Origin of the sequence: Flavobacterium chungbukense (assembly GCF_020805785.1) — a bacterium.
Classification (GTDB): domain Bacteria; phylum Bacteroidota; class Bacteroidia; order Flavobacteriales; family Flavobacteriaceae; genus Flavobacterium; species Flavobacterium chungbukense.
This window is the reverse complement of record NZ_JAJGZV010000002.1, coordinates 807,400-865,070: the sequence shown is the minus strand read 5'-3', so window position 1 is coordinate 865,070 and position 57,671 is coordinate 807,400. Positions and strand designations below refer to the sequence as shown.

Here is a 57,671-nt window from a genome sequence, read left to right as displayed (position 1 = left end):
AGATGGCTAAACCAATTCCTGTTCCAGGATATTCTGTTTTGGAATGAAGGCGCTGAAAAAGAATAAAAATGGTTTCTTTAAACTGAGGGTCAAATCCCATTCCGTTATCAGTAAAAGTTATTTTATGAAATTTCTTTACCGATTGATCTACTATTTCAGGATAATCGCAAGCGCTCACTTTTTCACTAGTAATTGAAATTTCCGGTTCGACATCTGGACGACTGTATTTTAGTGAATTTCCAATTAAATTGATAAACAGCTGTTCAATCTGATAGGGAATAACAGATAATTTCGGAAGTTTATTGGATCTAATAACGGCTTTCTTTTCTTCAATAAGTTCTGCCAGTTCAGATTCTGCATTATCCAAAAGTTCATTCAGATTCATTTTTAAGAATTCCTTCTTGGTCGTATTTGTTCTCGAGAATAAAAGCAAATCATCAATTAAGACGCGCATTCTCTTTGCAGAGCTTTCAATTTTTGAAATGTAATTTTTACCGCTTTCAGACATGACTTCTTTATCTGCATCTGAAACTCTAGAAATAAAAGTCTGGATTTTTCGAAGAGGTTCTTGCAAATCATGACTGGCAACATGATTGAAAGAAGCCAATTCTTTATTGCTTTTTTCTAATTCTTTGTTTCGTTCCTGAAGTTCGATATTCAACAAATGTTCATCCGTAATATCAAAATTGATTCCTAATAAAATCTTGCTTCCTTGCTGGTCGGTAACTAATTTTCCAGTGGTTTTAAAGTATCGAACTTCAAAATCTGGTCGAACAATTTTATAATATATAAAAGGTACTTGTTTGTTTTCGATAATACCGTCTATAGATTTTGCAACAGCATCCTTGTCATCGGGATGCACAAATTTCAACAGCGTCTCTTTACTCGGTACAAAAGAATTAGGTTCGAAACCTAATAATCTAAATTGGTTGTCTGAATAATCAATTTTATCGGCATCCAAATCCCATTGCCAAGTGCTGAAATTACCAATGCTTTCAGATTCAGCAATTAAACCTGAAGAAATCAAGAGTCTTTTATTAAAAACTTTTAGACGCTCAAAATCACGGCTGATTTGTCTATATGCTAATAAGATAAAACTTAAAGCAACTAAAAATAGTGAAATTGAAAATAGAGGACTTAACGAAATTTCTGCGTCGTAAATTTTAAGTCTTTTTTTAAGATAGGTCTTTTCAATATCATTCATTTCATCCACTTTAAAACGAATGTTTTCCATCAAAATCCGACCGCCAAACATGTGGTTGTCTAGTTTGCGTTTGTCATATGTTTTTGGATCGCTGTATTTTAAACAGTTTTCAAAAGAAACAAATCGCAACGTGATGAGTTTGAAAAGTTTTTGAAGATTTTCCTGCTGTTGAGGGTTGTCTGCAGTTAATTTTTTTAAAGTAATAAAAGACGTATTTACCTTATCACGAGAATAAATATAAGGGGTCAAAAAACGGGCATTGCGAGTAATGATGTAACCTCGCTGGCCCGTTTCTGCATCTTTTATAGCCGACATTAAGCGTTCAAGCTGAATGTTGATTTCGTAGGTATGCATAACCAGTTTGCTCGATTCATTCAAGTCTTGGTTATGTTTGTAAGCAATTGAAGATAAAAATAACAGAATGAAAACTGCGATTACAAAAATAACTCTCAATGAGTTTGAAGAATTAAAATTGGGTATCCATTTCATTGGTATGCTCTTATTTTAGTCGCAGCAAGAAATTATCACGGTTTAATCCAGAGGTATGATAGTGCCAGTTTACGGTCACGACTTCATTAATTATTTTTTTAAGCGTGTTAAAATCGCTAGGCTTTTTGATGTAAATATTAGCGCCCTGAATAAAAGTATCTTCAATATCCTCTTCAGAAGAAGAAGTGGAATAAATAGCAATGATGATATCTTTTAAACGATCTGTTTTTTTTATTTCTATTAAACATTCTTTACCTGTTTTCTTAGGCATATTTAAATCTAGAAATAAAATATCCGGAAGTTTGTTCTCTGCATTATGTAGATGATCCATCAATTGCATTCCGTCGTGTACAAAACTTACATTGGTTTGTATTTTTATTTCTTCAAATGCATCTTTAAAGAAAAGACGGTCATCTTCATCATCATCGGCAAGTAAAATGTGTAATGCGTTTTTTTGCATTTTAATAGCGGTATTTGGGTTTTATTTTAAATTTTCTCTTCGTTTCTTGATAATTCTCTGAAAAGCAGATGGAGTAATTCCGGTTGTGTTTTTAAACTGCGTACTCAAATGGGCTACACTGGAGTAATTTAGTAAAAAAGCAATTTCGGTCAAACTCATTTCATTGATAATAATCAATTGTTTTGCTCTTTCAATTTTCTGCAAAATAATAAAGTTTTCAATAGAAGAATAAGTTACTTCTGAGAAAACATTTGATAAATATCCATAACTGTGATTTAGCTTTTCAGCCAAAAACACAGAACTTTTATAATTGTTGCTGTCGTCCATAAATACAAGCTCAATAATCGCGTCTTTTATTTTTTGGACTAAAACACTTTTTTGATTTTCAACAACTTCGAAGCCGCAAGGCGTCAATTTAGTTTTAAGATTTTCAAGCGCTTCGGCATCGATATTATCCTCGATTTCGATTTCGCCAAAACCCAGCGTTGTAAAATTCACATTGTTCTGCTCCAAATTCAGTTTTAGATATTGAGAGCAAATAGTGTTAATGTCGAACTTTATAAATAGTTTCATTCTATAGAAATTTGGTTAAAGATACTTATTTTATTTTTGGTTACCGCGTTTAAACAGTGTAGAATTGTTAGATATTTTCTTTTTTTTAAATAAAAACCCTCAAAAAAATACCGCCTAATATTTTTATGTACTAGACGGTATTTTTTGGTTGACTTGTAAATAATTACAAATCAGACAAGATTTTATGAAATTCCTCTTTAGTTTGACCTAATTTTTTTTGAATTTTCCCATACATTTCATCTTCTTTTCCTTCTTCATATAGCAAGTCATCATCAGTTAGATCAGCATATTTTTGCTTCAATTTCCCTTTTAACTCATTCCAGTTTCCTTTTATCTCTGTACTATTCATGATATTTTTATTTATTGTTATTAATATTGTAAAGGTCGGATTTAGAATCTGCTTTTTGTTACATTAATTTCAAATGCTGTTGCATAATTCTCATTTTACTCAAGTTTTTGAATCGATTTGTTCTCTATTTTCAATTAAACTTGATATCTTCTCAGAATCCAAGCCATTTTTTCGTGTTCTTGCAGCAATCCGGTAACAAAATCAGCAGAACCAATATCTTTTGTTTCCTCTTCAAAAATTGGAATATAACTTCTGAATTCGGTTACTAATTGTTCGTGATTTTCTAAAAGCTCAGAAAGCATATGTTTTTGTGATGCATATTCTTTAGGAGATTCTTTTAATGTAGAATTATCGATAAATTCTTTCATCGTACCAATTGTTTTTTCTCCTAATTGATTGATGCGTTCAGCAACTTCGTCAATTTGAGCTTCCAAAATTCGATATTGTTCTTCAAATAATTTATGTAATTCCATGAAGCTGTTCCCAGAAATATTCCAGTGAAATTTTCTGGTTTTTACATATAAAGTCATTTCGTTAGATAAGATTGTTCCTAAAATAGAAGCACTCTTTTTTAAATTTGCAGGCGTAATTCCGATATTTGGGCTCATAAGTGTCTTTTTATGTGTTTTTTCAAAGATAACAGAGCGCATCTTTTTTTTTCTTACATAATTTTAGACGGATGTTATAGGAATTCAATGTTAATTAGAAAATTAGAAAATTAGGGAATTAGGGAATTAGAGAATTAGAGAATTAAAAACGCAACTTATAATATCCTTTTAATTGTCAACCTGAGCGAAGTCTAAGGGTGCAAAGTGCTTTGACTTCGCTCAGCATGACAAACCATCAACCACAAACCATCAACAATCAACCACTAACCATTTACAATTCACAATTATAATTTGTAATTTTGCTGCACAAGCAAAACACAATATGACAACACAACAATTACACGAACAAATTCTTCAAAAAAAATCATTTTTATGCGTAGGTTTAGATCCGGATTTGGAGAAAATGCCACAGCATTTATTAGAAACCGAAGATCCTATTTTCGAATTTAATAAAGCTATCATCGACGCCACACATGATTTAACGGTAGGATATAAACCTAATACGGCTTTTTTTGAAGCTTACGGAATTAAAGGATGGATGTCTCTGCAAAAAACAATTAATTATATCAACGAAAATTATCCTGATATTTTTACCATTGCCGATGCTAAACGTGGCGATATCGGAAATACTTCAAGTATGTATGCAAAAGCTTTTTTTGAAGATTTGAATTTTGATAGTGTAACTGTTGCTCCATATATGGGAAAAGATTCTGTAGAACCTTTTTTAGCTTTCGAAAACAAACATACTATAATGTTGGCTTTAACGTCTAATGAAGGTGCTTTCGACTTTCAGACTTTAAATACAGGCGGAAAAGAATTATACAAACAAGTTCTAGAAACTTCTAAAACATGGAAAAATAGCGAAAACTTAATGTATGTAGTTGGCGCTACAAAAGCAGAATATTTTGCCGAAATCAGAAAGATTGTTCCAGACAGTTTCTTGCTAGTTCCAGGAATTGGCGCTCAAGGTGGAAGTTTGTCGGAAGTTTGTAAATACGGTATGAACGACAAAATTGGTCTTTTGGTAAATTCTGCAAGAGCAATTATCTACGCTTCAAAAGGAACTGATTTTGCTGAAAAGGCTAGAGAACAAGCTTTGAAAGTGCAGCTGGAAATGGCTGAAATTATTGATTCTAAGTTTTAAATAACTTTATAAATAACTTAACCGCAAAGTTCGCTAAGGTTTTTCGCAAGGTTCGCAAGGAAAATAAACTTTGTGTTCTTAGCGTAAATCTTTGCGAACTTTGCGGTTAAAATAATGCAATCTAAATCAATGAAACAATTTCAAGACCAACTAGGAACGATTCATTCTTTTGAAATAACTCCAAAACGTATTATTTCTTTAGTTCCTTCACAAACCGAATTATTATATGATTTAGGTTTAGAAGAAAAAATTATCGGAATTACAAAGTTCTGTGTGCATCCGTTTCATTTTAAGTCTACCAAAAAAATTGTTGGCGGAACGAAGAAAATTCATTTTGAAAAAATAAAACTTTTAGAACCAGATATTATTATTTGTAATAAAGAAGAAAACACAGAGGAAATTGTAAAACAACTACAGGAAATCTGTCCAGTTTGGGTGACAAATATTATTTCAATTGAAGATAATTTTCAAATGATTTCAGATTTTGGTCAATTGTTCAATTGTAGAACCGAAGCTCAAAAATGGAATGATAAACTGGCTTTCGCCTTGAGCGATTTCAAAAATTATATAAAAGATATTAAAGAGAAAAAAGCAGCTTATTTTATTTGGAAAGATCCTTATATGGTTGCTGGAAATGATACTTATATAAATGAGTTATTAAAACTCAATCATTTTAAGAATATTTACGAAGACAAAGGCCGTTATCCTGAAATAGAGTTAAAGAAATTGCGTTTGGAAGGAGATCCTGATCTTGTTTTTCTTTCTTCAGAACCTTATCCTTTTAAAGAAGAAGATGCTTTCGAAATTGGAAGATTTACACATCATGCCAAAACTATTTTTGTAGACGGTGAAATGTTCTCATGGCACGGAAGTAGATTGTTAAAGGCTTTCCCGTATTTCAAATTGCTTCACGAAAGATTAAGGGATTAGTATTTTTGTTTCAAGTTTCAAGTTTCAAGTTTCAAGTTTCAAGTTTCAAGTTGTAAAATTTAACCGCAAAGTTTGCAAAGTTTTACGCAAAGTTCGCAAAGTTTTTTAGACAAAGCTTTGCGAATTTTGCGTTTTATATAAAACTTCAAACAAAAAATCTTAGTGCTCTTTGCGTTAAAACTAACTACAAAGTAAAGCAACTTTAAACCTGAAATAAAATCAACAAAAAAAATGCCGACATCTCAAAGACGCCGGCATTATTTAACTAACCAAAACCAAAATAATAAATAACCAGTTTATTACATTACAAAGATCCGATATAAATCGATGTTATGCTGTTAAGATCTTGTTATTACTTTGTTGGATATTAGTTAATGTTTGAAAATGAAGCTTTTTGTTTAAGTATCGTATTTCAAGTTTGATTTATAAACTTTGATTTTAATCGCAAAGAGCGCTAAGAATTATGCAATTTTTTTACAAAGCTTTGCGAACTTTACTTTTTATAAAACTTCTAAAGAAAAAAAACTTAGCGCTCTTTGCGTTAAAAATTATACTCAAAGCAAATTATTAGAAACAAAATAATATAAAAAAAAGAATGCCGACATCTCGAAGACGCCGGCATCATTTAACTAACCAAAACCAAAATAATAAATAACCAGTTTATTACATTACAAAGGTCAGACATAAATCGATGTTATGCTGTTAAGGTTTTGTTATTACTTTGTTGACCATAAGTTAAGATTTATAAAATGGTTGTTTTGAGTATTCTGCAAGGTTTGATAATTTTTTATTATTAAAATATAATAACAATCAATTTTGATTATTGATATGATATCGATTAGTTTGTATATTTGATAAAACATTAAAAATCAGCAAAATGGAAGAACACAAAAAATTAACAACTGCAACAGGAACTCCCGTTCCAGACAATCAAAACATTCAAACAGCAGGTCCACGCGGCCCCGTTTTATTACAGGATTTTTGGTTTTTAGAAAAAATGGCGCATTTTGATCGTGAAGTAATTCCGGAGAGAAGAATGCACGCAAAAGGATCTGGTGCTTACGGAACTTTTACCGTTACACATGATATTACCAAATATTCAAAAGCAGATCTGTTTTCAGAAATTGGTAAAAAAACGGAGATGTTTGTACGTTTTTCAACTGTTGCAGGAGAAAGAGGTGCTGCTGATGCCGAAAGAGACATTCGTGGTTTTGCCATGAAATTTTACACAAATGAAGGAAATTGGGATTTGGTAGGAAACAACACTCCAGTATTCTTTTTTCGTGATCCGATGAAATTTCCAGACTTAAACCACGCAGTAAAACGTGATCCAAAAACCAATTTGAGAAGTGCTGATAACAATTGGGATTTTTGGACATTATTACCGGAAGCTTTGCACCAAGTTACTATAGTAATGAGTGATAGAGGAATTCCGAGATCGTACAGAGAAATGCACGGTTTTGGAAGTCATACTTTTAGTTTTATTAATGCGCAAAACGAAAGACATTGGGTTAAATTTCATTTGGTTTCACAACAAGGAATAGAGAATCTTTCAGACGAGGAAGCGGCTTCATTAGTAGGACGCGACAGAGAAAGTCACCAAAGAGACTTATTTGATGCGATTGAAGAGGGGAATTTTCCAAAATGGAAAATGTTCGTTCAGATCATGTCAGAAGAACAAGCAAAAACGTATCGTTTTCATCCGTTCGATTTAACGAAAGTTTGGTTAAAAGGCGATTTTCCACTAATCCCAGTTGGGGAATTTGAGTTAAATAAAAACCCAGAAAATTATTTTGCAGAGGTTGAACAGGCTGCATTTAATCCTGCTCACGTTGTTCCTGGAATTGGATTTTCTCCAGATAAAATGCTTCAAGGACGTTTATTTTCTTACGGAGATGCGCACCGTTACCGCCTAGGAGTCAACAATTATCAGATTCCGGTAAATTCATCAAGATGTCCATACAATAGCTTTCACAGAGATGGAGCAATGCGCGTTGATGGAAATTATGGAGGAAGAAAACATTATGAACCAAACAGCTTTGGTGAATGGCAAGATCAGCCAGAAGTAAAAGAACCGCCTTTGGCAATCTATGGCGATGCGTATGCGCACAACTTTAGAGAAGATGATAGTGATTATTTTACTCAGCCAGGATTATTGTTTAATTTATTGACACCAGAGAAAAAACAGCTTTTGTTTAAAAATACTGCGGGTCAGGTAGGAGGAGCACAGAAATTTATTCAGGTTCGTCACATCAGAAACTGCTTCAAAGCGGATCCTGCATATGGAGAAGGCGTAGCAAATGCACTTGGAATGACAATAGCCGAAGTGGATGCTTTTGATGATCCAAGGTTGAGGATTGTGGCTCGTTAAATAATGTTCTGAGATGCTAAGGAACTAAGTTTCTAAGTTACTCTAAATGATAAACCCGGCAGATTTTAAAATCTGTTGGGTTTGTTTTTTTATATAAATAAAAATTTAAACTGGACTGAAGTCCAGCTCTACAATATAAATTGTTCCTTCGGAACGAAAAAAGAGCCTTCGGCTTGATCTATATTGTAGAGCTGGACTTCAGTCCAGTTAAATGTAAGAATACGCACAAAAACAAAATTTAGCGAACTTTGCGTTAAAAACCATCAAGAAAAAACAACAGTTTTGTTGCTGTAAACCATTGTTTTACGTTCAGCATGCAGTTTTATGGCTCTTGCCAAAACAATTCTTTCTAAATCACGGCCTTTCATAATGAAATCTTCAACAGAATGAATATGCGAAACTCTCGCAATATCCTGTTCTATAATCGGACCTTCATCTAGTGCTTCGGTAACATAATGGCTTGTAGCACCAATAATTTTTACTCCGCGTTTAAAGGCAGAATGGTACGGTTTTGCGCCAGGAAAAGCTGGTAAAAAAGAATGGTGAATGTTAATGATTTTATTTTCGTAAAGCGAAATCAGGTTTGGAGTAATAATCTGCATATAACGTGCTAAAACAATAAAACTGATTTCATATCTTTTTAATAATTCAATTTGTTTTGCTTCGCCTTCTTCTTTATTGTCTTTTGTAAAAGGAACAAGATGAAACGGAATATCAAAACGTTCTGCAATTGACCTTAAATCATTGTGATTACTGATTATTAACGGAATTTCGACATTTAACTCACCAGCGCTGTAACGCCCCAAAATATCAAAAAGGCAGTGATCGTATTTAGACACAAACAAGGCCATTTTTGGTTTTTGATCTTGACTGTATAAATCCCAAGACATATCAAATTTAGACGCAAGCGTTTGCTCAAAATCTTCTTTAAAGCTTTCAATCGTTATTTGAGAATTGATAAATTCGCATTCCAATCTCATGAAAAACACGTTCTGTTCTACATCAACATGTTGGTCGATGTAAGTAATATTTCCGCCCACTTTAGCAATAAAAGTAGTCACTGATGCGATAATATTCTTTTGGTCTTTACAGTGAATTAGAATGGTAATTTTCTGCATTTGATTTGGTTTATTTTGGTTAGTGACAAAGTGACAAAGTGACAAAGTGATAAAGGTGCAGAGTTGCAAAGGTTGCTTTGTACCTTTGTTACTTTCAGCCTTTGAACCTTAGAAAAATCTATTTTCCATCCTGCAGTGCAAATACACTTTTTAATAAAGGTGTAGTTCTTGCAGAGATATTATTTCGTATTTCTTTTTCTTCAACAGCAATCATTTTGAAAACTCCAGACAAAGCTTGAGTTGTAGTATAATCTGTTAAATCTGGATTTACTTTTTTTACTAATGGAATTGTATTGTATTTTGTAATAATGTTTTTCCAAACTACATCGGCACCTACTTTTTCAAATGAGCTTTTAATTACGGGATTAAATTTTCCGTATAAAGCTGTTGTAGTGCTTCCTTGTAAATAAGCTGTAGCGGCACTGTCATTTCCTAATAGGATATTTTTAGCGTCAGTAAATGACATGTTTTTAACTGCGCTAACAAAAATTGGAGTTGCTTCTTTTACAGCATCTTCTGCGGCACGATTTAGCATTTTAATTCCTTCATCTGCAAGAGAACTTAAACCCACTTTTCGTAATGTTGCATCCACTTTTTGTAATTCTTCCGGCATTAAAATTTTTACAGCTTCATTTTTATAAAATCCATCAACAGCGGTTAATTTACTTACTTGTTGTGTAATTCCTTTATTCAGCGCTTCTTTCAAACCAGAAGCAATATCAACACCGCCAACAGGAATTTGCGAAGATAACTGAGGAAGCTGATTTAGGGTCTGTTGTACTTGCGCGCAAGAAGTCAGCGAAAATGTAACGGCTAATAGTAAAATCTTTTTCATTATGGAGTTTTATTTAAGTTTCAAAAGTACTACTTATTCAAAAATAAAGCCACAAATTTATTCCAAGCAAAGCAAGATTTTGTTTAATAAATAACACATATTGCAATTGTTTAAAAATGGGAATAAAATAACTGCTTCAAAATGTATTTAGTTGTTTTTTTAATTCTTTTTTTAATGAAAATGTAAATTTTGAAAACGGATTTATTTTTAAGGTTTTCGTAAAAAAAAATCACCTTTTAAATTTAGAAGGTGATTTTGAATTTTTAAGTAAGATTATCGGTTGCTAAAAGCAATTTCTTCTAATGCTTTTGGATTGCTTATAGCATTATGGACAGCTTGCTTTCTCATATTGTCATTATCTCCTGTTCCGGTGCTTAAAATAAGTTTTTTAGGAATAATGGGTGTTGTATTAAATACTGTTGAATAAAGCAAGACAGCTTGTAAAAATCCGCCATCGTTTAAAAAGTGAAGGACATGTTTACCGTCACGAAGATTGTCTTTATTATTTTTTAAATATTGATAGCCATTTTTACCATCGTAGGCATCTTTCACAGCATCTCCGACTCGTAATACACCAGCATTTTTGATAAAAGCAGCGGCTAAAATGGTATTTTTGCGTAATTCTTTATGATATTTATCGTATTGTGAATTTGTATAAGATAGTGGAGACATATTTTGATACACATATATTGCCGCATCTGGACTATTTTGATGTATCTTTTCTGCAAATAGTTTTAAATTAGTTCTGTATTTTTCGACATTTTTTAATGCAATTGGTGTCGATTCCTGAAGTACAACGTAATCGTAATAATTGCCATCCTTGTCAATGTTAGAAAAATTCTGGTTGGCTTCTGTTTTGTTTGTATAATAAACTTTATCAAGTGATACTCCCATTGTAACCAATTGCTGGACATTAATATTTATATTATTGGCATCACATAACTCTTTAAATAAAGTAGGTGTACTTACAAAATATTCAATATGGCTATTTCCAACAAATAATATACGTGGTGGTCCTATGGCTTTTGGAGGTTTAGGTTTTCTAATTCCATCAAATGAAATCTCATTTTCACTTGCCAAATTATTGCAGGAAATCAGCAAAATTGTTAGAATAAGATTAAAAATTAAAATGCACTTCTTCATTATTTGCACGGATTAATATAAATGTGCAAATCTCCATTTAACCTAGTCCGATATAGACCTCTAAAGGTTTTTAAAATGGCATTTTAAGTCAAAATATTGAGGGTATCAGTTAAGATAAATTTTAAAGTCTAGAATAGTATATAAATAATTACCTTCCAAATTAAGAATGATTCAAATATTGTAAATCGGAATGGTATATAGGGTTGTTATTTTTTAGTTCATTCAAAATATCCTGCGTATAATCTTTTCCTCCCTTAATCAAATAATAAATTGATTTAAGGACATATATCGGTCCGTACGGAATAATACGCCAACTTAGTGATAAATTCAGAAAAAAATGTTTCAGTGCATATTTAAAAGTGTGTTCATTTGGGCGAACAAAATAAACATTTGAAAGTTTGAATTTCTTATAGAGTTTTGAAATTGTATTCGGAAAAACAACAAATTTTCCACCCTGCTGTACTAATACATTTATTTCAAACATTGTTAAGCCTTCTGTGTTATTTGTTTTTCATAATAGTTATTTTTAAATATTACAAAATCTGCATTGCAAAATTGATGAAGTTTAATAGATGTTTTTACCTCTAAAGGGTTTTGAAATAATAGGTTAGGTTTGTTTTTTGATATTAAAATAGATTAAAAAAGAGAGAAGTTATCTAAGATTGATAACTTCTCTCTAAAATTTAGTATAATTATATTATTGAGTTACAACTGCATTTTCGGTAGTAACTTCTTTATCTTTCTCGTAAACGTCTTGAAAGAAACCAATTTCACCATTTTCATTTACCAATGATGTAAAATAAACAATATAGATTGGTACTTTTTTAGCTAGTTTAAAACTATTCTCTGTTTTACCATCCATCGCTTTGTCAATTTTTGCCTGTGTCCATTCTGGATAATCTTGCAACATGGCAACGGCTAATTCTTTAGCCAGTTTTACATTGATACAACCGTGGCTGAAAGTTCTTTTTTCAAAATCAAATAAAGTTTTAGACGGTGTATCATGCATATAAATGTCATCTGGATTTGGAAACATAAATTTCACCAATCCTAGAGAATTATCTGGACCTGGTTTTTGTCTTACTTGTCCATTTACCATTTCCATATTTTTTTCTGCAAGATAATTTGGATCCGAAGCAATTTTAGATCTTAATTCGTTTTGTACAATACTTTGCGGCACTGTCCAATACGGGCTAAAAACAATTCTATCAATTTCACCATTAAAAATCGTAGTTTTAGTCAATGGCGCCCCAACAAAAACAGGTGAAGTTAACTGCACTTTTCCATTTTTAACATACACCATTTCATAAGAAGGAACGTTTACCAGTACATACTCATCACTAGCGGCAATTTGAGAAGAAATTGCGCGACATCTTTCCATGTTAAGCATTAGAGTTTCCATTTTTTCAGAAAGAGGAACGTTCATTTCTTTAATATGTTCTTCAGCCAAAATGTAGTTTGGTTTAAATCCGTTACGAACTTTATATTTCATTACAGCATCCATTAATTCTCTATCATAAACATCGCTTTTAGAATCCTGTTTTAAATCCCCCAATAAATACAAACGGGTTCTAACTTGCGCAATAGTATTAGATACAGCATCTGGGCGTAAATCTTTGTATGGAACTTCAGTTTCAATTGGTTTCCATTTATGAGAACGGTCTAATTTTTTATATTTTTTTAGAACATCCTGTAATTTGTAATATTGGTCATATTCTACTTTTGCATCAAGATTTGCAGTTGCAGATGATTCTTCAATAGTGCTGTAGTTCAAGAAATCTTTAAGCATTACATCATAAGCCAATTTCTTTTTGTCAGCATTATTTTTTTTGGTGTACATTACATACAATGAACTTAAAAGCATATCAGCATCTGTTTTAGAAATATTTGATTCTGATTTAGAATCAAATAACAGATCTATTTCTTTTTGGTACGGAACAATTAAATCGTTTGTTTTTTTTGCTTTTTCATACAATACAGAACCAAATTCGTTGATTTCATTTTCATCAAACCAAATACTTCCTAGCGTTCTGTTTTTGTATAATGACATCACATCAGATTTATATTTTTTCAAATCAGAGTATCTTTTAAAGAAGTCATTTGAAATTTCACTGTTATCATCTTCATTATCGTTAACAGTGTTATAGGTGTAATTTACATTTTTGTTCTCTTTAGTTTTTTTCTCCTCATATTTATTAAAGGAAACAATGCTAAAGCTAAGAGCAATAATTAAGCTTAGTGGATATAAAGTTTTCATTTTCATTTAATTTTTACGTTATACTTAGATTTAAAGTTTTTGGGTAAAAATTTGGGGTCGTTTCTACATTGTAAAATTACTTTAGGTTATTGATAATGAGTTGTTTTATTTAATTTAGATTTTTCAAAATTGCCACGTTGTAGGTTTATATAATATAAATCAGTTAGTTATGAAATTTGTTACCCTAGTGATTACGAAAACGATATATTTTTTTGTTAACATAAAGCTATAGTAAACACCAAATATTAAAATAATTTGTAAATTGCCGTCATAAAATTATCATATTCATAAAATGGAACAACAAATACCATATATTCCTAAAAATAAAGTAAGAATTGTTACTGCTGCTTCACTTTTTGACGGACACGATGCTGCTATTAATATAATGCGCCGTATTATCCAGTCAACAGGAGTTGAAGTAATTCATCTTGGTCACGATCGAAGTGTCGAAGAAGTGGTGAATACCGCAATTCAGGAAGATGCCAATGCTATTGCCATGACTTCGTACCAAGGCGGACACAATGAATACTTTAAATATATGTATGATCTGCTTCGCGAAAAAGGAGCAGGACACATTAAAATCTTCGGAGGCGGTGGCGGCGTAATTCTGCCAAGCGAAATTTCGGAATTACATGAATATGGTATTACAAGAATTTATTCTCCAGACGACGGCCGTTCTTTAGGGCTTCAAGGAATGATTAATGATTTGGTACAACAATCTGATTTTCCTATTGGAGATCAATTAAATGGAGAAATCGATCATATTGAGAATAAAATTCCAACCGCAATTGCGCGTTTGATTTCAGCAGCAGAAAATTTCCCAGAAATTGCAAAACCAGTTTTTGATAAAATTCACGATACTAATAAAAGTTCTAAAATTCCAGTTTTAGGAATTACAGGAACGGGCGGTGCCGGAAAATCTTCTTTGGTTGACGAATTGGTTCGTCGCTTTTTAATTGATTTTCCGGAGAAGACAATCGGATTAATTTCTGTGGATCCTTCGAAGAGAAAAACGGGAGGAGCACTTTTAGGAGACAGAATCCGTATGAATGCTATTAATAATCCTCGCGTATATATGCGTTCGCTGGCAACACGTCAGTCGAATTTGGCTTTGTCTAAATATGTTGCCGAAGCGATTCAGGTTTTAAAAGCCGCAAAATACGATTTGATTATTTTGGAAACTTCGGGAATTGGACAATCTGATACCGAGATTATGGATCACTCTGATGTATCCTTATATGTAATGACACCAGAGTTTGGAGCTGCAACACAATTAGAAAAAATCGACATGCTTGATTTTGCCGATTTAGTGGCTTTAAACAAATTTGATAAACGTGGAGCATTGGATGCTTTACGCGATGTAAAAAAACAATATCAAAGAAACCATAATCTTTGGGAAAAGAATCCAGATGAAATGCCCGTTTTCGGAACGATTGCTTCGCAGTTTAACGATCCTGGGATGAACACGCTTTATAAAGCAATTATGGATAAAGTGGTTGAAAAAACCGATTCTGAATTGAAATCGACTTTTGAAATCACAAAAGAAATGAGCGAGAAAATCTTCGTGATTCCGCCACACAGAACGCGTTATTTATCTGAAATTGCAGAGAATAACAGATCTTATGATGAAATTGCTCTTTCGCAGCAAAAAGTAGCACAGAAATTATACGGAATTTTCAAAACCATTGAATCGGTTTCTGGGAAAATTCCACAAATAAATAAAGCAGGAATCGACGATTCTACAGTTTTACCAAGCGGATTTGCTGAACACGACGAAAACAGAATATTTTTAAATCTTTTACTGAATCAGTTTGATAAAGTAAAAATGGATTTAGATCCGTACAATTGGGAAATTATTCTGAATTGGGATGAAAAAGTAGCGAAATATAAAAATCCAGTTTACTCGTTTAAAGTTCGTGATAAAGAAATCAAGATTGCAACGCATTCTGAAAGTTTATCACATTTACAGATTCCGAAAATTGCTTTGCCTAAATATGAAGGTTGGGGCGATATTTTACGTTGGAATTTGCAGGAAAATGTTCCTGGAGAATTTCCTTTTGCTTCGGGACTGTATCCGTTTAAACGTGAAGGCGAAGATCCGTCGAGAATGTTTGCAGGCGAGGGCGGACCAGAAAGAACCAACAAACGTTTTCATTACGTAAGTGCAGGAATGCCAGCAAAACGTCTTTCGACAGCTTTTGACAGTGTAACTTTATACGGAAATGATCCAGATTTGCGTCCGGATATTTACGGAAAAATTGGAAATGCAGGAGTTTCAATCTGCTGTCTAGACGATGCTAAAAAACTGTATTCAGGTTTCGATTTAGTTCATGCTTTGACTTCGGTAAGTATGACCATTAATGGACCTGCGCCAATGTTGTTAGGTTTCTTTATGAATGCCGCAATCGATCAGCAATGTGAGATTTACATCAAGGCAAATGAATTAGAAAAAGAAGTTGAGGCAAAAATCAACAAATTATACAAAGAAAAAGGAATCGAAAGACCAAGATACCAAGGTGAACTTCCTGCTGGAAACAACGGTTTAGGATTAATGCTTTTGGGCGTTACTGGAGATCAGGTTTTACCTTTGGATGTTTATAACGAAATAAAAGTAAAAACGTTAGCTCAAGTTCGTGGAACAGTTCAGGCTGATATTTTAAAAGAAGATCAGGCGCAGAATACGTGTATTTTCTCAACTGAATTTGCTTTGCGATTAATGGGTGACGTTCAGGAATATTTTATTACTAAAAACGTTCGTAATTTCTATTCGGTTTCGATTTCAGGATATCATATTGCCGAGGCGGGCGCGAACCCAATTACGCAATTGGCTTTTACGCTTTCAAATGGTTTCACTTACGTGGAATATTATTTGAGTCGCGGAATGAACATCAACGATTTTGGACCAAATTTATCGTTCTTCTTCTCAAATGGAGTAGATCCAGAATATTCGGTTATTGGTCGTGTGGCGCGTAAAATTTGGGCAAAAGCCATGAAAAACAAATACGGAGCCAACGAAAGAGCACAAATGCTGAAATATCATATCCAGACTTCTGGGCGTTCGTTGCACGCGCAGGAAATTGATTTCAACGATATTAGAACGACTTTACAGGCTTTATATGCGATTTATGATAACTGTAATTCGCTTCACACAAATGCTTACGACGAAGCAATTACAACGCCAACAGAAGAATCTGTGCGTCGTGCCATGGCGATTCAGTTGATTATTAATAAAGAATTAGGTTTAGCGAAAAATGAAAACCCAATTCAAGGTTCGTTCATCATCGAAGAATTAACCGATTTAGTCGAAGCAGCAGTTTTACAAGAATTCGACAGAATTACAGAAAGAGGAGGCGTTCTTGGCGCAATGGAAACGATGTACCAAAGATCTAAAATTCAGGAAGAAAGTTTGTATTACGAGACTTTAAAGCACAATGGTGATTTCCCAATTGTGGGTGTAAATACATTTCTAAGTTCAAAAGGTTCGCCAACAGTAATTCCGGCAGAAGTTATTCGCGCAACCGAAGAAGAAAAACAATATCAAATTACGATGTTGGATAACTTGCATAATTTCCACGAAGCAAAAGTAAACGAACATTTAAATACCTTACAGCAAGCGGCTATTAAAAACGAAAATTTATTCGATCATTTAATGGAAGCAACAAAAGTTTGTTCTTTGGGGCAGATTACTTCGGCGTTGTTTGAGGTTGGTGGGCAGTATAGAAGGAATATGTAATTTTTTTATTTTTTAAATGATATGGAAAAACCTCTCAAGATTTTTGGGAGGTTTTTTTAATTGAAAATCTATTCGAAATCATTCTTTTCCATTTGAAAATTTATATTTTGAAATAGTTTTCTGTAATATTTTCCAGTGATTTCTTATTTGTCGTTTTATTTCAGGTGCTTTCATTTCGTCAGATGCGCGATAAATATACTTTATGTAATTACCCCTATATTTTTTAGTTGTTTTTTTAACAATTATTTTTTCGTTTTTATAAGTAATTCTACTAGCAGGTAATTCTCTATTTTTAGTGCCTTTAAAACTATATAAGCGGTAAATTTTCCTTTTATAAATAGGAGCGTAATCTAATAATCTGTCTTGTTTAATATTTAAAACGCGATTGTGTTTTGTTTTAACTGTATTTTTCATACGTCTGTAAAATCCAGCTAGACTTTTCGATTTTACTAATGTTTTGCTTCCATAAAATTCAAAACCCAAATAATTTAATGGTATATTTTTAATTAAATTGTTTCCTTCTATTTTATAAGATTGTAAGGTATTATTATCGAATTTAAAAAGAGTCTTTTCAGTTTTCTCAAAAGAAATTATTAGTTTAATTTTTTCTATTTGCTCTTTTACAAATTCTTCGACCTTTTCTACCTCATTTGCTAAACAGATAAAGATAATATCATCTGAATACCTACGGTAATAAATGTTTGATTTTTCAGTAAGTTCTGAAATTATTGCTTCATCAAATTGTAACATGTATATATTTGCTAATAGAGCACTAATAGGTAATCCTTGTGGAATTCCAATTAATTTTCCATCTTTATGTTGTTGGTTTTTATAAATTATAATGTTAGAATCGATTAATTCATTAATGTTTTCAAAAAAAGTATTTTTTCCAAGTTTTTTATATTTCGCTAATTTTTTTTCATCAAAATGATTTTTGCAAGTTTTTAAATCATTAAGTTTCACATACGAGAAGTTTGTGGCAGCTTTGAATATGTTATAATGATCTTTTGGCAATGATTTGCAACCAATAATTCTTGCCCATGCTAATTTAAGTAACCTATGATTTAAACTCGGAAAAAAATTTTCAATATCATAACCCAGAACTACGCAATTCCCTCTTTTTTTAACTTCATCAAAAACGTCTTTTGCGAAGTGAACATTATTTTTAAATTTTAAATTATCTGCTGTTGGAATTTGTCTATAACCTGTAATAGAACTAGAAAGATGTATATTTTTTTCTAATATTTCTTCATACTTTGGAGTTATAATTTTTTGTGAGAAGTAAGAAAAAATATGTGAGTCTAAATGACTAGCATAGAGTATTTTTCTAATTTTTGCATTTGAAACAATTTTATTATTCTTTTGGCTTTTGTGTGAACGCCTAACGATACCTTTTATAAAACTCTTTTTGTATCGGCGTTGTTTAATTTCTTTAAAAATTAAAGGTAAAAAAGAATGTTTAGCCACTTTTGACTTGTTAGAAACGTATAGTTCACATTCTTTTATTACCGATAGAGGTGTTCTATTTGAAAAGTGAGGATAACCTCGATCTTTAAACCAATCTTTTGTTGTCATATAAAAAAATAGAGTAAAAAGTTCTCGCGCGGATTTTATAACAAAATAAAACTTAACATCTCTATTATAGAAATTGAACCATTAGCCGATTTACGACTCCCGCTGTACTTGTACGTAGATTTGTCCATAGAATCTAAACTCGTAATATATATAATTCACAAAATACTTATGAACTACTTAAACTCACTCGCTTTCTCTAGAGGGAAGCATAAAATTTCTAAATGCTCTTGGTACTATACCATATTCCAATTTCTGAGATTATCAGTAATTAAATCGATTTCTTTACTGATAATTCAGGAATTGTTCCGATTTACTAATCCACATATTTAATTTATTCCCCTAAGGTCTGGATCAATTGAAACAACAAATGTTTACATTAGTTCGCAATAATTGTTTTATTTTTTTAACTAAAGAACTTCTTACTCTGGGATAAATATAATAATTTATTAATATTTGTACTAAAAAATATATTCCCATGGCTAGCTTAAATAATGCATTTAAAGTAGGTGACATTGTAACCTTTAAAACACATCCTTTACTTTCTGATTCTTACATTAAAGGTGATGGTAAATATGTTCCTCCTATAATGATAATTAAAGAAGTTTTTTTTGAAAATATAAAAAAGAAAACTTCTGATGATGTCAATAATAAAGAGGTTGGAGAGCTAATTAAATATATCTGTGTTTATTTTGATGATAACAAAAGTGAATTTGTAGAAGTTCATTTATATGAAAAAATGCTTGAAAGTTTCAAAGAGCTTAAAATTTCAAATAAAAGTTCTAAAAGTGAAAGGGATGAAAATAAAGTAATAACTGAAATTTTAAGTTATCCCGAAAAGCCAGATTATAAATATGGAGAAATTCTTTATTTTAAAACAAAAAAGCTGGAAATTTTAAAAAAAAGATCATCGATAAAGATAACTAAAGATAAAGCGAAAGTTCTTCCCGACGAGGTAAAAGAGATAATCCAATATGTCGTTAATTATGCTACACCTGATTTTCTAGCATGTGGTTTTAAAATAGAGGAGCATAAAGATTTATTTCATAAGGATGGGAAAAATAAAAGATTAGTATCTAAAGAATCGGTAAAAGTAAAATGGTTTAACCCAATCAATAACAAGTTTAGTGAATATTATTTGCCAATTGAATTTTTTACTGATATAAAACCGTTCGATTAATATAGAAAAGTTCTGCTAACAATAACGTATCCAGCTCTCAAAAGTCTTCATTTTATAAAATTCGCTGATTGCTGTGCGAAGTCTCCTGACTTCGTACCCGTTCCAATAATCCATAAAGAATATAAAAATAATTTTGGAACGGAATATAGCGGCGAGTACGAAGTCAGGAGACTTCGCACAGCAACGGTCACAGATCTTTGCGGAGTTACAAGTGTGATTTTCTCCCCTCGCTGGCGCGAGCGTCCCGCTAGTGAACTCAAAGTAATGCACGAGCGAGACGCTCGCGCTAGCAAAACAATAAAATTCCATAAAGTCTGTGATTCCCAACCCTCAAAAGTCTTCATTTTATAAAATTCGATGATTGCTGTGCGAAGTCTCCTGACTTCGTACCCGTTCCAATAATCCATAAAGAATATAAAAATAATTTTGGTACGGAATATAGCAGTGGGTACGAAGTCAGGAGACTTCGCACAGCAACGGTCACAGATCTTTGCGGAGTAACAAGTGTGATTTCCCTTCGGTCGAAATGACAATATTTATAGATGTTTTCTAAAAAAAAAAGACATAAAAAAAGCAGCTTCTGGTACGAGCTGCTTTTCTAATTTTTAGGGGCAAAAAATTAACGACGGAAAGATGGACTCTCGTTTGCAGATTGGTCTAACTTTACAGTCTTAACTTTTTTAGCAGCAACTTTAATTTCGTGTTTCGCAACTTTGTCGTTTGCTTTCAATTCTAGAACGTAAGTTCCAGCAGGAAAGTTTTCTAAACTAATTGTTTTTGAAACCTCTAACTTATCTGCTAAAGCGTCTCCCGCATAAAGTAAGTTGTGGTTCTCGTCATAAATAGAGAAAGATGAACTCTCAACAGTGTCTAAAGTAAAGCTAACTACTTTTCCGTTACCTGTTTTAATGTTTAAAATATAGTCACCTTTTCCTTCAATGGCATAGGTAAACACAGTCGCTAAAAAAAAGGCAGCAACTAAACCAGCTTTGGTAAATTTTGTCATGTTTTTTTTAATTGTTAATTACTAAATGTGGAACGCGTAAAACTACAAATAGAAATTTAATTTTTAGCAAAAAAACAGCATTTTTAAGCAGTTAAGTTGCTGAATTAAAACTATTTCTATTCTTTGTTTGAACTATGTACGTAAATACTGGGATTGCGGATTTATTTTTTTTAAATTCTTTCGATTTTTTTTACGGCTTAAAAATCAGATAGTTGAATTAATAAGAATATTTTTTCAGAAAATGATTTAGTGTAAAAACCACCTTTAATTTTAAGCACAAAAAAACAGCTCGTTAACCAACAAAGAGCTGTTCTTTTGACATTAAAAGTTTACTTTTTAATTTTTTCTTACCTCATTTTATACCCTTAGTATAAAATCTTAACGGGCAGCGACATTTGTATTTTTAGCAAAACCAGATTTATAAACTGAAGAAATTGCATTTCTAGATAAAACAGATGCATTTTCAGTTATTTTAATTTCATATTTTGCTCTTTTTACATTGTCTTCTACTTCTAAGAAGTAAGTTCCTTCTGGAAATTCTTCTAAGCTGAAAGTTCTCAAAATTCCTTCTTTACCAGAAGCATTTTCAGAATAAATTAGCGTTCCGTCTTTGTCATAAATTGCTAAGCTGGCTTTCTGCACTTTATTAAGAGCGAAAGTGATCAGTTTTCCATTAGCTTTCAATACGTGAAGGTTAAACTTCGACGTTCCGTCAATTGCGTAAGTGCTTATTCCTGTGAAAAGCAACGCTGCTACTAAACTCATTTTTGCAATCTTTTTCATGGGACTTGATTTTTAAATTATTAGTTCTAATTCTCTGATGCTAAATTAGTTATGAAAATCAAGAAAAAGAGCAACTGTATTTTCTTATTTCTATGCTATATTCTCATTTACGAAACCGTTATAGGTTAAAACTTAAATTATATTTAACGTTTTTGTTAATTCAGCTATTATTTTTTAATGTTTTGCTTGATTTTAACTTTGCAGTCGATTAAGAATTTATTTACATGTGGAGTGAGTTATTCCGCAAAGATTCACAAAGAAAAACACAAAGATTCGCAAAGCTCAAAAAAAACTCTGCGAATCTCTGCGAAAAAAATTGTAGATCTTTGTGTAATAACTTTAAAAAGTAAAAAGCAAAAAAAAACAGCTCAGTAACCACAAAGAGCTGTTTTTAAAACTTTAAAAGTTTTTAAACTTTACTAACTATCTAACCTCACTTTTTATACTGTATGAGAGTATAAAAATTTTTTAGCGTGTTGCCACACTAGTATTTTTGGCAAAACCTGATTTGTAAACAGATGCAACAGCATTTTTAGATAAAACAGTTGCTTCGTCAGTTACAGTGATTTCGTATTTTGCTTTTTTTGTATTGTCTTCAACTTCTAAGAAGTAAGTTCCTTCTGGAAATTCTTCTAGACTGAAAGTTCTTAAAATTCCATCTTTGCCAGAAGCAGTTTCAGAATAAATTAAAGTTCCTTCTTTATCATATATCGCTAAGTTGGCTTTTTGTGTTTGGTTAAGACCGAACGTGATCAATTTACCATTAGCTTTTAGTACGTGAAGATTAAACTCCGACGTTCCATCAATTGCGTATGTGCTAATTCCTGTGAAAAGCAACGCTACTACTAAACTCATTTTTGCAATCTTTTTCATGGGACTTAATTTTTAAATTAATAGTTCTAATTCTCTGATGCTAAATTACTTCAGATGTAAGTATAAAAACGCAACTATATTTTCCTATTTATATGCTGTATTTTCATTTACGAAACCGTTATATGTTAAAATTTGAGTTTATTTTTATCGTTTTGACTGATTTGGTTGTTATTTTTCAATGTTTTTGTTGATTTTAACTTTACAATGATTTAAAGATTTCTTTAATAAATGTAAGAATAAGTAAAAGGTTCTAAGATTCTGAGATGCTGAGGTTCTGAGATTTTTCTTTTGTGAATATAATTGTAGAGCAGCAATGATTTAAAGGTTTGTTTAATAAATGTAAGAATTGGTAAAAGGTTCTAAGATTCTGAGATGCTGAGGTTCTGAGATTTTTCTTTTGTGAATATAATTGTGGAGCAACAATGCAATTGTGTCTACAATTCTGTTTGTCAACAATACATCTTTATATATAAGAGTAAAGTAAAAACAATAAACTAAAAACCTTAGAACCTCAGCATCTCAGAACCTTAGAATCTTAGAACCTTAGAATCTTAGAACCTTAAAAAAAAGTATAAAGCAAAAAAAAACAGCTCAGTAACCACAAAGAGCTGTTTTTAAAACTTTTGAAAGTTTTTAACTTACTAACTATCTAACCTCACTTTTTATACTGTATTAGAGTATAAAATTTTTAAGTGTCGTGAAGTAACACTTAACTTTAATATTTTCTTAGTAAACTGAAGAAACTCCTTTTGAAGACAAAACTGAGTTTTTAGAATCTACTGTGATATCGTATTTTACTTTTTTATAACTATCAGCAACTTCTAAGATATATTTTCCTTGTGGAAACTCTTCTAAACTGAAAGTTCTTAAAATTCCTTCTTTACCAGAAGCATTTTCAGTATATAATAAAGTACCATTATTATCATAAATACTAATAGTAGCTTTCTGAAGTTGATTAATTCCAAATGCAATAACCTTGCCATTTCCTTTTAATACATGAAGATTTAATGCTTCATTTCCATCAATTGCATAAGTACTCATTCCTGTTAGAAGTACTGCACATACTAAACTTAATTTCATAATCTTTTTCATATTCTGTAGTATTAATTTTTTTTAGTTCTTTTCTCTGAGGCAAAGTTATAGCAACATGTGTGTTATTTTAACAACTATATTTTCCAATTTATATGCTATATTCTCATTTACGAAACCGTTATAGGTTAAAATTTGCGTTTAATGTTATGTTTCTGTTAATTTGGTTGTTATTTTTCAAAGTTTATTGAAATTTTGATTCTTCCTAAAATTTCCTTCTTTCTTACAAAAAATACCATATTAGTATAAAATCATGTCTTAAAATATGATTTATCAAAAAAAATACGAAGAAAAAAACGAGACCCAAAAAAAAAGCCGATTTTGATGTAAAATCATTAGTATAAAATGGTCGATTTTAATGCAAAATCCTCATTTACGAAACCGTTATAGGTTAAAATTTAAATTATTTTAGGTGTTTTTGTTAAATTTGGTATTATTTTTTAAAGAAATTATCATGAAGACTATTGCCCCAGCTCTTGAAGTGATAACTAACTCATACGGAAGTTCTTTTACTTACGCTAAACACGCCGAAAAGACCAATAGCAAAGCTCATTTATGGCATTATCATCCAGAGATTGAGTTGGTTTATATAAATGGTGGGGCGGGAAAGAGACAAATAGGAAGCCATGTTTCTTATTATACCAATGGTAGTTTACTTTTAATAGGAGCTAATTTACCGCATTGCGGATTTACAAATGAACAAACAGGAAATACAACAGAAACTGTTATTCATATAAAACCTGAATTTTTAGGAAGCGATTTTTTTGTTGCTCCAGAAATGAGAAGAGTTCAAAATATTTTGAATCAGGCCAAAGGGGGAATTGCTTTTGGCGGCGAGACAAAAAAACGTATTGGAAAAAAAATTGAAATGATGGAAGATGAACCTCCATTTCAACGTCTTATGACACTTTTAAGTGTTTTGGACGAATTAGAATCGGCAGAGGATTACACCATTTTAAACGCAGACGGATTTTCGTTAGAATTACAAACCCAAGATAACGATCGTATTAATGTAGTTTTTAATTATGTGAAAGATCATTTTCAGGAATCTATTTCGATAGATGAGGTTTCTAGTCTGGTAAGTATGACAACACCTTCGTTTTGTCGTTATTTCAAAAAGATTTCCAATAAAACATTTACAGAATTTGTAAACGAATATCGATTGGTACACGCTTCTAAGCTTTTGGCAGAACAACCAATGAGTATTAACGAAGTTTGTTACGAAAGTGGTTTTAATAATTTTAGCCATTTCAGTAAATCGTTTAAACAATACACAGGAAAAAGTGCTTCGCAATATCGACACGAACACAAGATTATAATCAGTTAATTTTTGTGTTGCCACGAATTACACTAATTTCCACTAATTGATTTGTGTAATTCACTAAAAAGAAAATTTTACAAATCCGATCAGTCAAAAGCTGATCGGATTTTTTTATTAGGAGAATGTTATTATTTTACTATGACGATTGTTTAAATTAATTAGTGGAAATTAGTGCAATTCGTGGCATAAAAAGCAGGTCGGATTTTTCATATGTTCTATTCTGAAAAAAGTTATATTTACATTCCCTAATCAGAAAAAAAACATAAAATGAAAAAATTTAAAATGCTGCTGTCTGCCTTTTTGCTTTGTCTTACCACCATGACATATGCCGCAAAAGTAGACACTTTACAAGTTGCCAGCGCCGCAATGGGTAAAACCTACAAAGCTGCGGTAGTTTTGCCAAATTCTTATGCTAAAAGCAAAGCCACTTTTCCGGTAATGTATTTATTGCACGGAGCTTACGGACATTTTAGCGATTGGCTTAAAAATACTCCAAATAAAAAATTAGTTCATAATCTTGCAGACCAATATAATATGATTATTGTGATGCCAGAAGGCGAGACTTTTAGTTTTTATATTGATAGTCCTGTAAATAAAGAAAGTCAGTTTGAGACTTTTATTACTCAAGAAGTAATTCAGAAAGTAGATAAAACGTATAAAACGATTGCCAATAGAAGCGGAAGAGTAATCACTGGGCTTTCAATGGGCGGTCACGGTGCATTGTATTTATCGGCTAGACATCCAGAATTGTTTTGTGCGGCAGGAAGTATGAGTGGCGCAGTAGATATGAGTACAATGCTCAATAGAGATTCTTCGGCTCAAATTGTAAAATTAATGCAACCTGTTTTTGGAGATAAAAGTGGAAATACAGATTTATACGAGCAAAATTCTGTTTTAAGAATGGCGGATAAATTAAAAACCAATAAGCTTCCTCTGATAATAGATTGTGGTGTTGATGATTTTTTGATTGAACCTAATCGTGAATTGCACAGAAGATTAGTTTATAATAAAGTAGATCACGATTATACCGAACGTCCAGGAGCGCATACTTGGGATTATTGGGAAAATTCTCTTCCATACCATGTTTTATTTTTTAATAAAATACTCCTTAAAAATCAGGTGACTGCGAAAAAATAAATTGTTTTTTTACATAAAATAAACCGAATCACTTTTTTTGGTTTGATTTTTGGAATATCTTTATAGTATAATCCTTAAAAAAACAAGTTTATGAAAAAGATACTTACACTATTCGCTGTTGCTGGTCTAATGGCGTTTTCGAGCTGCTCAAACGATGATGATGTCGATAATGATACAATTCCTGAAGTTTTTCAAGTTAGAGGCGTGTCATTTACGCCTCAAAATGATTATAATCCAATTATTGATTTGAACCCTTCAATTTTTCCTGGTGATATGATATTAGTTTATCGTCAAGACGGGACTGATGGTGGAGCCCCTGTGTGGAAAATGGCGCCAGAGTTATACTATTTTGCTAATGGAACGTTGAATTTTGGTTATAATTTCAATTTTACGGTTAACGATGTTAGTATTTATATGGATGGGAATGATTTAGCAACAGTTGATAATCAATATAAGTTGAATCAAACATTTAGAATTGTAATTATTCCTGGATATGTTACTGGTGCTGCTAAGTCTGTTAATAAAGCAGATTATTCAGATTATAATGCTGTAATTGCTAAGTATGGTATTGATGATAGTAAAGTGAAAGAATTGAAGGTTAAATAATTTTATAAAATAAACATAAAAAAAAGGAAATCGAAAGATTTCCTTTTTTTTATGTTTATTTTTTTGAGAAACTTATTCTTTATCAGAATCAGAATCTGTCAAAACTTTTTCTTCTCCAAATTTCAGTGAAACCAAAATTCCAACTAATAGAGATAAAGCAATAAAACCTAAAGAAGCCCATTCTGGTACGTGAATCCAATCGTGTAATAACATTTTTAATCCAACGAAAGCTAAAATAGCAACCAAGCTGTATTCTAAATAACTGAATTTTGCCAACATATTTGCTAGGAAGAAATACATAGAACGTAATCCTAGAATCGCAAAAATATTAGAACTGAATACCAAAAACGGATCTTTGGTGATAGCAAGAATTGCCGGAACGCTGTCTACTGCAAATAAAACATCCATAACTTCAATAACAATTAAAGCTACAAATAATGGAGTTGCCGCTTTTTTTGCTGTGCTTGTTGAAATAAAAAATTTCTCTCCGTCCATTTCTGAGGTAATCGGAATAACTTTTCCTAAAGTTTTGTATACAAAAGAATCTTTCGGGTGGAAATCTTCGTCTTCGCCAGAGAACAACATTTTTGCTGCAGTGAAAAGCAGGAACAATCCAAATATATAAGTGGTCCATGCAAATTTGTTTATTAACATTACTCCAAAGAAAATCATTAAACCACGGAAAACAATCGCTCCCAGAATTCCCCAGAACAAAACACGATGCTGGTATTTTTGCGGGATTTTGAATGAAGCAAAAATGATGGCAATTACAAAAATATTATCTACGCTTAAAGAAAGTTCAATCAAGTAGCCTGTAATAAACTTCATTGAAGCTACTGCAGGTTTTAAACCGTCAGGATTTTCTATATAATCTGTGGTGTATAACCAATAAATTACACCAGAAAAAAGAAACGATAAAGTTACCCAGATTAAAGTCCATTTGCTGGCTTCTTTGGTGCTAATAATATGAGGTGTTTTGTTGAAGACACCAAGATCTAAAGCAAGAATAAAAACTACAGCAAGTAAAAAGAGAGTCCAGACTATCATAATGAATTTTTTAAATGATATACAAAGATAAGTTTTGAAGTTTAACTTAAAAATTAAATTTACCTTTAAAATTAAGGAATATTTGTTATTTGTAAAATGTTAATTATTACAGAGTTATATGTTTTTTATTTGATATATTTTTATTTAATCTGGCCTCCAGTCCAGCTCTACAATATATTTCGTTTCTTCGAAACTGTGAAGAGCCTTTGACTTTCGTTCTAAATTGTAAAGAACCTTAAGTTTGATTTATATTGTAGGGCTGGACTTCAGTCCTGTTCAATATGAGACTTAATTGGGTAAAAAAAAATGCCAGCAAATAATGCTGGCATTTTTAGAATATATTGTAAGCTTAAAATTATAGCGCTGATTTAACAGTTTTGATAATTCTAGCAGCAATTTTGTAAGGGTCTCCGTTTGAAGCTGGTCTTCTGTCTTCCAACCATCCTTTCCATCCTTTTTGAACAGTCATCAAAGGAATTCTGATAGAACATCCTCTGTCTGAAACTCCATAAGAGAAATCGTGGATAGAAGCAGTTTCGTGTTTACCAGTTAAACGTTGGTCATTGTAAGCTCCGTAAACTGCGATGTGCTCTGCAGTAACAGGACGGAAAGCCTCGCAAATTCTTTCGTAAGTTGCTTGGTCTCCACACGTTCTTAATACTTCGTTAGAGAAGTTAGCGTGCATTCCAGAACCATTCCAGTCTGTATCTCCTAGAGGTTTTGGGTGATATTCGATATAGTAACCATATTTCTCAGTCAAACGGTCTAATAGGTAACGAGCAACCCAGATTTCGTCTCCAGCTTTTTTAGCACCTTTAGCGAATAATTGGAATTCCCATTGTCCACAAGCAACCTCTTGATTGATTCCTTCGAAGTTGATTCCAGCAGCGATACATAAATCAGCATGCTCTTCAACTAATTTTCTTCCGTGTGTGTTTTTTCCACCTACTGAACAGTAGTACATTCCTTGTGGAGCAGGATATCCTCCAACTGGGAAACCAAGTGGAAGTTGAGTTTTAGTATCCATGATGAAATACTCTTGTTCGAAACCAAACCAAAAATCATCATTATCATCATCAATTGTAGCTCTTCCGTTAGAAGGGTGTGGAGTTCCGTCAGCATACATAACTTCAGACATTACTAAGTATCCATTGATACGAGTTGGATCTGGATAAATTGCAACAGGAACTAAAAGACAGTCAGAAGAACCACCTTCAGCTTGTTTAGTTGACGAACCATCAAATGACCAGTTTCCAAGTTCTTCTAATGTTCCTTTGAAGTTTTCGTGCTCTTCAACTTTAGTTTTACTTCTAAGATTTTGAGTTGGTTCATATCCATCTAACCAAATGTACTCTAACTTAATTTTAGCCATAATAATATAAATTAATTTTTTTGTTTTTTTTTCGTTGGGTCAAATATAGATTTATTTTTTTAGTCCTAAAAATTAGGGGGCTATTTTGTTTATCTAAGTATAATTTTTTGGATAAGCGCAATTTTGGCAGGGGTATATTTTAAAAAAAGCAATTTTAGTGAGGTTAAAAAAATAAATTCGTAATAATTACGGCACTTTTTTGAGTTTCTGAGTTAAGGAATTATGAAAAAATGTTTATTTAATCAATATTACCGCACAGTTTTGTTATATTTATTTGCTTTGTATTCATTATTCTTCGAAAAAAGCATATTCTATTGAAAAATTGTAGTTCAAAAATCTAAAATTTATATTCAAAACAGGCTTATTTATTGTTTATATTTGTTCCTCATTTTTTTAATGAAAATTATTACGAATTTAAAATATAGATAACCATGTCAACATTACGTTTCCAAGCTTTACAAGAAGCTTCTAACAGAAAGCCGGTTCACTTTGAAGAAATTGATAGAAAATCGAATCTTTTTGGTTCAAATGTGTTTAATGAAAAAGCAATGAAGCAATATTTAACTTCGGATGCTTTAAAAGGAGTAAGAGATGCTATTCAGCATGGAACTAAAATTGACAGGAAACTGGCAGATTACATTGCCATGGGAATGAAAGAATGGGCATTGGCAAAAGGAGTTACACATTATACACACTGGTTTCAGCCTTTAACAGGAACAACAGCAGAAAAACACGATGCTTTTTTTGATACTTCTTATGATGGAAGTGATCCTGTAGAAAAATTTGGCGGAGCGCAATTGGTACAACAAGAGCCAGATGCATCTAGTTTTCCTAATGGCGGAATCAGAAATACGTTTGAAGCTCGAGGTTATACCGCTTGGGATCCAACTTCTCCAGCATTTATATATGGTACTACTTTATGTATTCCGACCGTTTTTATTGCCTATACAGGTGAAGCTTTAGATAATAAGATTCCTTTATTAAGAGCATTATCTGCAATTGACGAAGCGGCGACAGAAGTTTGTAAATATTTTGATAAAAACGTAAAAAAGGTAACGGCTACTTTAGGATGGGAGCAAGAATATTTCTTGATTGATAAAGCTTTGGCAAATTCGCGTCCAGACTTAATGATGACAGGAAGAACTTTATTAGGACACACTTCTGCAAAAGGACAGCAATTAGACGACCATTATTTCGGATCTATACCAACTCGCGCTCTTACTTATATGAGAGATTTAGAGCAGGAATGTATGTTGCTAGGTATTCCGGTAAAAACACGTCATAATGAAGTGGCACCAAATCAGTTTGAGTTGGCACCAATTTTTGAGGAAACTAATTTAGCAGTAGACCACAACTCTTTATTAATGGATGTGATGCAGAGAGTGGCAGAGCGTCACGATTTTAAAGTGTTATTTCATGAAAAACCATTTAAAGGAGTAAACGGTTCAGGAAAACACAATAACTGGTCATTGGCTACAGATACTGGAGTTAACTTGTTGAGTCCAAGTAAAACGCCAATGAGCAATTTACAATTTTTGACTTTCTTTATTAATACCATAAAAGCGGTTAATGATTATGAAACTTTATTAAGAGCTTCAATTGCAACAGCAAGTAATGACCACAGGTTAGGAGCAAATGAAGCACCGCCAGCTATTATTTCTGTTTTCATTGGAGCACAATTGTCAAAAGTTTTACTTGAATTAGAAAGTGTAACAACTGGAAAACTTTCTCCTGAAGAAAAAACAGATTTGAAATTGAATGTTGTAGGTAAAATTCCAGACGTATTATTAGATAACACAGATCGTAACAGAACTTCTCCATTTGCTTTTACAGGAAATAAATTTGAATTTAGAGCTGTTGGTTCTAATTCAAACTGTTCAAACGCAATGACAACTTTAAATGCAATCGTTGCAAAACAATTGATCGATTTTAAAAATGAAGTCGAGAATCTGATTGAGAATAAAGACATGAAAAAGGACGATGCTATTTTTAATGTTTTAAGAGAATACATCAAACAGTCTAAGAAAATTCTTTTTGAAGGTGACGGTTATAGCGATGCATGGGAAAAAGAAGCTGCAAAAAGAGGTTTAAGCAATTTTAAAACTACTCCGGAAGCTATAAAAGCTAAAGTTTCTAAACAAGCTTTGGATTTGTTTGAAGAATTAGGAATTTTTAACCACGTTGAAGCCGAAGCACGTTACGAAATTGAATTGGAAGAATACACTAAGAAAATTCAGATTGAGGGAAGAGTTTTGGGAGATATTGCCAGAAATCATGTTATTCCGACTGCCATTCGTTATCAGAATACTTTAATTGAAAACGTTAAAGGATTAAAAGAAATTTTCGGAAAAGAGTTTGAGACTATCGCTAAAGAGCAGATTACTTTGATTAAGGAAATTTCAGGTCATATCGAAGGAATTAATACAAAGGTATTGGCTATGACAAATGAAAGAAAAAAAGCCAATCAATTGACTGACGCTCAAAAAATGGCAGAAGCGTATTGCAATAAAGTAAAACCATATTTTGAAGATATCCGTAATCATTGTGATAAATTAGAACTATTGGTTGATGACGAAAGTTGGACGCTAACTAAATACAGAGAGCTATTATTTACAAAATAATTGAATATAATTTTCTGAAAACCTGTCTGTTTGGGCAGGTTTTTTTTATGAAATAAAATTTTAGGAAACTTAAATAAGTAGTTTTATTCTTGTAAAATTTTTGAAGCGTATTTGTAATTTATCGAGATAATTTGCATTTCATCGAAAAGAAAGTGTTGTTTTTAAAAATAGTTACTAGTAGTGCAACTGACTTTGAGGAAGTTTTCTAATTTTAATCAAGAATTTAAAGAAAATAAACAAGAAATACCACAATAACCAACATAATTTAATCTGTGAAAAATCGGCGATATTCCAATCTGCCGATTTTTTTATGAATCAAATATTCGAATAAGCTAAAGAATTAAAAAAAGGGATTATCTTTGCACCACATCAACACAAACTAATTTTCATGAGTTCAGATTCTAGCAAAAGGTACGCACAAAGAGGTGTTTCGGCATCAAAAGAAGACGTACATAACGCCATTAAAAACATTGACAAAGGTTTATTTCCACAGGCATTCTGTAAAATTGTTCCAGATTATTTGACACAAGATGCAGATCACTGTCTTATTATGCACGCCGATGGAGCAGGTACAAAGTCATCTTTGGCTTATATGTACTGGAAAGAAACAGGAGATTTGTCTGTTTGGAAAGGAATTGCTCAAGATGCGTTAATTATGAATATTGACGATTTATTATGTGTTGGAGCAACCGATAATATTTTGCTTTCTTCAACTATTGGAAGAAACAAAAACCTAATTCCAGCCGATATTATTTCGGCAATTATCAACGGAACAGAAGAATTAATCAACGAATTAAAATCTTTTGGAGTGACGATCCACTCTACAGGAGGCGAAACTGCCGATGTTGGAGATGTGGTTCGTACTATTATTGTAGATTCTACTGTTACGGCTCGCATGAAACGTGCAGATGTTGTAGATAATGCAAACATCAAAGCAGGAGACGTAATTGTTGGTTTGGCTTCTTTTGGACAAGCAACTTACGAAAAAGGTTATAACGGTGGAATGGGAAGTAACGGACTTACTTCTGCACGTCATGACGTTTTCGGAAAATATTTGGCTAAAAAGTATCCAGAAAGTTACGATGCAGCGGTTCCAGAAGAATTGATTTATTCTGGACAAGTAAACCTAACTGATGAAGTTGAAAATAGTCCAATTAATGCGGGACAATTGGTACTTTCTCCAACAAGAACTTACGCGCCAATTATTAAGAAAATTTTAGATAAATATACTCCAGAAGATATTCACGGTATGGTGCATTGCAGCGGTGGTGCTCAGACTAAAATTTTACATTTCGTAAAAGATTTACACATCATAAAAGACAATTTATTTCCAGTTCCGCCATTGTTTAAGTTAATCCAAGAGCAATCAAAAACGGATTGGAAAGAAATGTACCAAGTATTCAACTGCGGTCATAGAATGGAAATTTATGTTCCTGAAAATATAGCACAAGACATTATTGAAATCTCAAAATCTTTCAATGTAGATGCTCAAATCGTAGGTAGAGTAGAGGCTTCAGAAGAGAAGAAACTGACTATTACCAGCGAATACGGAACATTCAACTATTAAAAAAATAACCATATAAGTGATATAAGTTCAGTTTAGTTTTTTAAATATGGACTTATATCACTTATATGGTTTAAAAATATTTTACTATGTACGAATTACTTTTTTGGAAATATCTAGACGAAATCTACTTGAACAATCAGGAAGTTTATGAAGCGCTTATAGAGCAACAAGAAGTAGAAGGTTTAGTCGTTCTTGAAATTGAAGTAATTGTAAACAGAATTAATTCGGTCTTTTCGGATTGGGAAAGAGTGGATGAAAACAGCTGGAAAAATCCAAAAGGAAAAGGTGCATTTCAAGTTATTACAACACCTCAAAGTGTAAAAATTGACTGCTACGGAACAGAAGGAAAAACCATGAATAAATTAGTAGATGTCATGGAAGAATTCAAATGTCCACTTTACGATCCGCAAGTTCCGGAGCGTTATGATGAAATGAGCGAATAGTTTTCATTTATAATAAAATGTAAAATGAAAAAAGCACTTGTTTTTGTTTGTGTTATCTTCTTAAGTGTTTTGATTGCTACACTTTTCGGAGTTTTACACAATCAATTCACGTATACAATTTCTGAAGAATTTTTTACAGAATATCTGTTTGAGAAATTTGGTTTTGTGGAATATGGCAGAAATACACCAAGATTAACAGCTTCAATAATTGGTGTGTGGACTGTTTGGTGGATTGGTTTATATGCAGGTTTTATCTTTGGTTTTATCGGATTTTTTAGTTCTAATACAAAAGAAATGATAAAAAGTATTAGTGAAGCAGTTATTATAATGTTGCTTACAACAATAATAATCGGTTTACTAGGATTATGTTATGGATTTCTAGGTTTTTCAAGTTTAGAGTCAACTTGTTGTTTTCCTCTTCCAATTAAAAATGTGAAAAATCTAATTGCAGTTTCTGAAATGCATAAATTTAGTTACGCTGGAGGAGCAATCGGAGCTATTCTTGGAGTTTCATGGCAAATAAAGATGCTATTTAAAAATAAATTTAAAAAGGATAAAATCTGAGTTCTCAAAATAATATCAATTATCAATTATTTCTTTATCCATTTTTTAAAAGCAAATTCTGTTCTTTTCTTAATCTTATAACTAGTTGATCGATGTAAGTTTTTATTTTCTGCGGAAGCATATTCCAATTTTGATCCTTTTTAAAACTTCTGCAATCATCTAAATCACATTCAACAGCGCGGATTACATATTTTTTATTTTTATAAACGGTAATAATCTTTACACGTCTTATTTCTCCGTACTCAGTTTTTGATCCATAAACAACAACGGGATCAATATAACCGTCTCCATCAAGATCTTTTGTACTGCAATATTTTGTCCAAAACCAAAGCGTAGTTTCTTTCGGAATATAATCTTCTAGTAAATCATTAATTCTCCATTTTTCTAAGAAACCGCCATGATCATTCATAACGCAAATTGCTTGAATTTTGGTATTTAAAGTATCTTTTTTGGAAATTGTTTTTTGATTTTCGGTAAAAACTAAATCGTAGATACCGCTTTTATCTTGAAATTCAATTGCTTTGTAAATCGGGAAATCTGAAACTTCGTTAAGTTCTCTCTGAATAATTTGCTCTTTTGATAACTTGTAGCTTTCTGTTTTTTGAGAAAATACAGTTAATGAGTAAATTAAAAATAGAAGTAAAATATACTTTTTCATCAGGCGTTTATTTTTTTGCATTTCAAAGATATTCAAATGTATTTGGTTTAAAATTTAAATTTTATTGTAATTTTCTAAACTAAAAATAATTATAAAAAAGACTTTCTTAATATGTTGCAAAAAACTCCTTTTTGTTTTGTAGCTGGAGCATTGTTATTTGCTTTTTCTATTTCTACAAATGCACAGAAAAAAAACAGCGATCAAAAAAATCTAATCCAATACGTTGATCCAATGATTGGAACAGCAAAAATGGGACATACATATCCTGGCGCAACCGTGCCTTTTGGGAGCGTGCAGTTAAGTCCAGAAACCGATACAATCGCTTACGGATTAAATGGAAAATATAATGGTGAAGTTTACAAATACTGTGCAGGTTATCAATACGAAGATAAAACGATTGTAGGTTTTAGTCATACTCATTTTAGTGGAACAGGACATTCTGATTTGGGAGATTTCTTAATCATGCCAACAACAGGAAAACTGCAATTAAATCCAGGTATTGCTTCAAAACCACAGTCGGGTTACAGATCAGCATTTTCACATTCTACAGAAAAAGCAGAACCAGCGTATTATAGCGTTTTTCTAGAAGATCATAAAATTAAAGCAGAATTGACGGCAACAACTCGTGTTGGAATGCATCAATATACTTTTCCAAAGTCTAATGAAGCTCATATTATTTTAGATTTGACTTCTGGAATTTACAATTATGATAAAAAAAACGTTTGGACTTTTGTAAGGATAGAAAATGATACGTTAATAACGGGGTACCGTCAAACAAACGGATGGGCGAGGACTAGAACGGTTTATTTTGCAATGTCTTTCAATAAACCTATTAAAAGTTACGGACAGGCACCTCTAGAAAAAAGTGTTTACAGAGGTTTTTGGGGAAGATTTGATCAAACAAAAAACTTTCCAGAAATGGCAGGACAAAACCTAAAATTGTTCTTTGACTTTGATACCAATGAAGGCGAAAAAATCAAAATTAAAATGGCGCTTTCGCCTGTAAGTTCAGCGGGAGCATTAGAAAATATGAAAAAAGAAATTCCGAGTTGGGATTTCGAAAAGGTAAAAAAACAAAGTCAGGAAGTTTGGAACAAAGAATTGAATAAAGTTCAAGTTGAAACGATTCAAAAAGAAGATTTAGTTAATTTTTACACGGCAATGTATCATGCCTTTTTGGGCCCGACAGAATACATGGATTTGGATCGAAATTATAAAGGCCTAGATATGAATGTGCATAAAGCGGAAAACTTCACCAATTATACCAGTTATTCACTTTGGGATACTTATCGTGCTTTGCATCCTTTATTTAATATTGTACAGCCCAAAAGAAACGCCGATATGGTAAGTTCAATGTTAGCTCATTCAGATCAAAGTGTGCATAAAATGTTGCCGATCTGGTCGCATTACGCCAACGAAAATTGGTGCATGATTGGTTATCATTCGGTTTCGGTTGTGGCAGATGCGATTGTAAAAGGGAATATTAGTTTTGATGCCGAAAAAGCGCTTCAAGCTTGTGTCAATACTGCAAAAGTACCTTATTACGATGGATTGGAATTTTATATGGATAAAGGATATGTTCCAGAGGATAAAAATGGTTCTTCGGTTTCTAAAACTTTAGAGTATGCCTATGACGACTGGGCAATTGCGCAGGCTGCAAAGAAATTAGGAAAAATGAATATTTATAATGAATTCATCGCAAGATCTAAAAATTATAAAAATGTTTACGATGAAAAAACAGGTTTCATGCGTCCAAAATTAAATGACGGCACTTTCAAAAAAGAATTTGATCCACTTGATACGCATGGACAAGGATTTATTGAAGGAAATTCATGGAATTATAGTTTGTATGTTCCTCAAGATCCTGCTGATATGATTAAAATGATGGGAGGAAACGAAAAGTTCAAAGTTCGTTTAGATTCATTATTCAATATGCATCTTCCTGACAAATATTTTGAAAATACAGAAGACATTACAAGAGACGGAATTATAGGAAACTATGTTCATGGAAATGAGCCTTCTCACCACGTTGTTTATTTATACAATTGGACCGATTCGCCTTGGAAATCGCAAGATAAAATCAGAATGATTTTGAAAAAAATGTACAGAAACGGTACTGATGGTTTAGGCGGAAACGATGATTTTGGACAAATGAGTGCTTGGTATATTTTTAGCAGTTTAGGGTTTTATCCTGTTGCGCCAGGTTCTGACGAATATGCTTTAGGAAGTCCACTGATAAAAAATGCAATTTTAAACTTAGAAAACGGAAAAACGTTTGAAGTTGCAACAGTCAATCAATCGGATAAAAATGTATTTGTTTCGAAAGTACTTTTAAATGGAAAAGAAGTTTCTAAACCTTTCTTAAAGCACGAAGATCTTATAAATGGAGGAAAAATTACTTTTTACATGACGAGTAAACCGAATAAAAAGAAATATTAAAGGTACTGAGGTTCTAAGATTCTGAGGTGCTAAGTTTTTTTCTTTTAGTAATTATCACCCTGAGAAAGAGCAAAATTAAAATTCAAGAAAATTTGTGCAATTCGTGGCGGAACAACAAAAAACTTCACGAAATTTGCATTTCAAATAAAGAAAAACGAAATATGAAAATAAATTTAAAATCAGGAATTGATAAATTGCTTTTCGGAATGAAGCAGAATGATGTAACAGCTGCTTTAGGAAAACCTGATAAAAATTATAAAGATGAAGATGATAATGTGATTTTTGTTTATAATGCACACAAAATCAGATTGACATTTTATGAAGAAGAAGATTTAAAATTGGGTTATCTTGTAGCTTCAAGCAATGATCTAGAAATTTTCGGATTCAAATTAATCGGAAGAAAAATTGCTGATGTGAAGAAAGATTTAGCAACAAAAGGTATTACGAAATTCAATCAGGAAACTTTTGATACGTTCGAAAATTACTTCAACGAAGACAATTGGTTTATTCTTCAAACAGAGTATGATGAAGTGGTGAAATTTGAGATTGGCGCTATCATCAATGATAAAGATGAATTTGACTGGAAATTTCCTGTAAAGAAGTAAGATTTTAAAAGCTTTGTCAAAGTTTTAAACTTTGACAAAGTTGAGATACAATATTGTCAGGCTGAGCGAAGTCGAAGCCCCGCAAGCCAATCACAGCGTGGGGACTTCGACTTCGTTCAGTCTGACAAAACTAAACTCATAAAAAAAAACCGACAATCACTTGTCGGTTTTTTTTTATGAGTTTAAAAGAAATTATCCTTTTAACCATGCATTTTTAAGTTTGTCTTTTGAAGCATCAGTTGCTTTAAAAGTTTCTGCTTCTTCGTATGGTAATTTTACAGTTCCTTTAATTGTTTCTTCTTTAGTACCACGTTTTATTTTCAGTGTAATTGGATCGTTTTCTTTCCAGTTTTCACTTTCTGTAATCAAATCATAAATGTTATCTAAATTGTATGATTTGCTGTTTACCGTTAAAATTTTATCGCCACCTTTTAAGTTAAGGCTTTTAAAGAATTCAATTGATTCTGACTCAGGGCGAACAGTAATTTCTTTTGTTGCTTTATCGATCGTAACATTTGGAGTTTGACCTTTTATGAAAGGATTTCCAGGTTTTTTCTCTGTAGCTTTTGTAACACCAACTTTAGCTAAATAAAAATCGTAAGGAATTGGAGTCGTTCCCGCTACATATTTGTTTAAGAATTCTCCAACTTCAGGATATGTTAATGATGTAATTTTAGCAAACAATTCGTTATCGTTAAATGGTTTTTCAACACCATATTCATCAGATAATTTGTGCATTAAATCCAAGATACCTCTTTCTCCATTACTTTTTTCTCTAATGATAATATCAATACACATACCGATTAAAGCTCCTTTCTGATACACATTTAAATATTGATCTTTATAAGGTTGCTCTAGTACATTTTTACTCATTAAAGTAAATGACATGGTATCGTCTAATCCTTTTGCTTGATCTATTTTATCTGCAATACGAGTGTAAAATTCAGCTTCATCAATCAAACCTTGATTGATTTGGAAAAGATTAGCAAAATATTCTGTTACACCTTCATACATCCATAAATGCTCAGACATTTTTGGAGCATTATAATCAAAGAACTGAATTTCTTTTGAGTGAATGGTCAATGGCGTAACAATGTGGAAGAATTCATGCGAAACAACATCTTTCATAGATTCTACCAATTTTTCTTTTGGCATTGATTCTGGTAAAACTACCGTTGTAGCAGTAGGATGTTCTAAAGCTCCGAAGCCGTGAGCATCATCTTTTGCCATGCTTGATAAGTACAATAAAACAGTATATTTTTTAGTAGAATTTACTTTTCCTAAAAAGTTTTTCTGCGCCGTCATCATGGTTTTCATTTCTGGCGTTATGCTTTCTGCAGTAAATTTTCCGGTTGGAGAATAAACAGCAATCAAAATATCCATTCCATTTACATTAAAAGTAGTGTAATCTGGTTTGGCATACATAATTGGATTTTCTACTAAAATGGCATAACGAGAAGTTGAAAATACATCTGAAGTGTTACTAGCATCTTCATCAGTCATAGAAGTTGCGCCCCATAGTGTTTCAGGATGAGTAATGGTAACTTTGTAAGGGACGTCTAGTTTATCTTGAAAATATCCAACAAATCCATGAGTATTTAACATGAAGTTTTTGCCTGCATCAATGTTAGTTCCTGCTGGAGAAAAAACATCGTCATTGCCAAATCCAGTTCCTTTTTCAGTATCAAAAGTATCGTTTACTAAATAAGTAATTTTCTTTAAGGTCTTAGCATTAGAAATTGACCAAGAGTTGTCGTCTAATCTTTTTACAGTCAATGCAGTTCCTTTAGCATCAAATGCTTTAAAATCTTCAGCATATTTTCCGTAATTATCTGTAGAATAAGTTCCAGGAACTGTTTTCGGAATACTATAAACAATTTCATCAGTTTTAATTGCTGGTGGCGTTACCGTTACCAGTACTTTATCGTCTTTAACGTCGGTTAGATTGATATTAACTTCTACCGTATTGCTTTTTGCGGCACCAGTGCTTCCTGTTTTACAGCTCCAAAATGTAACCGCTAGAGCTAAGGTGTAAAGTATTTTTTTCATTTGTATATATTTAGTTAATAGTATTTGTCACAAAAATTATCGAAAAGTTACTAAAAAATAACAATAAATTTAAAATAAAAAAAACTCCTGAAAACAGGAGCTTAAAAGTTTAGTCTAGTTTATTTTTTATATAGTATTTTCCATCCAAATCTTCATCAAAATCATCTATTTTTACTGGTTTTGGTTTTGGTTTGTTTGCGATTGCCTTCTTTTTCCACATCTCAAATTTTTCAAGAGGCATCTTCTTTTTCATGATTTCCAGAACTTCTTTTTCTGCTAATCCAAATTCTTTTTTTATAATTTCAAATGGATTTTTTTCTTCTAAAGCTAACGAAACAAGTTTTTCAGTTTGCTCCCAAGTCAATTCTTTGCGGCTACTCTTTTTCATCACGTGAAAATTAATTCAAAATAGGGTGTTAATTATTAATAGATTGATTCTCAATTTATGTATCAATATTAAAAAAAAAAATAATAAGTTGTTTCGGTAGAGTATATTTTTTTTAATGTTTTTAACTGTTTTTGAAGGATCGTGATTTTTCAAATGGAATTTTTAACAGATTCTTCAGCCTATTGTTTTCTTCTGGCTTCATGTGTGTATCAACGCCATATATCAATTGATCTTTTGGTAAATAGGTAAAAGTTCCGAAAAGTCTGTCCCAAACCGAAAATATATTCCCATAATTGCTATCTGTATAAGGCAGGACATAATGATGATGTACTTTATGCATGTTAGGAGAAACGATGAAATAACTTAGAAAGATATCCAGTTTTGTCGGCAACGAAATATTGGCATGATTGAATTGCGAAGCAACAACGGATAAGGATTGATATAAGAAAACCATCCACATTGGAGAGCCAACAATTAAAACGCCTAAAGTGGTAAAAATAAATCGAATAACGCTTTCGCCAGGATGGTGTCTATTGGCAGTTGTAGTGTCGATCCATGTATCGGTATGATGCACTAAATGAAATTGCCATAGATATTTGAATTTATGCTGAACGAAATGTGCGAGATAAGCACCAATTAAATCCAATAGTGATAGACCAATTATGGTGTAAAGCCAAACAGGCATTGCAGGCAGCCATTGTAAAATTCCAAAATGATTTTCTGTTGTCCAGCTTGCTGTTTTTATTAAAATGAAAGCCAAAATAAAATTGACAACAATTGTGGTGAAAGTAAAGAAGAAATTTATTCCAGCGTGAGGCCATTTTTTATACTGCATTCTGAATAGAGGAAAAGAATTTTCTATTAACCAGAAAATCGTAATTCCGCCAACAAGAATAAGGCTTCTGTGTGAAGATGGAATCGTGCTGAAGTAAGAAATAATTTCGTTCATAATATAAATATTTGAGTTGAAATACCGTTTTCTTGTCGATTTTTTCCAACGAAAAAGAGAAAATCAAATATAAATATATCTGATTTTCTCTTTCGAAATAAAATTATGGGTTAATTTATAATTATTATGACCTAATTTTTATAATACTATTTTTTCGGGTTCACCCTCTCGATGCAATAGATTTTTATAAATAAATCCTCCTGCGATGGCACCCAAAATTGGAGCTGCCCAGAAAAGCCAGACCTGAGATAATGGTTCGCCTCCTGTAAAAACTGCCTGAGAAAGTGATCTCGCTGGATTTACAGAAGTATTTGTAATTGGAATACTAACTAAATGGATCACAGTCAATGTTAAACCAATTGCAATACCGCAAAAATTACTATTAGCAAATTTGTCTGTTGAACCAAGAATGATTAAAATAAATAGCAGGGTGAGAACAAATTCTGCAATAAATGCAGCCTGTAAAGAATAGCCGTCTGGAGAAAATGCTCCAAAACCATTTGAAGCAAATGCTCCAGCTTTAGTGTTGTCAATTACGAAACCAGCTTTTCCAGAAGCAATAGTATATAATGTACCAGCTGCGGCTATAGCTCCAATACATTGAGCTATTATGTACGGAATAAGATCTTTAATCGGGAATTTTCCTCCTGCCCATAATCCAAAAGAAACCGCAGGATTAAAATGTCCACCAGAAATGTGTCCAACAGCATAAGCCATAGCCACTACTGTTAAACCAAATGCAAGGGCAACACCTGCAAATCCGATTCCTAATTCCGGATAACCTGCAGCAAATATGGCACTTCCGCAGCCCCCAAAAACAAGCCAATAAGTTCCGAAGAACTCAGCAAATAATTTTTTCATAATAAAATAATTTAATTAATGGTTAATGTTAGAATATATATTGGGATGCCCAATAAATCAAAATAATTTGTAAGGGCAAACGTACAAATAAAATCCATCTTGGTAAACCAAAACCTGCTTTTTTATTTTGAAACATGTAGATATTTGCAGGAAAAATAGCGATAAGTAAGACTATAATTCCCCAGGCGGCGAAAGTTGTTGTGGCAGGTAAAATAAGGAGCAGACCTAAAATTATTTCAGCAGCTCCACTCAAAATATTTATTAATTCTGGGTTTTTAAATACTGGCGGAATGATTCTAATGTACATTCCAGGTTTTCTAAAATGATTAATACCAGCAAGAATATATAAAAACGCCATTAAATATAAATGCCAAGGTAAAGTCATGATATTGTATTGTTTATCACGAATTTATAAAAAAATTAACAATTATTGCATTACAGAAGTGCTTTTTTTTAAAATGCTTATTTTGAACTATTTTTTTGACTTAAAATTTACATTCATAATAATTATGGCAAGAATAATTAATACGATACCAACCCATTGAGAAAAGATTACTTTCTCGTTTAATAAAATATAAGCCATCATTACAGAAACAGGCAATTCTAGAGCAGAAACAATGCTTCCTAATCCAATTCCTGTAAGAGGAAAACCTATATTCATTAACATTGGCGGAATTATAGTTCCGAACAATGACAATACAATTCCCCATTTTAAGAAAATTTCAAGATTAAAAGGAGTAACTTGAGTAACAAATGCAAAAGAAAAAACTATAATTGATCCTCCTAAAAGCATATAAAGACTTCTTTGGGCAGACGAAATCTCAGTTGCCACACGATTTGCAGTAAACATTGTTGTGGTAAAAGACGCAGCAGCCATAATTCCCCAAGCTAAACCTCTCCAGTCTAATTTGATGTCACTATTAATTAGGTTTGTTGCTAGAACAGTTCCGAAAAGAACAATAAAAACAGCAATTACTTTTTGTTTAGAAGGTAATTTTTTTTCTAAAATCATTTCGAGTAAAACCCCCATCCAAACAGTTTGCATCAATAAAACGATTCCAATAGAAACAGGAATGTATTTTACAGCCAGATAATAAAATAAACTGGTCATTCCTAAAGAAGTTCCAGCAAGCATTAAACTAAAGATGTTTTTAGGAGTCGCTTTAACCGCCTGATTTTTATTTTTAATTCTCTGAAAAAGATTAATTAAAAGAATACCAGTAATTCCGTAGATAAATTGAGAGGTTGTAACTTCTGCAGTAGTGTATCCTTCACAGTAAGCCATTTTTACAAAAGTGGCCAACATTCCGTATGTTGTTGCACCTAAAGCAACCAGAAAAACACCTTTTAATACATTGTTTTGAGACATCATAATTTATCTAATTTTAAAAATTCAAGCCGGCAAAGGTAAGCTATTTTGTTTAGGATTTTATAGCACTATGTTGAGAATAATGATTTAATGGCAATAAAGCTGATTTTTAAAGTCTTGAAATAAGAATTCTTTAAAAAGTAGAACTTCATATAAAAAGAAAAAACCATCAAAAATAATTCTGATGGTTTTTTATGAATAAAGAATAAATATTCTCTTATTTAATTAATTAGGCTGATTTTGATAGGTTTCGATTTCAAAAATCAAAGTAGCATTTGGTGGAATAACTCCTCCGGCACCTTTTTCTCCATAAGCTAAATTAGAAGGAAGGAAGAAGATTGCTTTTTCTCCGTCTGTCATCATATCAAGAGCTTCAATAAAACCAGGAATCATACCGTCTTTTTTACCAACTTCAAAAGGAAAAGCTTTGTAACCGCCTTGAGCATCTCGGTTTGCATCATACTTTCCATAAGTTTTCGCTACGCTTGCCATACTACTGTCAAATAAATTACCGTCTTCAAAGTATCCTGCATAATGGAAATAAATATTTGATCCTTCAGCGCCTTTAATTCCAGTTCCTTTTTTTGTAATAACATACTTTAAACCAGATGCAGTTGTAGTGGCTTTTGCTTTTGTTGCTGCGAAGTAAGCTTGTTTAGTTGCTACGACTTTTTTAGCTTCTTCTTTTTGCAATTCTCCTTTTTTCATCTCGTCATTGAAAACTTTTACTGCATCAAATTTTTTAGCGGCAGCTCCTTTGCGAGTAATTGTAATTTTAGTAATAATATCATCCTGAACAATTTTATTCACATTGTCCATACCAGAAACTACATGTCCAAAAATAGTATGTTTCCCATTTAACCAAGGAGTATCTTTGTGCGTAATAAAAAATTGGCTTCCGTTTGTTGCAGGGCCAGAATTTGCCATGGCTAAAACGCCGCCTTTTTCAAATTTCAATTCTGGAACAAATTCGTCTTTAAAAGAATATCCTGGACCTCCAGAACCATTTCCGTCTGGATCACCTCCTTGAATCATAAAATCGTTGATGACTCTGTGGAATTTTAAACCATCATAAAATGGCTTTCCTTTCAGTTTTTCTGCTTTCACAAAAGGATTTTTCCCTTCAGCTAAAGAGATGAAATTTGCCACAGTTACAGGAGCTTTTACATATTCTAAAGAAAGAACAATATCTCCTTTGGTAGTAGAAATTGTTGCAAAAATTCCGTCTCCTGGATTTGGTTTTGCTGCAGGTTTTGCCGTCGTCGTCGTTTTTGCTTTTGCCGCAGGTTTAGCTGCAGGTTTTTTAGTTTGTGCTTGAATATTTACTATTGCCAAGCAAAATAAAAATAAGAATTTAAACTTCATTACTTTGATATTTAAGTCTGTGAGTTACTTTTTATGGTTTCTCTGTAATTTGGATTTCAAAAATGATATTTGCATTTGGCGGAATTACTCCTCCAGCTCCAGTTTCTCCATAAGCCAAATGAGATGGAATGAAAATAACTGCTTTGTCTCCTAATGAAAGTTGCTCAATTCCTTCAATAAAACCTGGAATTAAACCTTCTTTGCTTCCAACTTTAAAAGGAATTGGTTGATATCCATTTTGTGCTGCTCTTGCAGCATCAAATTTTCCGAATTGTTTTGCGACATCTTCTATACTTGTATCAAATAAAGTTCCATCTTCAAGAAAACCAGCGTAGTGAACATATATTTGACTTCCTGCTGCAGGTTTTTTACCAGAACCTTTTTCAGTAATTGCAAATGCTAAACCGCTTGTTGTTTTAGTTGCTGTTGCTTTTAAAGCAGCATAAGAAGCCACTTTTTCTTTTTGAACTGCTGCTGCTTTTAACTGCTCTTTTGAAATGTCAGCAAAATAATCGTGGAATACTTTTACAGCGTCAAATTTCTTTGCTGCTTCACCGTTTCTGATGATGGTTACAGCAACAATATTATCGCCTTGAACTACTTTATTTACTACTTCTTGTGTTTTTGCATCCACGACGTGTCCGAAGATAGTATGTTTATTGTCTAACCAAGGAGTTTCAACGTGTGTGATAAAAAATTGGCTACTGTTTGTTCCAGGTCCGTTATTAGCCATTGCTAAAACTCCAGCTTTATCAAATTTTAGATCGGAAAATTCATCTTTAAATTTATAGCCTGTATCTCCAGAACCTGTTCCTAAAGGATCACCAGTTTGAATCATGAAATTTTCAATAACTCTGTGGAATTTTAAACCATCAAAAAAAGGCTTCTTTTTTAGATTTTCGTGTGTTACAAATTCACTTTTGCCTTCAGCTAAAGTAACAAAGTTTGCAACTGTAATAGGAGCTTTTTTATAGTCAAGTTCTACAATGATATGACCTTTGTTTGTTTCGATATCGGCATATAAACCATCTGGTAAATTACTGTGATCGTCTTTACAAGAATAAAATGAGCTAACGGCTATTAGTAATAATAAAATAATCTTTTTCATTTTAAGATATTGTTTTTTATGGAGTTAATGTGTCTTTTTTAGCTGGTGCAACTGGTTTTGAAGCTGCAGGTTTTGGTGTTGTTGTTTTTGGAGCTTGTGCTGCCGCAGTTTGAGCTGCTGGATCTGGAACAAAATTTCTCAATGTGACAGTTACCATTAAAGGTTCGTTTGTTCCGATTTTTTTATTGTCTCCATGATAACCGTAAGCCATGTGTGAAGGAAATAAAAAAGTTACCGTTTCATTTTTGTGCATTCTTTTAATTCCATCACGAAGCCCCATCATGATATCTTGTTTGTCTACATAATAAGTTTGCGGACCAAGGTCAGATTCAGAATAAATAATTTTGCCTTCAAGATCTTTTACTTCCATGTTGAAGTATGCAATATCTCCTTTTCTCGGCGCAGCAGTTTCAGTAGTATTTCGTTCTTCATAATTAAACCAATATCCTTTTGGAGTAGCGTAATACTTTACTTTCGGATTGGTTTTAATTATTTTTTTAATGATGTCTTCTTCGCTAGCCACTAATTTTTTATTTCGATCTGCTGATTTTTTCATGAATGTTCCTGAAGCGCTAGAAATAGGTCTTCTGGCTTCTTCATGATGCTTACAGCTGATTAATAAAGCAGCAAAAAGCAAACTGTAAATACTCAATTTTAGGTTATTCATTGATTGGGCTATAAGGTTAGTTTTTTTACTAAATCTTCAAATTTTTGAACTGTTTCTTCCATCGAAATTTCTGATCTTCCACCAGCTGCATTGCTGTGTCCGCCTCCATTAAAATGATCTCTCGCAAATTGATTCACATCAAAACCACCTTGAGAACGGAAAGAAATCTTGATAATTCCTTCGTCTTTATTTTCGATAAAAATAGCAGTAAAAAGAATATCTTTTATACTTAATCCATAATTAACAATTCCTTCTGTATCACCTTTAACATAATTAAAAGAATCTAGTTCCTCTTGTGTTAACGTCATATAAGAAGTTTTATGTTCCTCGAAGATCTTCATATTTTGCAAAGCACGGCCTAAAAGCTGTAATCTGCTGAAAGAACTGTTGTCGAATAACAATACCGGAATCTGCGTATTTTCAACTCCTAAGTCAATTAATTCTGCAATAATTCTGTGAGTGTTTCCGGTTGTTCCAGGAAAACGGAATGAACCTGAATCGGTTAAAATTCCAGTATAAATACACGTAGCGATAGTTTTATCTATATCTTCTCTTTTATTTAAGAAATTGATGAAATTATAAACCATTTCGCAAGTAGAGCCATAAGCTGTATCAGAATACATGTAAGTGGCATAATCATCAGGTTTTTGATGATGATCGATCATGATGAAAGTTGCTTTCAGCTTCGCTAAAGTATGTTCCATTTCACCAGTGCGATGAAAAGCATTAAAATCAAGCGTAAAAATAATATCGGCTTCTTCTAAAATCTGTGTAGAAATCTCAGTTTCTTTTTCGAAGATTTTTACGGTTTCTGATCCTGGAAGCCACGCTAAAAAATTAGGAAAATCATTAGGAGCAATTACTGTTGCCTGATGATTATTTTTAATTAAAAAATGGTACAAACCTAATGTTGATCCCATTGCGTCACCATCTGGTCCTCTATGCGGAATAATGGCAATTTTCTTTGGGCTTGCGAGTAACAATTGAATCGCTTGAATGTCTTGTATTTTCATAGTGTGCGAATTTACATTTTTTTAATGTAATGCTGAAAATAATTTTAGTATTCAAGTGGCAGTATTCAGTGTTCAGGTTTTAGTGTTCAGTCACAGTTCTCAGTTTAGTTTGGAATTTAGGATTTTAAAAATTGGGATTTAATCTCTGGTATAATTTATATTTAGCGCCTTTTACAATTTGAGATTTATAAATTCCAACAGAACCAGAAGAGAAATAAGCGATTGTACAGGCGATAGCAATAAAAATTCCAGGAGCAATTCCGAATAATTCCATTCCCATAATAGTGCAGGCAATAGGAGTGTGGGTTGCGCCAGAAAAAACAGCAACAAATCCGATTCCGGCTAAAAGTGCAATTGGCATCGGAATTACAGTCGATAAAGCACTTCCTAAAGTAGCACCAACAAAAAATAATGGAGTTACTTCGCCACCTTTAAAACCAGCTCCTAAAGTAAATCCTGTAAATAGTATTTTTAGCAAAAAATCGTACCATTCGTTTGGAGTTGAAAAAGCTTCAACTATTACAGGAACTCCTAATCCTGAGAATTTTGTAAAACCAAAACCAGCAATTGCAATAGCTAAAACCACGCCGCCAATAACGGGACGAAGCGGTGGATATTTAATGTTTTTTGAAAAAAGAGAACCCCAAAAATGAGTGCTTCTTGCAAATAATAAAGCAGCAAAACCCGAAAGAATACCAACAATTATGGTAAAAATGATATTTTTTAAACTAACTTCAGGAATTACGGGAATGCTATAATGTGTATGTTTTATTTCCCAGAATTCTACTGTAAAATAAGCTGCGTAAGCCACTAGAAAAGAAATTAAGATGCTTTTTAAATTGATTTTACTGAAGTATAAAACTTCCAAAGCAAAAATGGCACCTGCCAAAGGCGTTCCGAAAACAGAAGCAAAACCTGCACTGATTCCAAGAATAATTAAAATTTTACGTTCAGAGTTTTCGAGTTTGAAAAGTCTGGTGAATTGATCTGCAATTGCGCCGCCCATTTGTACTGCAGTTCCTTCTCGGCCAGCAGATCCTCCAAATAAGTGTGTAAGTAACGTTCCTAAAAGAACTAAAGGAGCCATTTTAAAAGGAATCACTTTCTTAGGATTTTCATATTCTTCTAAAAGTAAATTATTTCCTTTTGATACAGATTCTCCCCAATAATAATAACTCAAACCAACCAAAAATCCGCCGAAAGGCAAAAGCCAGATAATCCAATCGTGCTGAATTCTAAATTGAGTAACCCATTCTAAAGAAACTAAAAAAAATGCAGAAGCAGATCCAGAAAGAATACCAATTAAGGCACAGATAAGAATCCATTTAGGAAGATCAAGAAAGAATTGTTTTGGATTTTGGAAAGTCATTAATGAATTCTAAAAATAGTTTGCCACGAATTTCGCCAATTTTCACGAATTAAAAGAAAAAATAATCATTTTAAATCCATTATCCCTATAGCTATCGGGAGTGGCAAAAAGAAAAAAATTAGTGCGAATTAGTGACCCGAGCGATAGCGAACAGGCGAAGCAAATTCGTGGCTAAAAAAAGATTACTGAACAACAGCAGTAAATTCAATTTCAACCAAATATTCTGGCGCAACTAATTGATTGATTCCATAAAAACCTGTTGTTGGTTTTACATCTTTAAAGAAAGCAGCATGCGCTCTCGCCACTTCTTCAAAAGTAGAAACATCAGTCGTAAAAATTCGAGTTCTGATTACATCTTTAATGCCAACATTTAAATCTTCTAAAACTTTTTCAACACGTTCAATTATATTATAAGTTTGAGCATAAGCGTCATCTGCTTTTACTTTGTCACCGTCAACGATAGCAACAGTTCCAGAAACTTCAATGATATTTCCAATTCTTACGGCACGACAATATCCCATTTTGTCTTCCCACGGAGATCCAGTCAAGATGTTTTCTCTTTTCATTTTTTATAATTTGTGAATTTGTTTGTTGTGTTTTAAAAGCAAATTCAGGTTGATTAATAGGTCGCAATTTACTAATTATGGTTCTGAAAGAAGCTAAAAAAAGCTTGAAATCAAGTCGGAAATCAAGCTTTTTTGTGATATTAAAATGTTATTCGTTTTCTTTTTGTTCGTAAAGACGAAGCTTATTTTGTATCGTATTTAAATTTTTTTGTAAAGCCTCGATTTTATTCAAAAGATTTGAAATTGCATCAATTCCTTCCATGTTGATTTTAAGATCATAATGCATTCGGATCATTTTTTCTACTGTAGGAATCTGTTCCGGTTCAAGGTATTCATCATTTTCTTCTGTAATAATATGAATAAGTCCGTAATTATAAAGTTCTGTTATAAAAGTGTTTTCAATTTCGTGGTACAGACAAAATTGTTTTATATGGATTAGATTTTTATTTTTCATGGCTTCTTAGTTTAGCTAATTCTTCAAATAATTCTTTTTCTTTGTCTGACAATTTTGTTGGAATTTTGATAGTATAAGTGATATACAAATCGCCAAATTGATTTTCTTTTTTATAAATAGGAAAGCCTTTTCCTTTCAATTTTACCTTTGTTCCAGGCTGAGTTTCTGCGGGAACTTTAATTTTTACTTTTCCATCGAAAGTATTGATGAAAGTTTCTCCACCTAAAACCGCAGTGTATAAATCTAAAGGCGCATCTGCGTACAAATTATTGCCTTCACGTTTAAAATCTGAAGTATTGGCGATAGAAAAAGTGATAAATAAATCTCCGTTTGGACCGCCATTTACGCCCGGTCCGCCATGATTTGGAATTTTAATAATCTGTCCGTTTTCTACCCCAGCCGGAATTGTAATTCGGATATTTTTTCCGTTAACAGTTAAGCTTTGTTTGTGAGTGTTGTAAGCCGATGCGAGATCTAATTCGAGTTCGGCATTAAAATCTTGTCCTCGATATTTAGACTGTGATCTGCTTTTTCCGCCGCCATACATCGAATTGAAAAAATCTGAAAAATCGCTTCCAGAAAAGTCGCCGCCTCCAAAACCAGAAAAATCACCTCCCGAATATTGTGAACCGCTTTGTTGTCTGCTCTGTTGTTGATTCGGATCGTAACCTGCTTTTTCGAATTCGTTGGCATGTTTCCAGTCTTTTCCGTATTTATCATATTTTTTACGATTTTCGGGATTGCTCAAAACTTCGTTTGCTTCGTTTATTTCTTTAAACTTTTTCTCCGCTTCTTTATCATTCGGATTCAAATCAGGATGGTATTTTCTAGCCAGTTTTCGGTATGCTTTTTTGATTTCTGCTTCGGTCGCAGCTTTAGTAACATCTAATACTTTGTAATAATCGATATAATCCATTTTTATGAGATTTTATAAATGGTAAAATAAAGTATTGAAGTTAAGAATAAGTTGTTAATAATCAAAATGATGAATTTGATATTAATGTTAAAAATAAAGTTTTTAAAACTGAATTTTTGGAATTTGGAATTTTAAAAATTGAATATTATTTTTTGCGAAGTAAAAAATCTTGGCAGGTTTTTTGATTCCAAAAATTAGCTTAATTTATTGTTATAAAACTCCTAAAGTTGCCGAGCCTAATTAAATTATACTATTTTTGTGATGCTGGACTTTTGATTTTTGTATTAATTATAAAAGCCGATTCGATAAAACTATTTCAATGAAGCACATTTTATTATTCATATTGTTTCTTACTGCAATGTCAGTATCAGCCCAAGCCGAATTTAACTCAAAATTCAAAGCTATTCCGGCACCAAAATTTAGCGCAAAACCTAAAAAGACTCCAATTCCAGAAGTCAAAGATCCGCAGGCAGATGTAAGCGATATCCCAGCTATTAAGACACCGAATGTTTTTGAAAATACTACGATAACTCCAAAATCTAAATTTCAGATTGGAGAAGAAAAAAGCAAATTTACCATGTCTACAGAAACTGATTTTGCTAATCCTGGCGATCGTTATGTAGCAAAAATGGAAAAGGATTTAAACAAAGCCTTAAAAGATGCAGGTTTACGTGAAGGGAGAGGAACATTAGTTAAAAGAAATATTTCGCTTGGGGATTTTAAAACCAAATCGGAATACTTTATAGTGAAATTTCGTGATTTTGGAGCAATTGATGGCGATTTAGTCAAAGTGTCTTCAAACGACGCTGTAATTAGAGATCGTATTTTATTAGATGCTAGTTTTCAGCAGGTAAAAATTGATCTTAAACCAGGATTTAATAAATTAGATTTCGAAGCTTTAAATATCGGTACACTTGGTGGAAACACTGCCGAAATACAAGTCTATGATGATAAGGGTGCATTGGTTACAAATGATTATTGGGACAATCTCGCCGCTGGATTTAAGGCGTCAATCGTCGTGACGAAAGAGTGATTTTTTAAGTTGCTAAGATACTGAGGTTCTAAGGTTCTAAGTTTTTTTCTAAACTTTAAGGATTAACAAAAAAAAAAGAAGGTTCTGATTTTCAGAGCCTTCTTTTTTTTCTCAAGATAAAATCTTAGAACCTCAGTATCTTAGAAACTTAGCACCTCAGATTAAAATGGATCCGCAGTAACTCTAAATTTCATGTTTGCTTTTACAGTAACATCTTTGGTTAAAGTTTCTTTTAATGTTACTTGAGTTCTTATTTTATAACTATCTGCTTTAATATATTGGTCTAATTTTTTATCTGTGCAAATCAAATCGATTGTATTTGTTGTAACATTGATATTGTCTTGATAAGCCAATTCGATTTCATCAGAATTATTAGTTGAAATATATAAGTGAACCGATTTTAAAAAAGTAAAAGTCTTATCAGAAGGATCTGCAATAGTTAGTTTCAGCGATCTGATTTTTACATCTTTCACTAAACTTGCCTTTGTTTTGTTGTTTTCAAATTCTGCCGAAGAATTGGTTGTAACTTCTGGAGTGATTATTTCCGAAGGCAGATTAATAGGTGAAGAACTTTTAATTTTAATAGAAGCTTCGTTTGAAATACTGAAACTTAGTAAATCATCAACCGCGTCACAAGACGTTAAAAAAATAGACATGATAACAGTCAGGGCAATAAATTTTGATTTCATAGTTAAATTATAATTGGGTTTTTTGTTAAATACGAAATAATTCAGTTTTTGGATTTTTTTGCGAAGATACTAAGTAACTAAGGTTCTAAGATGCTAAGTTTTTTTGTTTTTGAGTCAGAAAAAAGCTTAGAACCTTAGCAACTTAGTATCTTAGAGCCTGCAGTGAAAAAAAAATATTTTTTTTTCACTGCTCCGATTTTTCAATTTCGAATATAAAAAGTATTTTTGCGCATGCAACATAACGTACTTATTTTAGATTTCGGATCGCAATATACTCAGCTTATTGCGCGTAGAGTTCGCGAATTAAATATATTCTGCGAAATTTTTCCTTACAATCACATTCCAAGTGATTTATCAAGTTATAAAGCCGTAATTTTAGGAGGAAGCCCTTTCTCTGTTAGAGGAGAAGATGCGCCACATCCTGATTTATCGCAAATTAGAGGTAAAATGCCTTTGCTTGCCGTTTGTTACGGAGCTCAATATTTAGCACATTTCAGCGGTGGAGAAGTAGCTGCTTCAAATACCAGAGAATATGGTAGAGCAAACTTGTCCTATATTAAAGAAGGTGAAACTTTCTTCGAAGGAGTTTCAGAAAACAGCCAAGTTTGGATGAGTCATAGCGATAGTATCAAAGGACTTCCAACAAATGCTGTAAAATTAGCAAGCACGCATGATGTAGAATATGCCGCTTACAAAATTGAAGGCGAAACTACTTATGCAATTCAATACCATCCAGAAGTTTACCATTCAACAGATGGAAAAAAAATGCTGGAGAACTTTTTGGTAAAAATTGCTGAAGTTCCTCAAAACTTTACTCCAAATGCTTTCGTTGACGAAATGGTAGCAGAATTGAAAGAAAAATTAGGAAATGACAAAGTAGTTCTAGGTTTATCTGGTGGAGTAGATTCTACTGTAGCAGCAGTTTTATTAAACAAAGCAATCGGACAGAATTTATATTGCATCTTTGTAAATAACGGTTTACTTCGTAAAAACGAATTCCAAAATGTATTAGATCAATACAAAGGAATGGGATTAAACGTAAAAGGTGTAGATGCTGGAGATCGTTTTCTTGGCGAATTAGCAGGAATTAGTGATCCAGAAACCAAACGTAAAACAATCGGTCGTGTATTTATTGAAGTTTTTGATGATGAGTCACACTTATTAGAAGACGTAAAATGGTTGGCGCAAGGAACAATTTATCCAGACGTGATCGAATCTGTTTCGGTAAAAGGACCATCTGCGACAATTAAATCGCACCACAATGTTGGTGGATTGCCAGATTATATGAAATTAAAAATTGTAGAACCGCTTAGAATGCTTTTCAAAGACGAAGTGCGACGAGTTGGAGCTACATTAGGAATAGATCCTGAATTATTAGGAAGACACCCTTTTCCAGGACCAGGATTATCGATTAGAATTTTGGGAGATATTACTCCAGAGAAAGTGCAAATTTTACAAGATGTTGATGCTGTATTTATCGATGGATTAAAATCTTGGGGATTATATGATAAAGTTTGGCAGGCTGGAGCAATCTTGCTTCCTGTAAATAGTGTTGGTGTTATGGGTGATGAGCGTACTTACGAAAAAGTGGTAGCGCTTAGAGCAGTAGAATCAACAGATGGTATGACTGCTGACTGGGTTCATCTACCTTACGATTTCTTGATGAAAGTATCTAACGATATCATTAATAAAGTAAAAGGTGTGAATCGTGTTGTTTACGATATTAGTTCAAAACCACCTGCAACAATTGAGTGGGAATAGTAGTATATTTTAAAATTAAGGTCTTACATTTGTAAGGCCTTAATTTTTTATAACCTACTATTTATGAGAGAACTTTTAACAATTTCTCTTGTCTTTGTTTTGTCTTTTAACAAAATAACTGCGCAAGATTCAATTATTGAGCACAAGATTCAAAAAGGAGAAACTGCTTATTTTATTGCCCAAAAGTATAAGGTTTCTATAGATGAGATTTACAAACTCAACCCCGAATCACAAAGTGGAATCAAGGATAATCAGATTATAAAGATTCCTGTTCACTCAGAAAAAACAAATTCAAAACAACAGATCCATGTTGTTGCTTCAAAAGAAACACTGTTCGGATTATCCAAACAATATCATGTTTCTGTAGAAGCCATTCAAAATGCAAATCCAATTCTTGGCAACGGACTTCAAATTGGTCAAGAATTAATCATTCCTCAAAATTCAGATAAAACAGAAACTGCAATTTCTTCCAAAACATCACATCAAGTTGTTGCAAAAGAATCACTATTTAGTATTGCCAGACAATATAATGTTTCGGTACAAGATTTGGAGAATTTAAACAAAGAAATACTTCAAAACGGACTTCAGATTGGGCAAACGATTTCAATTCCAAACAAAAGAAAAACGTTAGACGGAAGAGTTCGTGTTATCAATCAAGAAACTATTTTTCATGTTGTAGAAGCAAAAGAAACTAAATTTTCTATTGCCAAGAAATACGGAATTTCCATCGATCAACTAGAATCTCAAAATCCAGAAATTGTAAACGGATTAATTGTCGGTAATAAATTAGCAATCAATACCGCAGTAATAAAACCCGCAAACGAAAGCGAAGAATTAATGCTTGCTTTGGCAGAAAAGCAAGTTGTGGTGGAGAAAACAAAAGCCAAAACAATGGAATTGGAAGATTTAAAAGACCGTTTGGTTGTTCAGAAACAAATGAATCAGAAAATTATAAAAATTAATGATTTAAAAGTGAATCTGAATGACATGAATGGATCTAAGGAGAATTCAGTAGAAAAATTGCGTTTGGTTTTAGAAGCAAATAAAAACGTTCAAGATATTTTGATGACGAAATTGGATTCGTTGGTCAATTCTATGAATAATGATTTGAAGGAATTAAAACGGATGGATATTTTGAATGTTGAAGAATCAAAAAGGTTGGAAAAACAATCTTCTGAAGGAATCAATAAAACCAACGAATTGTCTTCGCAGTTGAAAAAAGAATTAGCAGAGAACAGAAAAGTATATGCTGGTTTGATGAATAAAGTCGAAAAAATCGCAGTTGAGGAAAATCAGGAGTATAAGAAAAAAATCCGCGAAAGCGAGAAAAATACCAATACCACTTCTTTGCAGCAACGACTGTCTTTAGAAGAAATTAAACGTTTCAAAATAGAGCAGGAGCAGGGCGATGCTCAAAATCAGCTTTTGATCGCGAAGATTGATTCGTTAGATACTCAGAAAAAAATTGAAGTAAAAAGACATATCAGTAAAGCTTCTTATTATAGTATGGAAGCCAGAAATTTTGATGACAAATTGGCTTTGATTAAATTGAAAAAATATCAGGATGCAGCAGTTAAAAAACAGCAAAAAAATAATTTAGATGAAAATTCAAAAACAATTTCTTTAGAAGAAATGAAACAAGAATTGAAAGACAATCCTTTAAGAACGGATAAAACAGTAAAAGTAGAAGTTTATGATAATCTTAGAGAAGTTTCCAATGGGTATTACTTAGTTTTGGGTATATTTACAGACGCAGTTGAGCGAGATAAGTTTATTATGAAACTCATTGATTCTGGCGATTTTAACGCTAGTTTTTTCTTTAATATTAACAGTCTTTCGTACTATGTTTACAGTGATAAATTCGAAAACATGGAAGAAGTACTTTATAAATGCAAGAAAAAAGAGGAATATGAGTTATATAAAGATGTTATTATTGCAAAAGCAGAAATCGATTTGAGGTAAAATTTACCAGAATAAACAAACGGCGCGAATTTTGCTTTTGGTGAAACTGTAACTTATTTTAGAATTAGAAATTAAATTGTTTTAAGCCATATTATGAAATATTATTTAACATTATTGTCTCTTGTATTTTTTATGACTTCGAATGCATTTTCGCAAGAAAAAGTAGTGAAGTATAAAGTTTCGAGCGGTGAAACTATTAATCAGATTGCGCAAAAATTTAAGGTAACGCCTTATGATATTTACCAATTAAATCCAGATGCGAGAACGGGAATATCTCCAAATTCTGTATTGTTGATTCCGACTAAAAACGCTGATGCAAAAAAGGAAGAAACCAAGAAAGAAGAAGCGGTAAAACCTAAAACGGTTGTAGCTTCTGGCAAAGAAATTATTCATGAAGTACAGCCAAAAGAAACGTTTTACAGCATTGAGAAAAAATACGGAATTTCAGATGAAGCTTTAAAAGCAGCAAATCCGTTTTTGGAAAAGACAGGTGTTCAAATCGGACAGAAATTAGTCATTCCAGCTAAAGGATCTGCACCTAAAGCCAGCTCGAAACCTGTAAAAGAAAAAGGCGCTGAGAAATATGTGTATCATGATGTACAGCCAAAAGAAACAAAATTCGGTATTGCAAAACAATATGATATGAGTGTTGCGGAATTAGAAAAACGTAATCCTGATATTGTAGCTAATCTTCCAGTTGGTTATAGATTGACTATTAAAGGAACTGCACCAAAAACTGAAAATATTCCATCAGAAGTGGCTAAAGCTGCAGAAAGTAAAAAACCGGCTGAAACTTCTAAAAAAGCAGTTTCTTATATGGATTATCAAGTAAAACCAAAAGAAACCTTTTATAGTTTAGGAAGAGTTTTTCATTTGTCACAAGATGAATTAGTGGCTTTAAATCCGTCACTTTCTGAAGGTGTCAAAGAGGGAATGGTTTTGAAAGTTCCTACTGGATATGTGGCTCCAGCTCCAATTATTGCTGCTCAAGTGCCAACTGAAAAACCAGCAGATTCTTCTGTTAGTAAATCTGTTGAAACGACTGCAGGAGGAAT

General features: G+C 32.4%; 51 protein-coding genes (2 of these 51 only partly in view). 18 read left to right on the top strand and 33 right to left on the bottom strand.

Annotated elements, in window-relative coordinates:
• The 5 genes from LL966_RS09045 to LL966_RS09025 form a co-directional block, all read right to left on the bottom strand.
• Positions 1 to 1,693 carry the 5' portion of a sensor histidine kinase gene (locus LL966_RS09045; RefSeq protein WP_229352567.1) on the bottom strand. The gene continues 92 nt to the left of window position 1, outside the view, so only the first 1,693 of its 1,785 coding nucleotides appear in the window; the start codon lies at positions 1,691 to 1,693; its stop codon lies off the left edge, out of view.
• Between the two features lie 10 nt (positions 1,694 to 1,703).
• Positions 1,704 to 2,153: a response regulator gene (locus LL966_RS09040; RefSeq protein ID WP_229352565.1), complete on the bottom strand. Its 450-nt coding sequence runs from the start codon at positions 2,151 to 2,153 to the stop codon at positions 1,704 to 1,706.
• 21 nt (positions 2,154 to 2,174) lie between these two features.
• Positions 2,175 to 2,726 (bottom strand): helix-turn-helix domain-containing protein, encoded by a 552-nt coding sequence (locus LL966_RS09035; RefSeq protein ID WP_229352564.1) that lies wholly within the window; start codon positions 2,724 to 2,726, stop codon positions 2,175 to 2,177.
• A 163-nt stretch (positions 2,727 to 2,889) separates the two neighbouring features.
• The gene (locus tag LL966_RS09030; RefSeq protein WP_229352563.1) at positions 2,890 to 3,075 is read right to left on the bottom strand and encodes a CsbD family protein; all 186 of its coding nucleotides are present in this window, start codon (positions 3,073 to 3,075) and stop codon (positions 2,890 to 2,892) included.
• A gap of 134 nt (positions 3,076 to 3,209) precedes the next feature.
• A complete protein-coding gene (locus LL966_RS09025) occupies positions 3,210 to 3,683 on the bottom strand; it encodes a Dps family protein (protein ID WP_229352562.1) in 474 nt (157 codons plus the stop codon).
• A 322-nt stretch (positions 3,684 to 4,005) separates the two neighbouring features.
• Here LL966_RS09025 and pyrF point away from each other — a divergent pair, with 322 nt between their 5' ends.
• From pyrF to LL966_RS09010, 3 genes are all read left to right on the top strand, one after another.
• A complete protein-coding gene (pyrF, locus tag LL966_RS09020) occupies positions 4,006 to 4,827 on the top strand; it encodes an orotidine-5'-phosphate decarboxylase (protein WP_229352561.1) in 822 nt (273 codons plus the stop codon).
• Between the two features lie 129 nt (positions 4,828 to 4,956).
• Positions 4,957 to 5,757 carry an ABC transporter substrate-binding protein gene (locus LL966_RS09015; RefSeq protein ID WP_229352560.1) on the top strand — a complete coding sequence of 267 codons (801 nt, stop codon included), beginning with the start codon at positions 4,957 to 4,959 and terminating at the stop codon, positions 5,755 to 5,757.
• Between the two features lie 877 nt (positions 5,758 to 6,634).
• Positions 6,635 to 8,128 carry a catalase gene (locus LL966_RS09010; protein WP_229352559.1) on the top strand — a complete coding sequence of 498 codons (1,494 nt, stop codon included), beginning with the start codon at positions 6,635 to 6,637 and terminating at the stop codon, positions 8,126 to 8,128.
• 263 nt (positions 8,129 to 8,391) lie between these two features.
• Here the strand turns inward: LL966_RS09010 and purU are convergent, their stop codons facing one another.
• From purU to LL966_RS08985, 5 genes are all read right to left on the bottom strand, one after another.
• Positions 8,392 to 9,246, bottom strand: coding sequence for a formyltetrahydrofolate deformylase (gene purU, locus LL966_RS09005; protein WP_229352557.1), 855 nt, complete (start codon positions 9,244 to 9,246; stop codon positions 8,392 to 8,394).
• Positions 9,247 to 9,364: 118 nt separating this feature from the next.
• Positions 9,365 to 10,081, bottom strand: a complete 717-nt coding sequence (locus LL966_RS09000) for a DUF4197 domain-containing protein (protein WP_229352555.1) — start codon at positions 10,079 to 10,081, stop codon at positions 9,365 to 9,367.
• Between the two features lie 273 nt (positions 10,082 to 10,354).
• On the bottom strand, positions 10,355 to 11,224 hold the full coding sequence (locus LL966_RS08995; protein ID WP_229352554.1) for an SGNH/GDSL hydrolase family protein: 870 nt from the start codon (positions 11,222 to 11,224) through the stop codon (positions 10,355 to 10,357).
• Between the two features lie 160 nt (positions 11,225 to 11,384).
• The gene (locus LL966_RS08990) at positions 11,385 to 11,708 is read right to left on the bottom strand and encodes a hypothetical protein (protein WP_229352552.1); all 324 of its coding nucleotides are present in this window, start codon (positions 11,706 to 11,708) and stop codon (positions 11,385 to 11,387) included.
• A gap of 213 nt (positions 11,709 to 11,921) precedes the next feature.
• Positions 11,922 to 13,481: a L,D-transpeptidase family protein gene (locus LL966_RS08985; protein ID WP_229352551.1), complete on the bottom strand. Its 1,560-nt coding sequence runs from the start codon at positions 13,479 to 13,481 to the stop codon at positions 11,922 to 11,924.
• Between the two features lie 292 nt (positions 13,482 to 13,773).
• Between LL966_RS08985 and LL966_RS08980 the strand changes: the two genes are divergently transcribed.
• Complete coding sequence (locus tag LL966_RS08980; RefSeq protein WP_229352549.1) at positions 13,774 to 17,214, top strand: methylmalonyl-CoA mutase family protein; 3,441 nt, start codon at positions 13,774 to 13,776, stop codon at positions 17,212 to 17,214.
• A 78-nt stretch (positions 17,215 to 17,292) separates the two neighbouring features.
• Here LL966_RS08980 and LL966_RS08975 read toward each other — a convergent pair whose 3' ends face one another.
• Complete coding sequence (locus tag LL966_RS08975; RefSeq protein ID WP_229352547.1) at positions 17,293 to 18,789, bottom strand: reverse transcriptase domain-containing protein; 1,497 nt, start codon at positions 18,787 to 18,789, stop codon at positions 17,293 to 17,295.
• A 475-nt stretch (positions 18,790 to 19,264) separates the two neighbouring features.
• Here LL966_RS08975 and LL966_RS08970 point away from each other — a divergent pair, with 475 nt between their 5' ends.
• Complete coding sequence (locus LL966_RS08970) at positions 19,265 to 19,966, top strand: nuclear hormone receptor family protein (RefSeq protein WP_229352545.1); 702 nt, start codon at positions 19,265 to 19,267, stop codon at positions 19,964 to 19,966.
• A gap of 619 nt (positions 19,967 to 20,585) precedes the next feature.
• Here the strand turns inward: LL966_RS08970 and LL966_RS08965 are convergent.
• From LL966_RS08965 to LL966_RS08950, 4 genes are all read right to left on the bottom strand, one after another.
• Complete coding sequence (locus LL966_RS08965) at positions 20,586 to 20,972, bottom strand: secretion protein (protein ID WP_229352543.1); 387 nt, start codon at positions 20,970 to 20,972, stop codon at positions 20,586 to 20,588.
• A 378-nt stretch (positions 20,973 to 21,350) separates the two neighbouring features.
• The gene (locus LL966_RS08960) at positions 21,351 to 21,755 is read right to left on the bottom strand and encodes a secretion protein (RefSeq protein ID WP_229352542.1); all 405 of its coding nucleotides are present in this window, start codon (positions 21,753 to 21,755) and stop codon (positions 21,351 to 21,353) included.
• 468 nt (positions 21,756 to 22,223) lie between these two features.
• Complete coding sequence (locus LL966_RS08955) at positions 22,224 to 22,628, bottom strand: DUF3244 domain-containing protein (RefSeq protein WP_229352540.1); 405 nt, start codon at positions 22,626 to 22,628, stop codon at positions 22,224 to 22,226.
• Positions 22,629 to 23,354: 726 nt separating this feature from the next.
• A complete protein-coding gene (locus LL966_RS08950; RefSeq protein ID WP_229352539.1) occupies positions 23,355 to 23,720 on the bottom strand; it encodes a DUF3244 domain-containing protein in 366 nt (121 codons plus the stop codon).
• Positions 23,721 to 24,171: 451 nt separating this feature from the next.
• On the opposite strand from LL966_RS08950, the gene LL966_RS08945 reads away from it, so the two are divergent.
• The 3 genes from LL966_RS08945 (at position 24,172) to LL966_RS08935 (ending at position 26,781) form a co-directional block, all read left to right on the top strand.
• Positions 24,172 to 25,044 carry an AraC family transcriptional regulator gene (locus LL966_RS08945; protein WP_229352538.1) on the top strand — a complete coding sequence of 291 codons (873 nt, stop codon included), beginning with the start codon at positions 24,172 to 24,174 and terminating at the stop codon, positions 25,042 to 25,044.
• 261 nt (positions 25,045 to 25,305) lie between these two features.
• A complete protein-coding gene (locus tag LL966_RS08940) occupies positions 25,306 to 26,175 on the top strand; it encodes an alpha/beta hydrolase (RefSeq protein ID WP_229352537.1) in 870 nt (289 codons plus the stop codon).
• Positions 26,176 to 26,265: 90 nt separating this feature from the next.
• Positions 26,266 to 26,781, top strand: coding sequence for a hypothetical protein (locus LL966_RS08935; protein WP_229352536.1), 516 nt, complete (start codon positions 26,266 to 26,268; stop codon positions 26,779 to 26,781).
• Positions 26,782 to 26,853: 72 nt separating this feature from the next.
• On the opposite strand, the gene LL966_RS08930 is transcribed toward LL966_RS08935, so the two are convergent.
• Positions 26,854 to 27,828: a TerC family protein gene (locus LL966_RS08930; RefSeq protein ID WP_229352534.1), complete on the bottom strand. Its 975-nt coding sequence runs from the start codon at positions 27,826 to 27,828 to the stop codon at positions 26,854 to 26,856.
• A gap of 355 nt (positions 27,829 to 28,183) precedes the next feature.
• A complete protein-coding gene (locus LL966_RS08925; protein WP_229352532.1) occupies positions 28,184 to 29,200 on the bottom strand; it encodes a glutamine synthetase beta-grasp domain-containing protein in 1,017 nt (338 codons plus the stop codon).
• Positions 29,201 to 29,631: 431 nt separating this feature from the next.
• Here LL966_RS08925 and LL966_RS08920 point away from each other — a divergent pair, with 431 nt between their 5' ends.
• The 4 genes from LL966_RS08920 (at position 29,632) to LL966_RS08905 (ending at position 34,395) form a co-directional block, all read left to right on the top strand.
• Entirely contained in the window at positions 29,632 to 31,821 is a 2,190-nt protein-coding gene (locus tag LL966_RS08920; protein WP_229352531.1) for a glutamine synthetase III family protein, read from the top strand.
• Positions 31,822 to 32,209: 388 nt separating this feature from the next.
• Positions 32,210 to 33,388 carry an AIR synthase related protein gene (locus tag LL966_RS08915; protein ID WP_229352530.1) on the top strand — a complete coding sequence of 393 codons (1,179 nt, stop codon included), beginning with the start codon at positions 32,210 to 32,212 and terminating at the stop codon, positions 33,386 to 33,388.
• Positions 33,389 to 33,474: 86 nt separating this feature from the next.
• Positions 33,475 to 33,831 carry a hypothetical protein gene (locus LL966_RS08910; protein WP_229352529.1) on the top strand — a complete coding sequence of 119 codons (357 nt, stop codon included), beginning with the start codon at positions 33,475 to 33,477 and terminating at the stop codon, positions 33,829 to 33,831.
• Between the two features lie 24 nt (positions 33,832 to 33,855).
• The gene (locus LL966_RS08905) at positions 33,856 to 34,395 is read left to right on the top strand and encodes a hypothetical protein (protein ID WP_229352528.1); all 540 of its coding nucleotides are present in this window, start codon (positions 33,856 to 33,858) and stop codon (positions 34,393 to 34,395) included.
• A 34-nt stretch (positions 34,396 to 34,429) separates the two neighbouring features.
• Here the strand turns inward: LL966_RS08905 and LL966_RS08900 are convergent, their stop codons facing one another.
• Entirely contained in the window at positions 34,430 to 35,053 is a 624-nt protein-coding gene (locus tag LL966_RS08900; protein WP_229352526.1) for a M949_RS01915 family surface polysaccharide biosynthesis protein, read from the bottom strand.
• Positions 35,054 to 35,164: 111 nt separating this feature from the next.
• Here LL966_RS08900 and LL966_RS08895 point away from each other — a divergent pair, with 111 nt between their 5' ends.
• Both LL966_RS08895 and LL966_RS08890 read left to right on the top strand, forming a co-directional pair.
• Positions 35,165 to 37,492 (top strand): GH92 family glycosyl hydrolase, encoded by a 2,328-nt coding sequence (locus LL966_RS08895; RefSeq protein ID WP_229352525.1) that lies wholly within the window; start codon positions 35,165 to 35,167, stop codon positions 37,490 to 37,492.
• A gap of 161 nt (positions 37,493 to 37,653) precedes the next feature.
• Entirely contained in the window at positions 37,654 to 38,097 is a 444-nt protein-coding gene (locus LL966_RS08890; protein WP_229352522.1) for a hypothetical protein, read from the top strand.
• Positions 38,098 to 38,289: 192 nt separating this feature from the next.
• On the opposite strand, the gene LL966_RS08885 is transcribed toward LL966_RS08890, so the two are convergent.
• The 14 genes from LL966_RS08885 to LL966_RS08820 all read right to left on the bottom strand — a co-directional run bounded on the left by LL966_RS08885 (position 38,290) and on the right by LL966_RS08820 (position 51,171).
• On the bottom strand, positions 38,290 to 40,146 hold the full coding sequence (locus tag LL966_RS08885) for a M61 family metallopeptidase (RefSeq protein ID WP_229352520.1): 1,857 nt from the start codon (positions 40,144 to 40,146) through the stop codon (positions 38,290 to 38,292).
• A 109-nt stretch (positions 40,147 to 40,255) separates the two neighbouring features.
• Positions 40,256 to 40,534, bottom strand: a complete 279-nt coding sequence (locus tag LL966_RS08880) for a DUF2805 domain-containing protein (RefSeq protein ID WP_229352517.1) — start codon at positions 40,532 to 40,534, stop codon at positions 40,256 to 40,258.
• Positions 40,535 to 40,655: 121 nt separating this feature from the next.
• A complete protein-coding gene (locus tag LL966_RS08875) occupies positions 40,656 to 41,483 on the bottom strand; it encodes a sterol desaturase family protein (RefSeq protein WP_229352516.1) in 828 nt (275 codons plus the stop codon).
• 138 nt (positions 41,484 to 41,621) lie between these two features.
• Positions 41,622 to 42,344, bottom strand: coding sequence for an aquaporin Z (aqpZ, locus tag LL966_RS08870; protein WP_229352514.1), 723 nt, complete (start codon positions 42,342 to 42,344; stop codon positions 41,622 to 41,624).
• 28 nt (positions 42,345 to 42,372) lie between these two features.
• Complete coding sequence (locus LL966_RS08865) at positions 42,373 to 42,729, bottom strand: DoxX family protein (RefSeq protein ID WP_229352513.1); 357 nt, start codon at positions 42,727 to 42,729, stop codon at positions 42,373 to 42,375.
• An 87-nt stretch (positions 42,730 to 42,816) separates the two neighbouring features.
• Positions 42,817 to 43,713, bottom strand: a complete 897-nt coding sequence (locus LL966_RS08860) for an EamA family transporter (protein ID WP_229352918.1) — start codon at positions 43,711 to 43,713, stop codon at positions 42,817 to 42,819.
• Positions 43,714 to 43,938: 225 nt separating this feature from the next.
• Positions 43,939 to 45,078, bottom strand: coding sequence for a peptidylprolyl isomerase (locus tag LL966_RS08855; RefSeq protein WP_229352512.1), 1,140 nt, complete (start codon positions 45,076 to 45,078; stop codon positions 43,939 to 43,941).
• A gap of 31 nt (positions 45,079 to 45,109) precedes the next feature.
• Positions 45,110 to 46,186, bottom strand: coding sequence for a peptidylprolyl isomerase (locus LL966_RS08850; protein WP_229352511.1), 1,077 nt, complete (start codon positions 46,184 to 46,186; stop codon positions 45,110 to 45,112).
• A gap of 16 nt (positions 46,187 to 46,202) precedes the next feature.
• Positions 46,203 to 46,853 carry a gliding motility-associated peptidyl-prolyl isomerase GldI gene (gene gldI, locus LL966_RS08845; RefSeq protein WP_229352510.1) on the bottom strand — a complete coding sequence of 217 codons (651 nt, stop codon included), beginning with the start codon at positions 46,851 to 46,853 and terminating at the stop codon, positions 46,203 to 46,205.
• Between the two features lie 8 nt (positions 46,854 to 46,861).
• The gene (locus tag LL966_RS08840; RefSeq protein WP_229352506.1) at positions 46,862 to 47,866 is read right to left on the bottom strand and encodes a DHH family phosphoesterase; all 1,005 of its coding nucleotides are present in this window, start codon (positions 47,864 to 47,866) and stop codon (positions 46,862 to 46,864) included.
• 124 nt (positions 47,867 to 47,990) lie between these two features.
• Positions 47,991 to 49,235: a voltage-gated chloride channel family protein gene (locus LL966_RS08835; RefSeq protein WP_229352505.1), complete on the bottom strand. Its 1,245-nt coding sequence runs from the start codon at positions 49,233 to 49,235 to the stop codon at positions 47,991 to 47,993.
• A 182-nt stretch (positions 49,236 to 49,417) separates the two neighbouring features.
• Positions 49,418 to 49,801, bottom strand: coding sequence for a RidA family protein (locus LL966_RS08830; protein WP_184164127.1), 384 nt, complete (start codon positions 49,799 to 49,801; stop codon positions 49,418 to 49,420).
• A gap of 148 nt (positions 49,802 to 49,949) precedes the next feature.
• A complete protein-coding gene (locus LL966_RS08825; protein ID WP_229352503.1) occupies positions 49,950 to 50,255 on the bottom strand; it encodes a chaperone modulator CbpM in 306 nt (101 codons plus the stop codon).
• Positions 50,245 to 51,171 carry a DnaJ C-terminal domain-containing protein gene (locus tag LL966_RS08820; RefSeq protein ID WP_229352501.1) on the bottom strand — a complete coding sequence of 309 codons (927 nt, stop codon included), beginning with the start codon at positions 51,169 to 51,171 and terminating at the stop codon, positions 50,245 to 50,247. Before LL966_RS08820 ends, LL966_RS08825 begins: the two co-directional genes overlap by 11 nt.
• Before the next feature lie 319 nt (positions 51,172 to 51,490).
• On the opposite strand from LL966_RS08820, the gene LL966_RS08815 reads away from it, so the two are divergent.
• Positions 51,491 to 52,204, top strand: a complete 714-nt coding sequence (locus tag LL966_RS08815) for a hypothetical protein (protein WP_229352499.1) — start codon at positions 51,491 to 51,493, stop codon at positions 52,202 to 52,204.
• A gap of 161 nt (positions 52,205 to 52,365) precedes the next feature.
• Here LL966_RS08815 and LL966_RS08810 read toward each other — a convergent pair whose 3' ends face one another.
• On the bottom strand, positions 52,366 to 52,893 hold the full coding sequence (locus tag LL966_RS08810) for a hypothetical protein (protein ID WP_229352497.1): 528 nt from the start codon (positions 52,891 to 52,893) through the stop codon (positions 52,366 to 52,368).
• Positions 52,894 to 53,124: 231 nt separating this feature from the next.
• On the opposite strand from LL966_RS08810, the gene guaA reads away from it, so the two are divergent.
• The 3 genes from guaA to LL966_RS08795 all read left to right on the top strand — a co-directional run.
• A complete protein-coding gene (gene guaA / locus LL966_RS08805; RefSeq protein ID WP_229352495.1) occupies positions 53,125 to 54,654 on the top strand; it encodes a glutamine-hydrolyzing GMP synthase in 1,530 nt (509 codons plus the stop codon).
• A gap of 63 nt (positions 54,655 to 54,717) precedes the next feature.
• Complete coding sequence (locus LL966_RS08800; RefSeq protein ID WP_229352493.1) at positions 54,718 to 56,616, top strand: muramidase family protein; 1,899 nt, start codon at positions 54,718 to 54,720, stop codon at positions 56,614 to 56,616.
• A gap of 93 nt (positions 56,617 to 56,709) precedes the next feature.
• On the top strand, positions 56,710 to 57,671 hold the beginning of the coding sequence (locus LL966_RS08795) for a PBP1 and LysM peptidoglycan-binding domain-containing protein (RefSeq protein ID WP_229352492.1). The gene runs 1,132 nt beyond the window's last position; the window shows 962 of its 2,094 coding nt (coding positions 1-962); it begins with the start codon at positions 56,710 to 56,712; the stop codon falls past the right edge of the window.

What these genes read in the sequence shown, in the direction of transcription:
- LL966_RS09040 (WP_229352565.1), bottom strand. Translation starts at nt 2,153, where the DNA reads ATGCAAAAAAACGCATTACACATTTTACTTGCCGATGATGATGAAGAT.
- LL966_RS09035 (WP_229352564.1), bottom strand. Translation starts at nt 2,726, where the DNA reads ATGAAACTATTTATAAAGTTCGACATTAACACTATTTGCTCTCAATAT.
- LL966_RS09030 (WP_229352563.1), bottom strand. Translation starts at nt 3,075, where the DNA reads ATGAATAGTACAGAGATAAAAGGAAACTGGAATGAGTTAAAAGGGAAA.
- LL966_RS09025 (WP_229352562.1), bottom strand. Translation starts at nt 3,683, where the DNA reads ATGAGCCCAAATATCGGAATTACGCCTGCAAATTTAAAAAAGAGTGCT.
- pyrF (WP_229352561.1), top strand. Translation starts at nt 4,006, where the DNA reads ATGACAACACAACAATTACACGAACAAATTCTTCAAAAAAAATCATTT.
- LL966_RS09015 (WP_229352560.1), top strand. Translation starts at nt 4,957, where the DNA reads ATGAAACAATTTCAAGACCAACTAGGAACGATTCATTCTTTTGAAATA.
- LL966_RS09010 (WP_229352559.1), top strand. Translation starts at nt 6,635, where the DNA reads ATGGAAGAACACAAAAAATTAACAACTGCAACAGGAACTCCCGTTCCA.
- purU (WP_229352557.1), bottom strand. Translation starts at nt 9,246, where the DNA reads ATGCAGAAAATTACCATTCTAATTCACTGTAAAGACCAAAAGAATATT.
- LL966_RS09000 (WP_229352555.1), bottom strand. Translation starts at nt 10,081, where the DNA reads ATGAAAAAGATTTTACTATTAGCCGTTACATTTTCGCTGACTTCTTGC.
- LL966_RS08995 (WP_229352554.1), bottom strand. Translation starts at nt 11,224, where the DNA reads ATGAAGAAGTGCATTTTAATTTTTAATCTTATTCTAACAATTTTGCTG.
- LL966_RS08990 (WP_229352552.1), bottom strand. Translation starts at nt 11,708, where the DNA reads ATGTTTGAAATAAATGTATTAGTACAGCAGGGTGGAAAATTTGTTGTT.
- LL966_RS08985 (WP_229352551.1), bottom strand. Translation starts at nt 13,481, where the DNA reads ATGAAAACTTTATATCCACTAAGCTTAATTATTGCTCTTAGCTTTAGC.
- LL966_RS08980 (WP_229352549.1), top strand. Translation starts at nt 13,774, where the DNA reads ATGGAACAACAAATACCATATATTCCTAAAAATAAAGTAAGAATTGTT.
- LL966_RS08975 (WP_229352547.1), bottom strand. Translation starts at nt 18,789, where the DNA reads ATGACAACAAAAGATTGGTTTAAAGATCGAGGTTATCCTCACTTTTCA.
- LL966_RS08970 (WP_229352545.1), top strand. Translation starts at nt 19,265, where the DNA reads ATGGCTAGCTTAAATAATGCATTTAAAGTAGGTGACATTGTAACCTTT.
- LL966_RS08965 (WP_229352543.1), bottom strand. Translation starts at nt 20,972, where the DNA reads ATGACAAAATTTACCAAAGCTGGTTTAGTTGCTGCCTTTTTTTTAGCG.
- LL966_RS08960 (WP_229352542.1), bottom strand. Translation starts at nt 21,755, where the DNA reads ATGAAAAAGATTGCAAAAATGAGTTTAGTAGCAGCGTTGCTTTTCACA.
- LL966_RS08955 (WP_229352540.1), bottom strand. Translation starts at nt 22,628, where the DNA reads ATGAAAAAGATTGCAAAAATGAGTTTAGTAGTAGCGTTGCTTTTCACA.
- LL966_RS08950 (WP_229352539.1), bottom strand. Translation starts at nt 23,720, where the DNA reads ATGAAAAAGATTATGAAATTAAGTTTAGTATGTGCAGTACTTCTAACA.
- LL966_RS08945 (WP_229352538.1), top strand. Translation starts at nt 24,172, where the DNA reads ATGAAGACTATTGCCCCAGCTCTTGAAGTGATAACTAACTCATACGGA.
- LL966_RS08940 (WP_229352537.1), top strand. Translation starts at nt 25,306, where the DNA reads ATGAAAAAATTTAAAATGCTGCTGTCTGCCTTTTTGCTTTGTCTTACC.
- LL966_RS08935 (WP_229352536.1), top strand. Translation starts at nt 26,266, where the DNA reads ATGAAAAAGATACTTACACTATTCGCTGTTGCTGGTCTAATGGCGTTT.
- LL966_RS08930 (WP_229352534.1), bottom strand. Translation starts at nt 27,828, where the DNA reads ATGATAGTCTGGACTCTCTTTTTACTTGCTGTAGTTTTTATTCTTGCT.
- LL966_RS08925 (WP_229352532.1), bottom strand. Translation starts at nt 29,200, where the DNA reads ATGGCTAAAATTAAGTTAGAGTACATTTGGTTAGATGGATATGAACCA.
- LL966_RS08920 (WP_229352531.1), top strand. Translation starts at nt 29,632, where the DNA reads ATGTCAACATTACGTTTCCAAGCTTTACAAGAAGCTTCTAACAGAAAG.
- LL966_RS08915 (WP_229352530.1), top strand. Translation starts at nt 32,210, where the DNA reads ATGAGTTCAGATTCTAGCAAAAGGTACGCACAAAGAGGTGTTTCGGCA.
- LL966_RS08910 (WP_229352529.1), top strand. Translation starts at nt 33,475, where the DNA reads ATGTACGAATTACTTTTTTGGAAATATCTAGACGAAATCTACTTGAAC.
- LL966_RS08905 (WP_229352528.1), top strand. Translation starts at nt 33,856, where the DNA reads ATGAAAAAAGCACTTGTTTTTGTTTGTGTTATCTTCTTAAGTGTTTTG.
- LL966_RS08900 (WP_229352526.1), bottom strand. Translation starts at nt 35,053, where the DNA reads ATGAAAAAGTATATTTTACTTCTATTTTTAATTTACTCATTAACTGTA.
- LL966_RS08895 (WP_229352525.1), top strand. Translation starts at nt 35,165, where the DNA reads ATGTTGCAAAAAACTCCTTTTTGTTTTGTAGCTGGAGCATTGTTATTT.
- LL966_RS08890 (WP_229352522.1), top strand. Translation starts at nt 37,654, where the DNA reads ATGAAAATAAATTTAAAATCAGGAATTGATAAATTGCTTTTCGGAATG.
- LL966_RS08885 (WP_229352520.1), bottom strand. Translation starts at nt 40,146, where the DNA reads ATGAAAAAAATACTTTACACCTTAGCTCTAGCGGTTACATTTTGGAGC.
- LL966_RS08880 (WP_229352517.1), bottom strand. Translation starts at nt 40,534, where the DNA reads ATGAAAAAGAGTAGCCGCAAAGAATTGACTTGGGAGCAAACTGAAAAA.
- LL966_RS08875 (WP_229352516.1), bottom strand. Translation starts at nt 41,483, where the DNA reads ATGAACGAAATTATTTCTTACTTCAGCACGATTCCATCTTCACACAGA.
- aqpZ (WP_229352514.1), bottom strand. Translation starts at nt 42,344, where the DNA reads ATGAAAAAATTATTTGCTGAGTTCTTCGGAACTTATTGGCTTGTTTTT.
- LL966_RS08865 (WP_229352513.1), bottom strand. Translation starts at nt 42,729, where the DNA reads ATGACTTTACCTTGGCATTTATATTTAATGGCGTTTTTATATATTCTT.
- LL966_RS08860 (WP_229352918.1), bottom strand. Translation starts at nt 43,713, where the DNA reads ATGTCTCAAAACAATGTATTAAAAGGTGTTTTTCTGGTTGCTTTAGGT.
- LL966_RS08855 (WP_229352512.1), bottom strand. Translation starts at nt 45,078, where the DNA reads ATGAAGTTTAAATTCTTATTTTTATTTTGCTTGGCAATAGTAAATATT.
- LL966_RS08850 (WP_229352511.1), bottom strand. Translation starts at nt 46,186, where the DNA reads ATGAAAAAGATTATTTTATTATTACTAATAGCCGTTAGCTCATTTTAT.
- gldI (WP_229352510.1), bottom strand. Translation starts at nt 46,853, where the DNA reads ATGAATAACCTAAAATTGAGTATTTACAGTTTGCTTTTTGCTGCTTTA.
- LL966_RS08840 (WP_229352506.1), bottom strand. Translation starts at nt 47,866, where the DNA reads ATGAAAATACAAGACATTCAAGCGATTCAATTGTTACTCGCAAGCCCA.
- LL966_RS08835 (WP_229352505.1), bottom strand. Translation starts at nt 49,235, where the DNA reads ATGACTTTCCAAAATCCAAAACAATTCTTTCTTGATCTTCCTAAATGG.
- LL966_RS08830 (WP_184164127.1), bottom strand. Translation starts at nt 49,801, where the DNA reads ATGAAAAGAGAAAACATCTTGACTGGATCTCCGTGGGAAGACAAAATG.
- LL966_RS08825 (WP_229352503.1), bottom strand. Translation starts at nt 50,255, where the DNA reads ATGAAAAATAAAAATCTAATCCATATAAAACAATTTTGTCTGTACCAC.
- LL966_RS08820 (WP_229352501.1), bottom strand. Translation starts at nt 51,171, where the DNA reads ATGGATTATATCGATTATTACAAAGTATTAGATGTTACTAAAGCTGCG.
- LL966_RS08815 (WP_229352499.1), top strand. Translation starts at nt 51,491, where the DNA reads ATGAAGCACATTTTATTATTCATATTGTTTCTTACTGCAATGTCAGTA.
- LL966_RS08810 (WP_229352497.1), bottom strand. Translation starts at nt 52,893, where the DNA reads ATGAAATCAAAATTTATTGCCCTGACTGTTATCATGTCTATTTTTTTA.
- guaA (WP_229352495.1), top strand. Translation starts at nt 53,125, where the DNA reads ATGCAACATAACGTACTTATTTTAGATTTCGGATCGCAATATACTCAG.
- LL966_RS08800 (WP_229352493.1), top strand. Translation starts at nt 54,718, where the DNA reads ATGAGAGAACTTTTAACAATTTCTCTTGTCTTTGTTTTGTCTTTTAAC.